The sequence below is a fragment of the Brevundimonas sp. 357 genome, from assembly GCF_003938605.1.
GTDB lineage: Bacteria > Pseudomonadota > Alphaproteobacteria > Caulobacterales > Caulobacteraceae > Brevundimonas.
Window position 1 is genome coordinate 166411 of the sequence record NZ_RHWX01000004.1, and the last position, 57343, is coordinate 223753.

Below are 57343 nucleotides of genomic sequence, written 5' to 3' on the forward strand. Positions count from 1 at the left end.
AGGACGTGATGGACGCTGACGACGCCTTCCTCGACAAGGCGCTGGAAGGCTTCGCCATGTTCGCGCTCAACCAGGGCGAGGTTTGCACCTGCCCCAGCCGGGCCCTGATCCACGAAGACATCTATGAGGCCTTCATCGAGAAGGCGATCGCCCGTGTCGAGGCCATCAAGCAGGGCGACCCGCTGGACCCGACCACCCAGGTCGGCGCCCAGGCCTCGGACCAGCAGCTGAAGAAGATCCTGTCCTATCTGAAGATCGGCAAGGACGAGGGCGCCGAGGTGCTGACCGGCGGCGATCAGGCGGTGCTGAAGGACGATCTGGCGGGCGGTTATTACGTCAAGCCGACGGTGTTCAAGGGCACGAACGACATGCGGATATTCCAGGAGGAGATCTTCGGTCCCGTTCTGGCCGTGACCACCTTCAAGACGCTGGAAGAAGCCATCGCCATCGCCAACGACACCGAATACGGCCTGGGCGCCGGGGTGTGGTCGCGTGACATGAACACCGCCTATCGCGCGGGCCGGGCCATCCAGGCGGGCCGCGTCTGGACCAACTGCTACCACCAGTATCCGGCGCACGCGGCCTTCGGCGGCTATAAGAAGTCGGGCATCGGGCGTGAGAACCATCGGATGATGCTGGACCACTATCAGCAGACGAAGAACCTGCTGGTCAGCTACAGCCCCGACAAGCTGGGCTTCTTCTGATCTCGATCAAGGCGCGGGCTTCGGTCCGCGCCTTTTTTGTTTCGACGGCGATTCAGGAAAGAAAGCCGCCGCCGCCACGAAGGTCGGCGTTGTGCACAAGCTCGGCTCGCGACCGAACTGACGTTCCCGTACCTCGGCCTGAGGCACGTCTCGGCCGTGAGGGCAGGGGCCTGGTCAAGCGGGTGAGCTAGGCGGACTAGGCGGAGGAGTCTTCCCGCAAGAAGGCCGGAGTGCCGACATAGAGCAGCAGGACTTCTTCGTCGGAATCGTTGCGTACGAAATGGGTCACGCGGCCATCGAAGTGCATCCCGTCGCCAGGGCCGAGCAAGGCTTCCACATCGCCGGCGACAGCCGTCAGCGTTCCCTTGATGACGTATCGGAAAATCTCGCCGTTGTGGGAGTCTGGCGGAAAGGCGAACCCCGGCGGAATGCGAACCAGAACCGCATCCATCTTCCGGTCCGGCAGTTCGGATGAAAGATCGACATATCCCACGACGGAATCGATATCGACGGTCTTGGGCTCCGCTGCGCGGAACACGATCTGGTTGGTCTGGGGCCACTCCATGAAGTGGGACACCTCCACCTCCAGCCCCTTGGCCAGGCTCATCAGGGACCAGACAGACGGCGTGGTGAGATTGCGCTCGGCTTGTGAGATGAACGGTGCGGACAGGCCGCTACGCGTCGCCAATTCCTGAAGCGTCAATCCCAGAGCTTTGCGGCGCGCCTTGATGCGATCGCCGATCGGCAGCTGCTGCACCTTTGAGCGCGTCTCAAACTTAAGAAAGGCGCTGCTCTTGTTGCGATGCGTCGTCATCATGCCTTCTCTGCAGCGTCCGCTCTTTGGGTCAGATCGAAAAGACGTTTTCGGTCAAATAAGACCGCAAGCCATCTGCCTGTGACCAATGTCGCAATCGCTCCTGCTCATTCAGTGCGTCCACAGTGACAGCGGCGATGGCGCGCCGCAATCCAAACAAACCTTCGACATGATCTTGTTCGCAAGCGCCGAAGAAAATAATGAAAAAGGCATACATATCAAAATTTTTGAGGCTTCAAATTTATTGCGGGCTTTAAGGATGTGAGGCAAGAATGTGATGCTTTTACGAGGGTGGGCGCCAATGAAATTCGCATCAAAACTGTATGTCGGCGCTGCGGCGACGGCGCTCTGCATGGCGGCCTTCCCGGCGGCGGCTCAGATTGAGGCGCCGCAGGACGACAATGGGGCGACGGCCGTTGAAGAGATTGTCGTCACCGGCAGCCGTATTCGGCGCAGCGGCGTCCAGACGCCGACCCCGACCACCATCATCAACGCCGAAACGATCCGCCGCTCGGGCGTCAGCGAAATCGCCGACCTCGTGAACGAGATTCCGAGCCTGTTCGTCTCGCAGAACAACCAGACCTCGAACCAGCAGGGCAATGCGGGCCTGAACGCGCTGGATCTGCGCGGTCTGGGCACTGAGCGTACGCTGGTGCTGGTCAACGGTCGCCGTCGCGTGCCCGCCATGCCGGGCTCATCGGCCGTCGATATCAGCGCCATTCCCTCCGCCCTGGTTGAGCGCGTCGACGTGATCACCGGCGGCGCCTCGGCGATGTACGGCGCCGACGCCGTGGCGGGCGTGGCCAACTTCATCCTGAAGCAGAATTACGAGGGAATGGAGTTCACCGGAACCTACTCCGGTTCGACCCGCGGCGATCTGCAAGGCTACGACGCCAGCGTTCTGTTCGGTCGGAATTTCCACGACAACCGCGGCAACGTCACCCTGTTCGGCAGCTATAATCAGCACAACGACGCGGTCTTCGGCCAGGACCGTCCTTGGACGTCGGGCGGCGCGCCCTTCTACATTCGCGGCGAAGACGGCAAGTACACGCTGACCGACGGCAACCGCCAAGTGTACGATCTCGACAGCGCCGTCGTGCAGCTGGGCGGGCCGGGCAACCTCTATACGTTCAATCCGGACGGCTCCCTGCGTCGGCCTGTTTACGGGCCCAGCGGCCTTCTGGGCGCCACCACGGGCAATCCGTCCCTGATCAGCTTCCGCACTGACGGGGGCGAGTTCGGCGGGCGTTATGACGATTGGGCGCTGGCGGTGCCGAGCGAGCGATATTCGGTCGCTATTTCGAGCAACTATCAGATCACCGAGAACATCAAGCTGTTCGGCGATCTGACCTACGCCCAGACGGACTCCAAGGGTCTTTATCGCGCCTATTCGGCCTATGGCACGGACATTCTCTCGGCCAGCAATCCGTTCATCACGTCGGAAATGATCGCGGCTAATGGCGGCGTGGCGACGGGCATCGGCTTCGCGCGTCGCTTCTCGGAACTGGGCCGCCAGGAAACCGAATACGACCGCAACATGTATCAGCTGACCGTCGGCGCCGAGGGTCGGTTCAGCCTGCTGGGCCGCAATGACTGGGAGTGGGTCGCGCACTATTCGAACGGCCGCACGCGCCAGGAAGTGCGCACCCGGAACGCCACCGCCAACGGCCGCTATACCCAGGCGCTGAATGCGGTCGCCGGCCCCAACGGCTCGGTTGTCTGCGCCGATCCGTCCAACGGCTGCGTGCCGCTGAACCCGTTCAAGCCGCTGACGCAGGACGTCATCGACTTTATCCAGTACGATACCAGCCCTTCCGTGCAGACCCTGAAGCAGGAGGTCGTGTCGGCCTATGTCACCGGGTCCGCCTTCGACCTGCCGGCCGGTCCGGTCCAGGTGGTGTTCGGGGCCGAGTATCGCACCGAAAGCAACGACATCGGCGCGACCCCGGAATACGATCCGCTGAGCCCGAAATTCGATGCGAGCATCGGCACGACCGCCACGTCTCTGGTGGGCGACTACGACGTCGCCGAAGTGTTCGCCGAAGTGCGCGTGCCCCTGATCAGCAACGTCACCGGCATCGAGGATCTGTCGTTCGAAGGCGCGGTGCGTCAGTCGGACTACAGCACCGCCGGTGAAACCACGGCCTACAAGGCCTCGCTGAACTGGACCCCGGTCAGCGACATCCGTTTCCGCGGCACCTACGGTCAATCGGTGCGCGCGCCCAACATCAGCGAGCTGTTCACTGCCGGACAGACGGGCGGCGCATGGCTGGCCGATCCCTGCAACTACCATGACGTCGTCAACCGCGTGGACCGGACCGATTTCACGGCCGCCAACTGCGCGGCGATCAAGCCGCAGAACGTGAACACCTACTGGCAATGGCTGGATGTGATTCAATCGGGCAATGAGGGCCTGGGCGTGGAAACTGCCCAGACCTACACCGCCGGGGTCGTGATCCAGCCGCGTTGGATTCCGAACTTCTCGCTGACGGTCGACTATTTCGACATCGAACTGGAAGACGCCATCGGTTCGTTCGGCGCCCAGGCCATCCTGAACAAGTGCGTGGATCTGCAGTCCATGGACAACATGTTCTGCGGCCTGGTCGAGCGCGATCCGACGACCAACAACCTGGTCGCCGTGAATGTGCAGGAATTGAATATGTCGATGTTCAAGACCCGCGGCATCGATTTCGAGGCCAACTACCGCTTCGATCTGAGCTCGGTCGGCATGGGCGAGGAAGCCGGTTCGATTTCGATCAACGCCGTCTACACCAAGCTGCTGGAGCGCAGCTTCATCCTGGACGCCAGCGACGCCTCGACCATCGACGAGACGGTGGGCCTGTTCGGCGCGCCCGAATGGAAGGGCGCCGTCCGCACCACCTGGAACGCCGGACCGTGGACGGCCAACTGGACCCTGCGCCACTTCAGCCCGATGCGGCCGGGCAGCCATGTCACGCCCGACCTGTATGACGTGACGGAAACCGACCACGTCTTCTACAGCGACCTGTCGGCCTCTTATGAGGTGAACGAGCGCGTCTCGCTTTACGGCGGTCTGCGCAACGCCTTCGACGAGGCCCCGCCGCGTATTCCGGGCGCGGAAGCCGGCGGCGCCAACTTCGAGTACGGCTATCAGGCCGGCACCTATGACGTGATCGGCCGCACCTTCTATGTCGGCGTGACGCTGCGCCGATAGGCCGACCTCAAACCACGAAGAGGCGAACGCCTCTTCGACTGCTCTTCAATCAGGCGGCGTCGGCATACCGGAGCCGCCTGATGTCTTTCAGGGAAAGCATGGGGAACCCGCGATGAGAACTCTGCTCCTGACGGCGTGCGCCGTCTCGTCCATCCTGGCCGGGGCGGCTCCGGCCATTGCGGCCGACGTCTCGCCGCCTGCCGCCCGGATGCAGGAAGCCGGGGCTCGCCTGAAGGCCCTGTATGAGGCGGAAACCGACGCCGGCATGGCCCGCTACGGCATCGTCAAGCGGGCGGACGGCGAGTACAGCCCGGCTGTGCGTCACGAGAGCGTCGATCCCGCCTCGCAACAGGAGCGCCTGACCTATGTTCGGGGGCTGCTGCGCCAGCTGGACGCCATTCCGCTGGACGATTTGTCCGCCGAGGACCGCATCAACGCCGCCGTCTTCCGCACCAATCTGGAGCATGCCCTGATCGACGGCCAGTTCCGTCAATGGGAGATGCCGTTCAACAGCGACAGCTCCTTCTGGACCTATCTGGACCAGCCCGGCGCCCTGCGCACGGCCGAGGAATATCGCGCCTATATCGCGCGGATGCGCGACACGCCGCGCTACTTCGACCAGCACCTGGCCAACATGCGCGACGGTCTGGCGCGCGGGTTCAGCGTGCCGCGCGTGACGCTGGAAGGGCGCGAAGCCTCCATCACCAACTTCATCACCGACACGGCCGAAGCCAACGCCTTCTATGCGGCCTTCCGCCAGATGCCGGCGACCATCCCGGCCGACGAGCAGGCCCGCCTGCGCGCCGAGGCGAGCGCCGTCATAAATGAGGCGGTGATCCCGGCCTATAAGACCCTGCTGGCCTTCTATCTGAATGAGTATCAGCCGCGCGCCCGCACCGCTCTGGCGGCGCGCGACATGCCCGACGGCGTCGCCTACTATGAATCCCAGGTGCGCAAATACACGACGCTGGAGCTGAGCGGCGAAGAGATCCACCAGATCGGCCTGTCCGAGGTCGCCCGCATCCAGGCCGAGATGCGCCAGACGATGGCGGACGCAGGCTTCCAGGGGTCATTCGACGAGTTCCTGCACTTTCTGCGCACGGACCCGCAGTTCTACGCCAAGACGCCGGACGAACTGATGATGGTCTCGGCCTGGGTGGCCAAGCGCGCCGACGGCCAGATCGGCAAGCTGATCGGCGCCCTGCCGCGCCGCCGCTTCACCATCATCCCGGTGCCCGATGCGCTGGCGCCCTTCTACACGGCGGGACGCGGCGGGCTGGAATCCTGCCAGATGAACACCTACGACCTGCCCAGTCGGCCGCTGTACAACATCCCGGCCCTGACCCTGCACGAGTGCGCGCCGGGCCACAGCTTCCAGATGGCCCTGGCCGAGGAACAGGCCGAGGGGCCGGCCTTCCGTCGTCACACCTATTTCTCGGGCTATGGCGAAGGCTGGGGGCTCTATACGGAATGGCTGGGCGTCGAGATGGGCATCTATCGCACGCCCTACGAGAACTTCGGCCGCCTCAGCTATGAGATGTGGCGCGCCGCGCGTCTGGTGATCGACACCGGGGTTCACCTCAAGGGCTGGTCGCGCGAACAGGCCATCGACTATCTGGCGGGCCACACGGCCCTGTCGCGCCACGAGGTCGAGACCGAGGTCGATCGCTACATCAGCTGGCCGGGCCAGGCCCTGTCCTACAAGCTGGGCGAGTTGACTATCCGTCGCCTGCGCAAGGAGGCCGAGGCCGCCCTGGGCGAAAACTTCGACCCGCGCCCCTTCCACGATGAAATCCTGGCCCTGGGCGCCGTGCCCCTGACCACGCTGGAAGAGCATATGCGGGCCTACATCGCGCGCGGCGGCAAGCCCGTTGTCGCGGCCCAGGGCGTCGTCGCTCCGTCCCAGTCCTAGAAGCGGAAGCCCCATGTCGGACATCAGCCTGCTCAACCGACGCCGCGCCTTGCTGCTGGGCGCCGCGACGGGGGCGAGTCTGCTCTGTCCGGCCGTTGCGGCGGCCCGGTCTGAGCCGGCCTGGGGCGCCTATCCGCCGACGCCCGTTGAACCGGTGATCGACCTTTACGGCGAAGTCGCGGTCGAGGATCCCTATCGCTGGCTGGAAGCGGACATCCGCACGTCCGAGCGGGTGCAGGCCTGGACCACGGCGCAGAACGCCGTCTCGGACGCCTATCTGCAGGGCCTGGACGGGCGCGCGGACATCCGCGCCCGCCTGGACGCCCTGTTCGACATTGAAACCATCGGCCCGATCGCCACGGCCGGAGAGGCTCAGTTCTTCACGCGCCGCGCCAGAGGCGAGGAACAATCCTCTCTATGGGTGCGCCAGGGCGAGACGGGCGAGGCGCGCAGGCTGCTGGACCCCGCGCAATGGTCCGCCGACGGTACGGCGGCGCTGGCGGGCTATGCGGTGTCGCCTGACGGCCGCTACGTCGCCTACGCCCGACAGGACGCCGGTTCCGACTGGCGCGTCTGGCGCGTGCTGGATCGCAACAGCGGTCAGACCCTGGCCGACGCCGTTCACTGGAACAAATACTCCAACGCCTTCTGGGCCGCGGACGGTTCGGGTTTCTACTACGCGCGCTTCCCTCAGCCCGATGCGATGTTCCTGTCGGGCAACAGCGGGCAACAGCTCTATTTCCACCGCCTCGGCGACCCTCAGGACGCGGATGCCCTGATCTACGAAGACAAGGCCAATCCGGACTATATGTTCATCGGCCAACTGTCCGCCGATGGCCGCTATCTGCTCATCAACACCGGCTACGCGGGCGGCGGGATCGCCCTTCTGTACAAGGATCTGACCCGGCCCGGCGCGGACTTCGCGCCCATCGACCTCGGCCCGGCCGAGCCGCTCGCGGGCAACTATTTCATCGGCTCGCGGGGCGCGACGCTCTATGTGTTGACCAGCGTGGGCGCCGTCAACTGGCGTCTGGTTTCCGTGGACGCCGAGCGTCCCGGCGAAGTCATGGAGGTCGTGCCGGAACGCGCTTTCCCGCTGCGAGGCGCGCTGCTGGCCGGCGACGCCCTCATTCTGAAGTATCTGACCGACGGCAGCGACACCCTCGTCAGCCGTTCGTTGCGCAACGGTCGTGAGCGCGCCGTTTCACTGCCGGGCTTCGGCGTGGTGCAGGGGCTGTCGCGCGCGGCCCAGCCGGGCCAGATCTACTATCAGTATTCCGGCTTCGGTCAGCCGCTGACGACCTATCGGTACGATGTGCCGCGCCGACGCTCCGTGGTTGTCGACAAGCCGCAAGGCCCGGTCGAGCCTTCCCACTATCAGGTCGAGCGCGTGGTCGTGACGGCGCGCGACGGTAATCACGTTCCCCTGTTCATCGCGTCTCGCAAAGGCCTGGCGCGGCGCGGCGACGCCCCGACCATCCTCTACGGCTACGGCGGTTTCGGCGCCTCCTATCCGCCCGACTTCAGGCCGGAGCAGGTGACGTGGATGGACATGGGCGGGGTGTTCGCCATCGCGGCTCTGCCGGGCGACGGCGTCTATGGCGAGGCCTCTCACCGAGCCGGAATGCTGGCGAACAAGCCGGCGGTCTTCGACGCTTTCAACGACTGCGCGGTTCACCTGATCGCGTCGGGCTATACGCGACCCGAGCGGCTCGCAGCCTTCGGGTACAGCAACGGCGGTCTTCTGGTCGGAGGCGCCGTCGCCCGCCGTCCGGATCTCTATGCCGCGGCCATGCCGACCGTGGGCGTTCTGGACATGCTGCGCTTCACGCAGTTCACGAACGGTCGGCTGTGGATCCGCGAGTACGGCGATCCTCAGGACGCCGCCCTGTTCCCCGTCCTGCACGGCTACTCGCCCTACCACGCCGCCGTCCGGGGGCGGCGCTACCCAGCCCTGCTGATCGGCACGGGAGATACGGACGACCGCGTCGCGCCGATGCACAGCTTCAAATACGCCGCCCGCCTGCAGGCGCTGGCCGATCCCTCGCGGCCGGTTCTGTTGACGGTGGACAAGGATTCCGGCCACGGCGCAGGCAATAGCCGATCCAAAACCGCCAAGAGCGCTGCCGACCGCCTGGCCTTTGCAGCGCATCATCTGGGGCTTTAGAAAGGCTCAGGTAAATCAAGAAATGGTCGTCGGCGTAGCCAGGTACGACCTGCAATATGATTGCTTATTCTTTGGGGTGTTCGGGTCGAGCTGAGCTCAAACTCGACGCTTTCAAAGCTTAGGCCCCCGAGTGGCTCCGCGGGTAGGATTCGAACCTACGACCAGCCGATTAACAGTCGGCTGCTCTACCACTGAGCTACCGCGGAACATCCCCTCGGGGGAGGCCGGCGTATAGCAGCGCCTTTTCGATTCATGCAACGGGTAAAAGGCAGAAATCGCCAAATTTTTTCGCAATGCCCTGCGCTACAAGGCTCCGCATGACGCCGACCCATGTGAACGACCCCGATGATCCGCGCATCGCCGCCTTCCGCAATGTGAAGGAGCGCGACCTGACCGGGCGGCAGGGCCTCTTCATCGCTGAAGGCGAGGTGGTGTTGCGCGTGCTGGCGTCCGAGGCGTCACGCTGCTCGCCGGTGTCCGTTCTGATCGCTGAGAAGCGCGTGGAGAGCCTGCGAGGGGTGCTAGAGCGCATGCCGGGCGACGTGCCGGTTCATGTGGCGTCGCAGGCGGTCCTGAACGCCGTGGCGGGGTTCGACCTGCATCGCGGCATTCTGGCTCTGGGGCGCAAGCCTGAGGCCGTCGATCCGGCCGTTCTGTTGGGCGGCCTGCCGGAGCGGGCCGTGGTGGTCGTGGCGTGCGGAATCGGCAATCACGACAACATGGGCGGGCTGTTCCGCAACGCCGCCGCCTTTGGAGCCGGAGCGGTCATGCTGGATCGGACCTGTTGCGATCCTTTTTATCGCAAGGCGATCAGGGTCTCGGTCGGGGCCGTACTGCGTACGCCCATGGCGACGGGGCTGGAGGCCGAAGCGATGATCGAGCTGTTGCAGGGCAAGGGGTTCGAGGTGCTGGCCCTGACGCCGTCGGCGGAACAGACGCTGGCGGGGCTGAGGCCGGGCAGGCGCACGGCCCTTCTGTTGGGCAGCGAAGGGCCTGGCCTGCCGCGAGACCTGATCGTGCGCTGTCGCCCGGTCGGCATTCGGATGGCGGGCGGATTCGATTCTCTGAACGTGGCCGCGACCAGCGCCGTCGCTCTGCACCATCTGACGACAGCGGTGGCGGACTAGGTCAGAAAACAAGAAAGCCACCCCTAAGGGCGGCTTTCTCGATGTTCATCGCGATGGAGGCCTGACCGGGAATCGAACCCGGGTGCAAGGATTTGCAGTCCTCTGCGTCACCACTCCGCCATCAGGCCGTGACCCCTTATCGGTGGGGCCCCGCCATCGCGAGGGCCGTCAGCTATCAGATCGGATTGTCCGCTGCAACGCACGGACCTATAAGCGCGTCACATTTCTTCGCCTGAGCCGACCTGAAGGACTTCGGATTATGGATTTCGCCGCCGCCCGCAAGGTGATGCTGGACTCGCAGGTCCGCGTGAACGACGTCACCGACCGCCAACTGCACGCCGCCATCGGCGCTGTGGAGCGCGAGCGATTCTGCGCCGCCGACCGCGCCTTCTCGGCCTATGCCGACGTCGAGCCGGAAATCGCGGGCGACCGTCGCCTGATGCTGCCGCGCGATGTGGCCAAGCTGCTGCAAGGGTTGGACGCCCGCGCCGGTGAAAAGGCCCTGGCGATCGCCGCGCCGTACGCCGCCGCCGTCCTGGCGCACATGGGCCTGTCGGTTACGGCTCAGGAATCCGACGCAGCCGTGTTCGATGTGGTCGGCGCCGCCCTGGCCGAGGCCGGGGTCGAGACCGTCGTGGCTCCCCTAAGCCGGCCGAAGGGCGAGGGCTACGACCTGATCATCAGCGAAGGCGCGGTCATTGAGCGCCCCGAATCGTGGATTGCGGCCCTGCGTCCGGGCGGCCGTCTGGCTGTGGTGGAGCGCGACGGCGCCAGCGGCGCGGCGATCCTCTATGTGCGTGGTCGCGAAGGTGTTTCGCGACGCGAATTGTTCGACGCTGCGCCTGAGTTGCTGGCGGAAATGGTCCCTGCGCCTGCGTTTGCGCTTTAAGGCTATTGGCGGCGACGGAAGGGGCGTCGCGCTGCGTGAAAAAAACTTAACTGGCGTCGGACGCGGCTAGCCCCCAACTACGCCGCTACAAGGCACTACAGGCGCGCCGGATGGGGGCGTCAGGCAGGGACAGGTTCATGTTGAAACGCTCGCGCGCGCTCGCTTCGGTCGCACTGGTCGCATTGACGATGGGGGCGACGCCGGTCTTCGCCGAGTCGCTTCAGGAAGCCATCGGTCTGGCCTATCGCACCAATCCGACCCTGTTGGCGCAACGGGCGAATCAACGGGCCCTGGATGAGAGCATCGTCCAGGCGCGCGCGGGTCTGCGCCCGACCGTCAACGCTTCGGCGGGTGTCGATTACAGCCGCACGCGCACCGATCGTGTGACGACGACGATCCCCGGTCAGACCTTCTCGATCGACACCAACGGCGACGGCGTGCCCGACGCCACCGGCACGCTGCCGGGCAGCAACAGCACCAGCGGCGGGACGATCGAAAGCGACGGCGCCAGCGCCAGCGTCAGCCTGACGCAGAATATCTGGACGGCTGGGCGCGTGTCGCACGGCATCTCTGCGGCCGAGGCCAATGTGCTGGCCGGTCGCGAGAACCTGCGTCAGGTCGAGCAGCAGGTCATGGTGACGGTCATTCAGGCCTACGCCGACGTCACTCGCGATCTGGAAATCCTGCGTATCCGCCAGGAGAACCTGAAGGTGCTGCGTCGCCAGTTGGATGAATCGAACGCTCGATTCGAGGTCGGCGAGATCACCCGCACCGACGTCGCTCAGTCCGAAGCCCGTCTGGCGCAGTCCGAATCCGATCTGGCCAGCGCTCAGGCGCAACTGTCGGTGTCGCGCGCGGCCTACGCCGCCGTTGTTGGACAGGCGCCGTCCAACCTGCAGACCCTGCCTACGCTGCCGGGTCTGCCGACCGATTTCGACAGCGCCATGGACGTCGGCCTTGCCGAGAACCCCGGCGTGCTTTCCGCCGTTCACGCTCAGCGCGCGGCCGAGGCCAATGTGGCGGCGGCGCGCGCGGAATATCTGCCTTCGGCGCGCCTGAACGCCTCCTATGGCGGGACGGCCAATGATCTGTCGGGCTTGGACCTGGGCGATCGCACCAGCTTTACGGCGGGCGCCACGGTCTCCGTGCCCTTGTTCACGGGCGGCCTGAATCGTTCGCGCGTCGCCCAGGCTCTGGAGCGCGCCAACGCCGCACAGATCAATGTCGAGGGTGAACGTCGCACGGTTTTGCAGTCGGTGAGCTCGGCCTATGCTCAGAGCACTTCTGCGCGTTCCAGCGTTCAGGCCGGCGAACAGGCGGTGCGGGCCGCTTCGGTCGCCGCCGAGGGCGTGCGCCAGGAAGCTCAGGTCGGCCTGCGCACCACCCTGGACGTGCTGAACCAGGAGCTTGAACTGCGAAGCGCGGAAGTCGCCCTGACCAGCGCTCGCCGCAATGAATATGTGGCCCAGGCCCAGCTTCTGGCGGCCATGGGCCGCCTGGGTGGTCCCAACCTGGATCCGACGATCGAGGCCTATGACCCGTCCGACAACTATCGTGCGGTGCGCAATCGCGGCACCCTGCCTTGGGATGGCGTGATCGAGGCCATCGACCGCGTCGCCGCCCCGGCGACGACGCCCGCCGTCGATGTCGAAGATGCGCCCGTTGATCGTCAATTGAAGGGTGAAGTCGTTCGCACTGCTCCCCAGGGCTGAAGACTGAACGACAAAACGTTCGTTGATTCCGACGGGCGTTGATGCGACGACAGGATTCAAGGGGAGGCGAGTCTGAAAGCTCGGTCCCCATCGTCGCCTGCCTAGTCCGCATCGGTTGGCGAGTGTCCCCGTTCGAGCGCCCAGGTTGAGGTTCCGACATGACCGAACAAGCCGCCCAGGAACCGACGATGGAAGAGATTCTGGCGTCGATCCGCCGGATTATCTCTGAAGACGACGCTCCGGCCGAAACCGCCCCCATGGCGGAAGCGGTTCCCGAGTCCGCGCCGGAGCCAGAACCCGTCGTCGTCGAGCCGGAGCCCGCTCCGGTGGAGGACGAAGTGCTGGAGCTGACCGAGCCTTATGAGGCGCCGGCCGCCGAAGCCATCGGCGATCTGGACGTGGCGGACGCTGCGCCGTTCCCGACCGAGCCCGCGCCGGCGGCGCCGCAGCCCGTCGTCGCCGCGGCAGAGGTCGAAACCTTGGTCGGCGAAACCGCTGCCGCCAGCGCGGCTTCGGCCTTCGCCGGACTGGCCGCCAGTTTCCAGAAGCCGGAACCCGCGCCGGTCGCCTCGGCCGCCGACATGAACTTCATGAGCGGCAACACGGTCGAGGCCATGGTTCGCGAGATGCTGCGTCCGATGCTGAAGGATTGGCTGGACGCCAACCTGCCGACCATCGTCGAGGCTCAGGTCCGCAAGGAAGTCGAACGCATCGCCCGCAACGCAGGCTGATCGCTTCAAGACATCGCTGAGTTTTACGACGCCCCTCAGTCCGCTGAGGGGCGTTCGTGCTTCCAGTCGAACAGGGATTCCAGCAGACGCACGGCCTGACCGCGCTCGCTGATCAGTTCAGGGTCGCGGCCCAGCAGCAGACGTGCGTCGTCCGCCGCCGCCAGCAGCAGCGAGCGATGCCGGATCGGGTCGGCGAAACGATAGGCCGGGAATCCGCTCTGTTTCAGGCCCAGCGGGTCGCCGCCGCCGCGCAGACGGAAGTCTTCTTCTGCGATGACGAAGCCGTCCTCGGTGCGGCGCAGGGTCTCCAGCCGCTCCTTCGCCGTCTCGCCCAGGGCGCCGTCCTCGCCGCCGTACAGCAGGATGCAGGCACTGGCCTTGGCCCCGCGCCCCACGCGCCCGCGAAGCTGATGAAGCTGCGCCAGACCGAAGCGGTCGGCATGCTCGATCACCATGATGGAGGCGTTGGGCACGTCGACGCCGACCTCGACCACGGTCGTTGCGACCAGGACGGGCAGGCGGCCGTCCGCGAACTCGGCCATCACCGTTTCGCGCTCGGCGCCCGGCATCTGGCCGTGGGCCAGACCGACCTCGGTCCCCAGAAGTTTGCGCAGGTCTTCCGCCCGATCCTCGGCGGCGGCCAAGTCGATGGCTTCGGATTCCGCCACCAGAGGACAGATCCAATAGGCCTGGGCGCCCGCCTGAACCGCCGCCTTCAGCCGCTTCGCAACCTCACCGATGCGCGCCAGCGGCAGGACTGCCGTGGTCACGGGCGTGCGGCCGGGCGGTTTCTCCATCAGGCGGCTGACCTCTAGTTCGCCGTACTGTGTCAGCTCCAGCGTGCGCGGGATCGGCGTCGCCGACATGGTCAGCAGATGGACGCCGCCCAGAGCTGGATCGCCCTTGGCCTGCAACCGCTGGCGCTCGCGCACGCCGAAGCGGTGCTGCTCGTCGATGACGGCCAGGGCCAGCCGGTTGAACTGCACCGCGTCCTGGAACAGGGCGTGGGTGCCGATGGCGACCTGGGCCTCGCCCGATGCCAGAGTCGCCAGCTTGACGCGCCGTTCCGCCGCCGTGTCGCGCCCGGTCAGCAGCAGGCTGGACACGCCCGCCTGATCCAGCATCGGCGACAGCTTGTCGTAGTGCTGGCGCGCCAGGATTTCGGTCGGCGCCATCAGGGCGGCCTGAAATCCATTGGACGCCGCATCGGCGAGGGCCAGGGCTGCGACGGCGGTCTTGCCCGACCCGACATCGCCCTGCAGCAGCCGCCCCATCTGCTCGCCGGAAGTCAGGTCGGCGCGGATTTCCGCCACGGCCTGTTCCTGCGCCCCGGTCAGGGCGAAGGGTAGGGCGGCCAGCAACCGGGCGGACGCCTCGCCCGGCGCTATGCGGACGGAGGGCGTGATCTGGCGAGCGCGGCGGCGACGGGCCAGGGCCAACTGATGCGCGAACAGTTCGTCATAGGCCAGACGCTGGCGCACCGGCGTGTCGGGCGTCAGTTCGGCCTCGGTCATCGGAGCGTGCAGAGCCTCCAGCGCCGCGCGCCAGCCGACCCAGCGACGCGCCGCCAGCCAGTTCGGCTCCTGCCATTCGGGCAACTCAGGTGCGAGGGCCAGCGCGCCCTGCGCCAGCTTGCGGATCTGGCGCGAGGTCAGCCCCTGCGTCGCCGGGTAGACGGGTTCAGACAGCGGAATCTCATCCACCTTCTCGACCGGCAGGATGTAGTCGGGGTGGGCGATCTGGACTTCGCTGTTGAAGCGCTCGACCTTGCCCGTCACCAGACGCCGCGACCCGCGCGGGGCCAGGCTCTCGATATGGCGCGGCGATCCGGCGAACCAGATCAGGTGAATGAATCCGGTGTCGTCGATGGCGCGCACCTTGATCGGTGCGCCGTGCTTGTGCGGCGGAATCAGGCGGTCGATCGTCACCTCGAAGACGCCGATCTCGCCGTCGACGGCCTCCATCGCCGTGGTGCGCCGCCGCTGGATCACGCCGCTGGGCGACAGAAACAGCACGTCGCGCACGAGCGGGCCCGCCACCTTCTGCACCAGAGGCGCGCTGCGCGGCCCCACGCCTTTCAGCGTGGAGACGTCGGCGAACAGGGGAAAGAGAATCTCGGGCCTCATCATTGGACAGCATAGCTGGCGAAGCGGCGTCTGGAACGCTATCTGATCGGCCTCTTACCGAAGTGAACGGACAGGCAAGGAAACCGCGTGGCCGATATCGACGCACGTCCCGAGGACGCCCTGAATTCTGACGAGCGCAAGACGCGCCTGGGCCGCATCGCCTTCCGCGCCTGGCGCCGGGGCTTCCGCGAGGCGGACATGGTGCTGGGGCCCTTCGCCGATCAGATCGCGCCGACGCTGGACGACGACGAACTGACCGAGTTCGAGCGCCTGCTGGATGAAGAGGACCAGTACCTCTACGCTTGGATCATTGAGCGCGAACCGACGCCGCCCGAGTTCGAAGGGCCTATGCTGGCTCGCATCCGCGCCTTCATGCGCGAACATGTTGCGGCCGAAGTGGCCAAGGGCATCGGTTGATGGGCGCGGCGCTGGCGCGGACCGATGCAGAACTGGGCGGCGCGCCGGAGGGGTTGGACGCCCTGATCGTCGCCGAGCGAACCAAGGCCCAGGGCGGGACGGCTCTGTTTATCGCGCGCGATTATCAGCGCACAGGCAATTTCATCCAGGCCTTCCGCTTCTTCGCCAAGGATGTTGAAGTTCTTGAATATCCGTCGTGGGACTGTTTGCCCTATGACCGGCTGAGCCCTACCGCATCGGTCGCGGCGCAACGCATGGCGACTCTGACCCGGTTGGCGACGCGCGATCCGTCGGATCGAACGCCGCTGCTGGTGGTCGCCACGGTCGCAGCCGCCTCCCAGCGCACGCCGCCGCGCAGCGCCGTTACGGGCGCCGGTTTCGCGGCCAAGGTCGGCGCAGATCTCGATACGGCCGCCCTCGAGCGCTACGTTGCGGCCAACGGCTATGTACGCGCTTCCACCGTGTCGGAGCGCGGCGAATACGCCATTCGGGGCGGGGTGATCGATGTCTTCCCGCCGGGATTCGACGAGCCGGTGCGCCTCGACATGTTCGGGTCTGAGCTGGAATCGATCCGCGCCTTCGACCCCGAGACACAGCGTTCGACGCGCCAGTTGAAGGCGGTTTCGCTGTCGCCGGTGTCCGAAGTGCTGATGGATGCAGATTCGATCTCGCGCTTCCGCAGCGGCTATCTGAACCTGTTCGGCGCGCCGGGCGACGAGCCGATGTACGCCGCCGTCAGCGAGGGCGCGCGCCGTCAGGGCGTCGAGCACTGGCTGCCGCTGTTCTACGACCGGTTGGACACGCTGTTCGACTATCTGCCGGATGCGGCGCCGGTCTTCCTCGACAGCCAGACGGAGCAGGCGCGCGGCGAGCGCTGGAACCTGACCATCGACGCCTATGAGGCGCGCAAGGAGGCGGCGCGCGGCAAGGGCGGGGCGGCCTATCGCGCCCTGCCGCCCGCGCGGCTCTATCTGGACGAGAGCGACTGGAACAGCGCCCTGGCCGGTCGCGCCGTGCGCCGCCTGTCGCCGCTGGCCGCCGGTTCAGGCGAGGACGCGGGCGGCCGTCTGGGCCGCAGCTTCGCCGCCGAGCGGTCGCAGGACAGCGTCAATCTGTTCGCCGCCGTGGCCCAACACGCCGAAGCGCTGAAGGGGCAGGGCAAGCGCGTCCTGTTCGCCTCATGGTCCGAAGGCTCGGCCGAACGTCTGGCCGCCATGCTGGGCGATCACGGCCTGACGCACGTCGTGGCGGTGCGGGACTGGGACGATGTGCGAGGCGCGCCGGACGGCATCTATTTGCGCTCGGTGCTGCCGGTCGAGCATGGTTTCGTCACCGACGACCTGGCCGTCATCTCCGAGACCGACATTCTGGGCGACCGTTTGGCGCGGCCTAAGCGTAAGCGGCGGGCGTCGAACTTCCTGGCGGAAGCGTCGGCCCTGACGGCGGGCGATCTGGTGGTTCACCTGGATCACGGCATCGGCCGTTATGAGGGCTTGCGGACGCTGGAGATTCAGGAAGCGCCGCACGACTGCCTCGAACTCCTGTATGCGGGTGAGAGCAAGCTCTACCTGCCGGTTGAAAACATTGACCTTCTGACGCGCTACGGCACGGACGCCGAAGGGGTTCAACTCGACCGTCTGGGCGGCGCAGGCTGGCAGGCGCGCAAGGCCAAGGCCAAGGAGCGCCTGCGCGCCATGGCCGAGGGGCTGATCGCCCTGGCCGCCAAGCGGGCGCTGCGGGTGTCCGACGCCATCACGCCGCCCGCCGGCCTGTTCGACGAGTTCTGCGCCCGCTTCCCCTATGAGGAGACGGACGATCAGTTGAACGCCATCGGCGACGTGCTGGAAGATCTGGGCAAGGGCACGCCGATGGATCGCCTGATCTGCGGCGACGTCGGCTTCGGCAAGACCGAGGTCGCCCTGCGTGCGGCCTTTGTCGTGGCCATGACGGGGCAACAGGTCGCTATCGTCTGCCCGACGACCCTGCTGGCGCGCCAGCACTTCAAGACCTTCAGCGAACGCTTCGCCGGCTGGCCGATCAAGGTGCGCCACCTGTCGCGCATGGTCACGGCCAAGGACGCGAACGAGACGCGCGCGGGTCTGAAGGACGGCAGTTTCGAGATCGTGGTGGGCACCCACGCCGTGCTGGCCGATCAGGTCGGCTTCAAGGATCTGGGCCTCGTCATCGTCGACGAGGAGCAGCACTTCGGCGTCAAGCACAAGGAGAAGCTGAAGTCCCTGCGGGCCGATGTTCACCTGCTGACCCTGACAGCCACGCCCATTCCGCGCACCTTGCAGATGGCGCTGTCGGGCATCCGCGAGATGTCGATCATCGCCACCCCGCCGGTCGATCGTCTGGCTGTGCGGACCTATGTCACGCCGTGGGATCCCGTGCTGGTGCGCGAGGCCCTGCTGCGCGAGAAATATCGCGGCGGTCAGGCCTATTACGTCGCGCCGCGCCTGAAGGATTTGCCCGACATCGAGCGGTTCCTGCGCGAACAGGTGCCTGAGGTGAAGTTCGTCGTCGGTCACGGCCAGATGAGCCCGACCCAGCTGGAAGCGGTCATGAGCGCCTTCTACGACGGCGAATATGACGTGCTTGTCTCGACCACCATCGTCGAAAGCGGCATCGACATTCCAACGGCCAACACGCTGGTCGTGCATCGCGCCGACATGTTCGGCCTGGCCCAGTTGCACCAGATCAGAGGCCGCATCGGCCGGTCCAAGGCGCGGGCCTTCGCCTATCTGACGACCGATCCGACCAAGCCGTTGAGCCTGTCGGCCGAGCGGCGTCTCCAGGTGCTGCAGTCGCTGGATAATCTGGGCGCCGGCTTCCAGTTGGCGAGTCACGATCTGGACCAGCGCGGCGGCGGCAATCTGCTGGGCGACGAACAGTCGGGCCACATCCGCGAGGTCGGCGTCGAACTGTATCAGCAGATGCTGGAGGACGCCGTCGCCGAACTGCGCGAACAGGGCGAAGCGGCGCCCGATCGCGGTTGGTCGCCTTCGATCAATGTCGGCGCGGCCGTATTGATTCCAGAGGATTACGTCCCGGACCTGAACGTTCGACTGAGCCTGTATCGCCGCCTGTCCGACGCCGAGAAGATGGAGGACCGCGAGGCCATGGCCGCCGAACTGATCGACCGGTTCGGCCCGCTGCCGGACGAGGCGCAGCAGCTTCTGCGGATCGTCGGGATCAAGGCCAACTGCCGTACCGCCATGATCGAAAAGATCGACATCGGGCCCAAGGGCGCGGTGCTGACCCTGCGCAACAACACCTTCCCCAATCCGATGGGGTTGGTGGGCCTGATCCAGAAGAACCACGCCTTCTGGAAGATCCGCCCGGATCAGAAGATCGTGGTGAAGGGCGACTGGCCCACGCCGGAGGATCGACTGAAGGTCGCCGAGCGCATCACCGCCGATCTGGCGCGGGTGGCGGGAGCGGCCTAGCCGGCCCTTGATTGCATGCTGCGGATCAGGGCGCCGAACAGATTGACGTAGTCATCGGTCCATGGCCGTACTTCGGTCGGCTCCAGCTTGCGCCAGCGGCCGTCGGCCTTGAAGTCCGCCAGGCCTTCGGGCGTCGGCGAAATGGCCAGGGCCTCGGTCGAGGCTTCGGCCATCAGGGCGGCTTCCGGGTGCTCGATATAGATCTGGTGCAATTCGGTCGCGTCCAGTTCCCGGGCTGCTGCGACGGCGGGCAGGGTGATCTCCAGATTGCGGTTCGACAGGTGCAACACCACCACGCCCTTGGGCTTCAGCAGCTTGAGATAACCCGCGATCGCCTCGCGGGTCAGCAAATGAGTCGGCACGGCGTCGGACGAGAAGGCGTCGATGATCAGCAGGTCATAGGATCCGGCGGCCTCCTTGTTCAGCGTCAGCCGCGCATCGCCCAGAACGGTGCGGATCGGGCCGTCGGCGCAGTCTGAGATGAAGGTGAACCACTTGGGATCGCGCGACAGGCGGTCGACCATGGGGTCGATCTCGAAGAAGGTCATCTGGTCCGAGGCGCGCTTGTAGGCCGCCATGGCGCCCGAGCCCTGACCCACCACGCCGATGACGGCGCGGGGGCCGCGCGCCTGGATCAGTTCGGCCGCCTGCCCCAGCGGCGTGGTTTGCGCATAGTACATGGTCGGGGCGCAGGCGAAGTCGGGGTTGCGCGCCTGGGCGCCGTGCAGGGTGGTGCCGTGCATCAATACATGAACGTCGCCGCCCATCTTGGGGTCCGGCGTCACGGCCACGCGCATGACGCCGAAGAAGCTGCGCTCGGACAGGCTCCAGTCGTAGCCTCGGCCGATATAGTGGGCTGACAGAGTCATGGCGGCGACGACGGCGGTGAACATCAGCGCGCGGTCGCGGATCAGGAAGGCGCAGATGGCGGCGACGCCCAGGATGATCTGCGCCGTCGCGGTCAGTCCGAAATCGCTGAACGTGGCCCGCATCGACGGATTGTAGCGCATCATCTCGAACAGCAGCGGAACCGAGACCGCGATCACTAGACCCGCTGTCATCAGCCAGGCCTCGCGCTTGGTCGGGCGGTCGCCCAGCCACGGGCGCGCCAGGCAGACCAGCACCATGACCAATGGGTATTCCAGCACCGTCTCGAACAGGACCGGCGCCAGCAGGGCGGTGAACGCGCCCCCCAGCACCCCGCCCAACGACATCAACAGATAGAACTCGGTCAGACGGTCCGGCGCGGGACGACGCGCGGCCAGCTGCTGGTGGCACATCAGGGTGGTGAAGAAGAAGGCGAGCAGATGCAGGCCCAGCAGCATCAGCCACTGCCCGGTCGTCATGCCGACCAGTGCGGCGACCATGATGGTGAATGTCGCCTGTAAAACGAGGGTGACGGGCAGGGGGATCCAGGGCTTGGCCTGGAAGGCGATGACGAAGGTCAGCAGGTATAGGGCCAGGGGCGCGACCCACAGGAAGGGCGCTGAGGCCACATCGGTCGACACATGCGCCGTGACGCCCAACATCAGGCTGGAGGGGGCTGCAGCAAGCAGAATCAGGATGATCTTGCGCGACCAGGGGATCGTCGGACTGCGCTTGGCCGACGCGGCGACGCGTGCGGCGCCGAGGCCGCGCGGCATGATGATGGCCAGACCCACGATCATCAACGCGAAGGCGCCGTACCCGACCGTCCAGCCGATCGTCTGCGCGGACAGGGACGCCAGCGGCTCTAAAAGAGCGGGGTAGGCCAGCAGGGCCAGAAAGCTGCCGAGGTTGGAGGCGGCGTAGAGAACATAGGGATTGGCCCCGTCGGGGCGGCCGGCCCGCGCTCGGGCGTACCAGGCCTGAAGCAGGGGCGCCGTGGCCGACAGGATGGCGAACGGCGCGCCCACGGATAGGGCCAGAGCGCCCAGCAGCCAGCCGATCGGCGCGGCCGGGTCGGGATCGCCCAGGGCCTGTGTGATGCTGAGCGGCAGGAAGAGAGCCGCCGCCGCCAGCAGGACCAGATGCACCACGGCCTGCAATCGCACAGACGGTATCCGCTGCAGCAGGTGAGCGTAGAGATAGCCTGCGAGAAGCGCCGCCTGGAAGAATACCATGGCGGTGTTCCACACCGATGGCGATCCGCCCAGTAACGGCAGCACCAGCTTGGTCGCCATGGGTTGAACGATGAAGACCAGGCTGGCCGAAGTGAAGATGGCGACGGCGAAGGCCGCAGGTGTTATCGCATCGACCTTGCTTTGGGCCGGAGACAGGACGTGTTCGGTCATGCGCTGCTTTCGACCTCGGGCGGATGATTCGGTCGAGGCGAGGCTATGACGACTCGATGATGGAGCGAATTCCCATGTTGCCGCAGGATATCGAGGCGACTGCTGAAAGTGTGATCCGCCGCGCGATCGAGGCCGGCCTGATGATCGCCACGGCTGAGAGTTGCACCGGCGGCCTGGTGGCGGGCGCGTTGACGGCGATTGCGGGCTCATCGGCCGTCGTTGATCGCGGCTTCGTCACCTACAGCAATGAGGCCAAGACAGAGATGCTGGGCGTATCTCAGGACGTGCTGGCGCGTTTCGGCGCGGTGTCCGAGCCGACGGCGCGGGCCATGGCCGAAGGCGCGATAACGCATTCTCGAGCCCAGGCGGCGGTGTCGATCACCGGGATCGCCGGGCCTGGCGGAGGATCAGATGAGAAGCCGGTGGGGTTGGTCCATTTCGCCGCCACGGCGGCGGATGGAACCATCATTCATGTCGAAAAGCGGTTCGGCGCCGCCGGGCGGGACAAGGTTCGGTTGGAAAGCGTGCGCGTCGCCCTGAGCTTGTTGCTGGAGGTCGTATCGCGATGAAGCCTGTTGTCGTCGATGCGCGTGGTCACAAATGCCCTGTGCCCAGTCTGCGCTTGCGCAAGGCGATGGACGGGCGCCGCGCGGGCGAGCGGCTGACGTTGCTGGCGACCGACCCCATGGCGCGGATCGACGTGCCCTTTCTGATGCAGGAACTGGGCGGACAGGTCATTCAGATCGAAGAAGCAGACGGCGTCCTGGAAATCACTGTCGAGAGCGGCGGCGCTCGGACAGGCTGACCACCGTATCGGAATAGATTTCCGGCGAGGGCAGGGCGGCGCGCTTTTCCCAGTCGATCTCCAGTTCCGTAGCGAAGGCGCCGCCGTAGAAGACGGCATTGACGTTCCACGACAGCCAGATCAGCAGCACCACCACGGCGCCGACCGAGCCGTAGGTCGCGCCCAGATGCACGATTTGCTCGACATAGATGGTGCACAGCCAGGAGAAGAAGGTGGACATGATCGTGGCGACCAGACCGCCGACGATCGCCGCCTTCCACGCTACGCGTTTGGCGTGCGCCATGGCGTATCGATAGAGCATGGTCAGCCCCAGCCATAAGCCAAGAGCGGGCCACAAGCCGTCCAGAGGGAGAGTCACCCAGCCGCCGGGCTGATCAGCATAGGCATGCTCCATCAGGCGCGACGTGACCACGGCGCCTGACACTACCGTGAAAAGGGCGAAGGCGGCCAGTGCGACGAGGAAGGCCAGCATGTTGAACTTGAAGAAGCCAAGCGGGTTCGTTTCGTCATGGATCAGGTTCAGACCCGCCAGCAACGCCTTGAAACCTCGATGCGCGGCATAGGCGCCGATGACCAGGGCGATCGCGCTCTGGAACGACACTGTTCGGGCCGAGGCGTTGGCCAGGCGGTCGATCTCATTCAGGAACAAGGTGCGCGCGGCCGACGGTATGACGTCCGCCAAGGCGGCCGCCTGTTCGCTGACCTGACCGATCGTCAGCACGGCCTTGTAGAAACCGATCAGGATGGCGATTGCCGGAAACAGGGCCAGCAGGGCGAAGAACGAGACCCCGCCGGTATAAAGCATGACGTCCCGGCCCCAACTCCTAGCGAAAGCGCGGCCCGCCAGGCGCGCCCCACGCATGGGCAGGTCCGCGAGCGGTAAGGGCTGGGTCAATCCGAAGCCTCGTCGTCGAACAAGCGGGGGGATTAACCCCATTTGGCACGAGGTGAAAACCCCTGAGCGCCATGTCACGCTACGCGTTCTTGCCCATTGCGGGGCGCAAAGACCCCGGTATCATGCCGGATGGTTCGGGCAAGGCGGCGGGGGCGGCCGGCCGAATCCAGGAGATTTTGCTTGCTTTCCAACCCGCGCGTTCTGGTCGTCGCCAGCCTTGATGACGCTCTGGATCCCCTGTGCGAGGGGCTGGATCGGCTGGGGTGGCGGACCGTGACCGCCCGGGATCTTGATGCGGCCTTGTTGGTGCTCGCGGACATGTCGATCGATGCCGCAGTGGTCGATGTGGATCAGTTCGACGCTCAGGAGATCGAGCGACTGCGGCGCTCGGCGGATGCTCGCTATCTGACGATCCTGGGCGTAGGCGAGCCCACTCGATCCGGCGTGAACGGGTGCGATTTGACGTTGTCCAAGGCGCCGCACCCGGCGCAGGCGGCGTTGCGACTGGAGCAGATGACTCGCGCCGCGGTGGCAGATGAGGAGTTCGTCCTGCGTCAGGCCACTTTTGGTCAGCATGGCGTCACGCTGGCTGCGCCCGACGTTGAGAACGTTCGACTGAACATCTTGACCGTCGGCGCCGCCGATCGCCGGTTTCTGGCTCTTTCCAACGCCTTGACGCAGCTTGGAGCCGAGGTCGTGGCGGCGCCGACGCCCTACACGGCCTTCGACTATCTGCATGAGCGCGCATTCGACGGCGCTGTTCTGTGGGGCGACCGATCGCACGCGCCCGCATTGGCGATTGCGGCGGGGATGCGCCGGAACACCCGCCTCTACCACATTCCGTTGACCCTTTACCTATGGGACGAGGAGACTGGGCCGGACCTGGGCGATCTGTATCGTCGAGGATTCGCCGATGTGGCCGATCCCGAAACGTCGGAGGGCGACGCGGCTGCGCGCGTCATGGCGCTGGCGCGCAATCATCGCCGTCAACGGGGGCTTCGCCGCGCCCTGGACGCCGTTCGAGGCAGCGATCTGATGGATGAGACGACGGGCCTGTTCAGTCGGGAGCTTTTCGCTTCCCACCTGAATCGTCTGGTCGGCGGGGCGAGGATGCGGTCGCGTACGCTTTCCGTGTGCGTTCTGCGCGTGGCGGATCGCGAGGCTGTTGCGGCAGCCAGGCCTGGAGGTTGGTTGGAGAAGGCCATGCCGCAGGTAGGAGCCATGGTGTCGCGTCTGGTGCGGGTCGAAGATACCGCTGCGCGCCTGTCGAGCGAGACCTTCGCCCTGGCCTTGCCTGCAACGGACGAACCCTCAGCACGCATCACCGCTGAACGGATCGCGGCCGTGATCGCCTGTACGGCCTTTGATGCCGGCAAAGACCGCTCGCCCTTCGTCGTCGAACTGGACGTCGGAGTGGCGCAACTGACCGCCGAAGACACGGCGCTGACTTTGCTGGAACGGGCCTCGGCCGGATTGCCGCGCGCCTGACCGGGCGTCAGGAGGGCAGTTCGACCGAGACGGCGGCCTGGGCCGCCAGGCCTTCACCTCGGCCGGTGAAGCCAAGCCCCTCGCTTGTGGTGGCCTTCACGCTGACGGCGTCCAGCGGCAGATTTAGTAGTTTCGCCAGTCGTTCGCGCATCGCCAGACGGTGCGGCTTTACCTTAGGATGTTCGCAGATCAGTGTGACGTCCACGTTGATGATACGTCCGTCGCGCGCGGCCACGCGCTCTGCTGCATATACCAAAAACCGATCGGAGGACGCGCCCTTCCATTGCGGGTCGCTGGGTGGAAAATGGTCGCCGATGTCGCCGTCAGCGATGGCGCCCAGGATGGCGTCAGTCAGGGCGTGCAGGCCCGCATCGGCGTCCGAATGGCCGATCAGGGTCTGGTCGTGCGGAATCTCGACCCCGCACAGCCAGACCGACGAACCGGGGCCCCAGCGATGAACATCGAAGCCCTGTCCGATGCGAACGACGGTGCGGGGGGCGGCGAGCGCCTCGGCCATGGCGAAATCCTCAGGATAGGTCAGTTTCAGAAGGCGGGGATCGCCGGGGATCCGTCGGACACGGCCGCCTGTGCGCTCGACGACGGCGGCTTCGTCGGTCGCCGTCTCATCGTTCGGCCAGGCGGCATAGGCGTCGCGGATGGTCTTCAGGCGGAAGGCCTGAGGCGTCTGGGCGCGCCAGAGGCGGTCGCGATCGACGCCGCCGACAATGAAATCGCCCTCGGTGCGGCGCAGGCTGTCGGCGACGGCGAGTGCGGGCAGGGCGCCGTCAGCGTCCTTAAGGCCCTGCAGCAGCGCCTCTATGATGTCGGCGCTCAGGAAAGGCCGGGCGGCGTCGTGGATCATCACAGGCTCAGCGCCATCCGCCGTCAGCGCCGCCAGACCAGCCCGAACCGAGGCGGCCCGGGTCGCGCCGCCGGGCACGGCGCGCCAGCCGGACAGCCCTGCCAGAGCCGTTTGCGCCGTCGCTTCGGCGTCGGCGGCGATCACTACCACGACCTCCCGAGCGCCGGCCTTCAAGAGCGCCTCGACGGACCAGGCGATCACCGGACGTCCGGCGACGACGCGCCACTGCTTGGCGCCTCCGGCCCGCGAGCCTGAACCGGCGGCCACGACAATCGCTGAGAATCCCATGACGGCCTTCTAGGCGTCCCGGTATCGCTTGACGAGAGGGGGCGCCTTCGGTGCTAAGGAAGCCGAATGAAGACTGGCCTGAAAATTGGGGATGTGCAGATCGACGGGCGGGTGCTGATGGCGCCCATGACCGGGATCACCGACCTACCGTTCCGAGTGCTGGCGTCAAAGCTGGGAGCCGCCTATGTGGCGACAGAGATGGTGGCCGCTGCCGAGCTGGCGCGCGCCCGACCCGACGTGGTGCGCCGTGCAGCCGTAGGCGGAGGGTTGCCGCTAACGGTGATCCAGTTGGTTGGCGGCAACGCTGAGGCTATGGCCGAGGGCGCGCGCATGGCCGAGAAGGCGGGCGCTGACATTGTCGATCTGAACTTCGGCTGTCCCGCCAAGGAAGTGACCGGCGCGGCCTGTGGTTCAGCCTTGATGCGGACGCCGGATCAGGCGGCGCGGATCATGGAAGCGGTCGTCCAGGCGGTCAGCCGGCCGGTGACGGTCAAAATGCGTCTGGGCTGGGATGAGAACAGCCTGAACGCGGCTGATCTGGCGCGCCGGGCCGAGGCGCTGGGCGTGGCGGCGGTGACGGTGCACGGACGCACTCGCAAGCAGTTTTACACCGGGGTCGCCGACTGGGACGCTGTGGCCGAGGTGAAGCAGGCTGTCGCCATCCCGGTTATCGTCAACGGCGACATCATCACCGCCGAACAGGCGCGCGAGGCGTTGAGGCGTTCGGGCGCCGACGGCCTGATGCTGGGTCGAGGCGTCTATGGCCGCCCATGGTTGGCGGCGCATCTGGAACGCGCCTTGATGGACGGCGCGCGACTCAGCGAGCCGGACCGCGAGGAGCGTCTGGCCATCGTCATCGAGCATATGCGGGCGTCCACCGCCTTCTATGGCCTGCCTTTGGGGCTTAAGATGTTCCGCAAGCACTTGGGCTGGTACATCGAACAGGCGCCTTGGCCGGCTGATCCGGGTGAGCGGCGCGCGGCCAAGGCGCGTCTGTGCCGCCTGGAGACGCCCGAGGCGGTGGAGGAGGCTCTGGCCGCGCTCTGGCTTGATGTGAAGCATTCTCGCAACTTCGATGTTGAAAACGAGCCACAGGTAGTCAAAGCTGTCGCCTGATGTCGGACCCTGCCGCCCAGGCTGATCAACACGGCTCAGAGCCATCGCTCTGGGGGCGGTTGGCTGGCGGTCGGGCGCGAGCCCTGTTCGGAACGGCCTACGCCGTCGCATTCAGCGTCACGGCGGCGGCGATCTGGCTGGTCGCCATCGCCCCCGGCGCCGCGGCAGGCGGAGATGCACGTACGGCGGCCAGTCAGGCGGTGCTGTTCATACTGCTGGCCAATCTGATCCTGATTTTCGGGCTGGCCTTTGTCATCGGCGTGCGGGTGCTGCGCCTGTTCCGTAACCGTTATGACCCGGGCGCGCGCCTGCATCTGCGGTTCGTGACGCTATTTTCGCTGGTCTCGGTCGTGCCGGCCGTGTTGATCGCCCTGGTGTTCGGCGTTTTGGTCAACCGGGGCGTGGATCAGTGGTTCAGCACGAACGTCCGTTCCGCGGTCGAGAACGGAGCGGAAATCGGCCGCGCCTATGTTGCGGACGTCGGCGCCGGGCTGGAGGTTGATATGGAGACCATGTCGACTGAGCTCGGCGGCGTGCGGGGGCTCTTCGACAACCGCATCCAGTTTTCGCGCGCCCTGTCCCAGATCGGCGACTTCTTCGGCTATCCGGCGCTCTATATCCTCGACGAAAACGGACGCGTGATGGCCAGCGGCGAGCAGCCCGCAGCGCCCCCCTATGTCGCGCCTCCTCGCGAGGCTTTTGAAACTGTCGCAGGCGGCGAGGTCGCGCCGACCACGGTGACCGAAAATCCGGATACCGTTCGGGCGCTCTACCCCCTGCCGGATTACGGAAACGCTTATCTCTATGTCGTGCGTCCGTTGGCGCCGGGCCTGATCCAGCGGATGCGTAACGGCGAGGAATCAATCACCGCCTATCGCGCTGCGGAGGAAAGCCGCGCCCGCATCCAGGCGGCTTTCGCTCTCAGCTACCTGGAGACGGCCCTGCTGGTCCTGGTCGGGGCGGTCTGGCTGGCCATGTCGGCGGCCAGTTCGATTTCGGCGCCGATCGGTCGTCTGGTGAAGGCGGCCGATCAGGTAGCGGGCGGTGATCTGGACGCTCGCGTCGACAACATGGGTGCGCCTGCGGAACTCATAGTATTGTCCGAGGCGTTCAACCGCATGACGCAGGATATCAAGACCCAGCAGGCGGCGCTGAAGACGGCCTCGGACGAGGCGCAGGGACGAAGCCTGTTCATCGAAACCGTTCTGTCTGGCGTGAGCGCAGGGGTGATCGGTCTGGACCGAACAAGACGAATCTCGGCCATCAATGACAGCGCAAGTTTCTTGTTGGGACTGGACCCGGAGCAGGTTCAGGGACGCCGTCTGGCCGAGGTCGCCCCTGAACTCGGCGAATTGTCCGAGCGGGGCGAGGCTCATATCGAGGAAGATATTGATGTCAGCCGCAACGGCGAGGCTCTGCGTTTGCGTGTTCGTATCGAGGGCGGGCAGGGTGGCGAGATGGTGCTGACTTTTGACGACATCACACGGCTGGTCACGGCTCAGCGGAACGCGGCATGGCGCGACGTGGCGCGACGCATCGCTCACGAGATCAAGAACCCGCTGACGCCGATCCAGCTGTCGGCCGAACGTCTGCGCCGCCGGTATCGCGACCAGGTCGGCGACGACGTGGAAGTGTTCGATCGCTGTACGGAAACCATTATCCGCCAAGTCGGCGATATCGGCCGGATGGTGGATGAATTCTCGTCCTTCGCCCGTATGCCGGCGCCTCGTTTTTCTCATGAAAACCCGGCCGAGATGTTGCGTGAGGCGGTGTTCGCCCAGCGAGTGGCGGCCGGCGACATCGGTGTCGATCTGATTGAGCCGTTGCCGGACGTGACGATGCAGGCCGACGGCCGCATGGTTCGCCAGGCGTTGGCCAACATCCTGAAGAACGCGGGCGAGGCGGTCGCCGCTCGACGCGAGCGGGACGCGACGACGAAGCCTGGACTGGGCATCATCGCCCAACTGACCGTCGAGAACGGGGTCGCCGCATTCGTCATCGAGGACGACGGGGTCGGCTTGCCGGCCAAGGACAGGGATCGGCTGACCGAACCCTATGTGACGACGCGCGAGAAGGGGACTGGCCTGGGCCTGGCCATCGTCAAGCGCATCTGTGAAGACCACGGCGGAGAGCTGAAGCTGGCCGACGCCGAAACATTGTCAGGCGCGCGCGTGTGCCTGACCTTCCCCCTGAGCCAGGATCATAAGGCTGTCGCCCGCGCCTCTGGCGCGACGCGCACGGCGGAGTAAGAGAGGCGTCATGAAAAGCACCGGTGCCGACATTCTGGTCGTCGACGACGAGGCCGATATCCGCGAACTGGTCTCGGGCTTGCTTGAGGATGAAGGTCATGCCGTCCGAACGGCCGCCAACTCGGACGAGGCCCTGGCTGCGATCAAGGCGCGCAAGCCGTCCCTCGCGGTCCTCGATATCTGGATGCAGGGCGGTGGCCTGGACGGCCTTGAGTTGCTGGACGTGGTGCGCGAACTGGATGCGGATCTTCCCGTCGTAATGATCTCGGGCCACGGCAATATCGAGACGGCGGTCAGCGCGCTGAAACGCGGCGCCTATGACTTCATCGAAAAGCCTTTCAAGTCTGATCGCCTGGTGGTGGTGGTCGAGCGCGCGCTGGAAGCCGCTTCTCTGAGGCGGGAGAACCGCCGCCTACGCGCCCAGACGCTGACGCCCAGCGGCCTGATCGGCAAGTCGGTGGCGGCGCAGGCGCTGCGCAGCACCATATCCAAGGTGGCGGCTGCAAACAGCCGTATCCTGATCGCGGGTCCGCCCGGATCCGGCAAAGAACTAGCGGCGCGTCAGATTCACGAGGCCAGCCCGCGCGCCAGGGCCGAATTTGTCGCCATCTCGGCCGCCGGCATGACGCCCGAACGTCTGGATGTCGAACTGTTCGGCGAAGAAGGCGGCGACGGCCGACCGCGCAAGATCGGCGTCTTCGAGCAGGCTCACAACGGCACCCTGTTCCTGGATGACGTGGCCGACATGCCGCGCGAAAGCCAGAGCCGCATCCTGCGCGTCCTGGTCGAACAGCGCTTCCGCAGGGTCGGCGGCGAACAGGACGTTCAGGTCGATGTGCGGGTCATCAGTTCGACTTCGCGCGATCTGCGCGTCGAGATCAGCGAAGGCCGCTTCCGCGAGGATCTGTTCCATCGTCTGAACGTCGTGCCGATTCGCGTGCCGCCGCTGTCTGAACGACGCGAGGATATCGCTGAACTGGTCGAGTATTTCATCGACAGCCTGTCGGCGTCCCAGGGGCTGCCGCACCGTCGTATCGCCGATGACGCCCTGGCTGTGCTTCAGGTCCATCCCTGGCCGGGCAATGTGCGCCAGTTGCGCAACAACATCGAACGCCTGCTGATCCTGGCGACCGGCGGTCCGGACGAACCGATCACGGCGGACATGCTGCCGCAGGAGGTAGCGTCGTCCGCCAGCCCGACCTCCCTGGGCTCCGACCGGATCATCGCCCTGCCGTTGCGTGAGGCGCGAGAGGTGTTCGAGCGGGAATATCTGTCGGCCCAGATCATGCGGTTCGGCGGAAACATCTCGCGCACAGCGGCCTTCATCGGCATGGAAAGATCTGCGTTGCATCGCAAGCTGAAGTCGCTGGGCGTGTCGCCCGCACGCGGCGGAGACGAGGAAGGAGAGGGCGCCTGATGTCCAGGGTCGCCTATGTAAACGGGATCTATCAGCCGCACGGTCAGGCCGTGGTCCATATCGAGGATCGCGGGTTCCAGTTCGCCGACGGCGTCTACGAGGTCTGGTCGGTATTCGACGGCAAGCTGGCTGACTATCAGGGTCACCTGAGCCGATTGGCCCGTAGTCTGACGGAACTGCGGATCGACATTCCCATGTCGGCCGACTCTCTGGGCATCGTGCTGCGTGAGACGATCCGCCGGAACCGGGTGCGGAACGGCATCGTCTACATCCAGATCACGCGCGGCACCGCGCCGCGAGACCACGCCTTTCCGCAGGATGTGGCGCCCAGCGTCATCATCACCGCCAAGTCGATCGACCTGAGGAAGGGCGAGGCCCTGGCCGCCAGGGGCGCGGCCGGCGTCACCCACCCCGACATGCGCTGGGGCCGTTGCGACATCAAGACGGTCGGCCTTCTGCCCAACGCTCTGGCCAAGCAGGCGGCGCGCGAGCGCGGCGCCTATGAGGCCATATTGTTCGATGAAATGGGTATGGTGACGGAAGGCTCATCGACCAACGCCTGGATCATCGATGAGAACGGCAAGCTGCGGACCCGCGACACCCAGGCCAACATCCTGCGCGGCATCACCCGCGCGGCGATTCTGAAGCTGGTCGAGGCCGAAGGGATCGAACTGGACGAACGCGCCTTCAGCGTCGAGGAAGCCAAGCGCGCCCGCGAAGTCTTCGTCACGGCGGCCAGTTCCTTCGTCATGCCGATCGTTTCGCTGGACGGAACCCGCATCGGCGACGGCAAGCCCGGCCCGGTGGCGACCCGCCTGCGCGAGATTTATCTGGAACAGGCGCGCCGCGAGGCCATTTAAGGCGTTGCCGCACCGGCGGGGGCGTGGCTAAGGTCGCGAACGCGGGCCGCGTCTCGCCACGCGGCCATTCCGCCGTTGATGAAAAGACCAAGAACAGGATCAACCTGCCATGTCGCAAGACAAACGACAGAACCTCCAGGACACCTTCCTGAACAGCGTCCGCAAGACGAAGACCCCGCTGACCATCTTCCTGGTGAACGGCGTCAAGCTTCAGGGCATCGTCACCTGGTTCGACAACTTCTGTGTGCTGCTGCGTCGCGATGGCCAATCGCAGCTGGTCTACAAGCACGCCATCTCGACCATCATGCCGTCCGCGCCCGTGCAACTGTACGAGCCCGACGCCGAAGAAGACTGATTGACCTCCAAACTCATTGACCACGCCGTCCCGCTGATCCGGGCCGTCGTCATCCACCCAGACCGCCGCGGCGACAACGCCCGCCACGCGACCGAGCGCCTGGAAGAAGCCGTGGGCCTGGCCCAGGCGCTGGACCTCGACGTGCGGGCGCAGGAGATCGTGCGCCTGCGCTCGGTTACGCCCGCCACCCTGATCGGTCGAGGCAAGCTGGAAGAGATTGCAGCGCTGATCCTGGCCGCCGACGCCGAAGCGGTCGTCGTCGACGATCAGCTGACGCCGGTGCAGCAGCGCAACCTGGAGCGCTTCTGGGATATCAAGGTCATCGACCGGACGGGCTTGATCCTAGAAATCTTCGGCCGCCGCGCACGCACTCGCGAGGGGCGGCTGCAGGTCGAACTGGCCCGCTTGGAATACGAGCGATCCCGTCTGGTCCGCACGTGGACCCACCTGGAGCGCCAGCGCGGCGGAACCGGCGGCACCGGCGGCCCCGGCGAAACCCAGATCGAGCTGGACCGGCGGATGATCGCCGACCGCATCGTGCGCCTGAAGGCCGAACTGGAAGAGGTGCGCCGCACGCGCGGCCTGCACCGCAAGGCGCGCAAACAGGTTCCGTTCCCGTCGGTCGCCCTGGTCGGATACACCAATGCGGGCAAGTCGACGCTGTTCAACCGGCTGACCGGAGCCGAGGTGATGGCCAAGGATCTGCTGTTCGCCACCCTCGACACCACCCAGCGCACCATTCGCCTGCCGCAGGGGCGACCAGCCATCATCGCCGACACCGTCGGTTTCGTCTCGGACCTGCCGCACGAACTGGTCGAGAGCTTCCGCGCCACGCTGGAAGAGGTCGGCGAGGCCGATCTGATCCTGCACGTGCGCGACATCGCCTCGCCCGATAGCGCCGCCCAGGCCAAGGACGTCGAGGCGGTGCTGGAGCAGATACCCACGCCCGAGGGCAAGTCGCGTCGCATCCTTGAGGTCTGGAACAAGATCGACCTGCTGGAGTCCGAAACCCGCGAAGCCGTGGTCGGTCAGGCCGAGCGCCTGGCGCGCGAGGGACAGGCCGTGGCCGTGTCCGCCTGGACCGGCGAGGGGATCGAGACCCTGCGTGAGATCATCGCGGGCCTGATCGACGATGATCCGGAGACGCACCTGACGGTCGAGCCGCATCGCGGAGACCTGTTGGCCTGGCTCTACGCCAACGGCCGGGTGACGGGGCGCGAGACGGATGATGAGGGTCGGGTTCACCTGACGGTCCGGTTGCATCCCGCCGCGCTGGGTCGGCTTGAACGGCTGTATCCGGACGTGATCGACTGATCCTGCCATGCATCTGATCGAGACCATCCTCTTCCTGCTGCTGGCCGTTGTGCTGTCGGGATGGGTGGCTCGCATCACGCGCATCGCCCTGCCGCTGGTGCAGATCGCCCTGGGGGCGGGGGTGGTGCTGATCACGGGGCAGTCGGTTGATCTGAGGCCGGATGTCTTCTTCCTGTTGTTCCTGCCGCCGCTGTTGTTCGTGGACGGTTGGCGCATCCCCAAGGAAGCCCTGTTTCGGGACAAGGTGGTGATCCTGGAGTTGGCGCTGGGGCTGGTGGTCTTCACCGTCGTCGGCCTGGGCTTCTTGATCCATTGGATGATCCCGGCCATGCCGCTGGCCGTGGCCTTTGCTTTGGCGGCGATCCTATCGCCGACGGACCCGATTGCGGTGCAGGCCATCGCCGGGCGCGCGCCGATCCCCAAGCGGCTGATGCACATCTTAGAGGGCGAGTCGCTGTTGAACGACGCGACGGGTCTGACCTGCATGCGGATCGCGGTGATCGCGGCGACCACAGGCGCCTTTTCCCTGAGCAGCGCCTTCGGAACCTTCGCCTGGCTGGCGCTGGCGGGCGTGGCGGTGGGCATCGCCGTCACCCTGTCCATCGGCCTGGTGAAGGCCTTCATCAGCCGTCGCTGGGGCGAGGACGTCGGCGGCCAGATATTGATCAGTCTGCTGATGCCGTTCGCAGCCTATCTGGCGGCCGAAGCCATCCACGCCTCGGGCATTCTGGCGGCGGTGGCGGCCGGCGTGACCATGAGCTTCACCGAGCGTCAGGGTTCCGCGTTGGCCGCGACCCGTATTCGGCGCGCCGTGGTGTGGGACACGGTGCAGTTTGTCGCCAACGGCCTGATCTTCGTCATCCTGGGCGAGCAGATGCCGTCCATCATGGCCCGCGCAGCCGAAGTGATACGCTCCACCCAGCACAGTGAGGTCTGGTGGCTGGCCGTCTATGTCTTCGCCATCGTCGCGGCATTGGCGGTTCTGCGCTTTGTCTGGGTGTGGACGTCGCTGAAGCTGACTCTGTTCCGTCGCAAGGGCCGTAGCGCGCCGCCCAAGGTGGGTCTGCGGCTGGTGGCCGTCATGTCGCTGGCCGGGGTGCGCGGCGCGATCACCCTGGCGGGCATCCTGACGCTTCCGTTCTATCTGAGCGACGGTTCGGCCATGCCGGCGCGAAATCTGGCGATCTTCTTGGCGGCGGGGGTGATCATCGTCTCCCTGGTGCTGGCGACGGTCGCCCTGCCGCGTCTTTTGAAGGGCGTGCAGCTTCCGCCCGAGGACGATCATCAGGCCGAGGAGAACCGATCCCGCGTCGCCGCCGCCTGGGCCGCCATTCGCGCTATCGAAGATGCCCAGCACGCCATGGCCGAGGGCAAGCTGGACCCGGACTTCTACGCCGAAACGGCGACGCGGGTGATGGAGGTCTATCGCCACCGCATCGACATGCGCGCGAGCATGGAGGCCGACGCCGTGGTCCAGGCCCGCCGCGCCGACGAGATCGAGCGCCGCCTGCGCCTGACCGGCCTAGCGGCGGAGCGTGAGGAACTGGTGCGTCTGGGCCGGCAGCGGCTGATCGACGAGGAGACGGCGCGCAAGCTGATCCGCGAGATCGACCTGCAGGAATTGCGCTACGCCTAGGCCGCTGAGGCGATCCAGACGGCCAGGTCGGCGTAACTTTCGAACACCTGATGCGCCCCGGCCTGTTTCAGACGCTGAGGATGATCGCCGCGGATATGACCGCCCGCGCACAGGCCGACGACCGTCATGCCCGCTGCGAATCCGGCCAGGACGCCGGTAGGGCTGTCCTCGATCACCAGGGTGCGTTCCGGCGCGGCCTTCATGGTCTCAGCGGCGTACAGGAACAGGTCCGGATGCGGCTTGCCCCGGCTGACGTGGACCGCGGCGCTGAAGATCGGTCCGGCGAAGACGTTATGAGCGCCGAAATGGCGTAGGCCCAGTTCGATCCAGTCGGGCGGGCTGGACGAGGCGATGCAGCGCCGCTTGTTGCGTCCGGCCAGGAAGGCGTCAAACCCCGCGACGGCCGTCAGGTCGCGTCGGGCGCGGTCATGACAGCGACGGGTCCACTCGGCCTGAACGCCGGGCGGGCAGGGCGCGCCCAGTCGTTCCGAAATGATCGGCTCGCAGTCCAGCCAGCGCTTGCCCAGATAGATCGCCAGGGCGTCGTCCAGCGTGGTCGGCAGGCCGATTTCGCTGAGCAGTTCGGCCATCACCGCATTATTCAACAGCTCGCTGTCGGCGATGACCCCGTCGTAGTCGAAGATGATGAGGTCGAACGGCCCCCGGTTCACGCTCGCTCGGTCGCCTTGGCGGCGTCCCACAGGGCGTCCATCTCGGGCAGGTCGGACTGTTCCGGCGTGCGGCCGTCTTTCTTCAGTTCGGCCTCGATGAACTCGAAACGACGAACGAATTTGGCGTTGGCGGCGCGCAGGGCGTCTTCCGGCTCGACCTCCAGCTTGCGGGCCAGGTTGGCGACGACGAACAGCAGGTCGCCCAACTCCTCGCGGGCCTTGTCCTTGTCGCCGGCGGCGATCTCGACGCGCAGTTCCTCGACCTCTTCGGCCAGCTTGTCGAAGACCTCGTCGGTCGAGGGCCAGTCGAAGCCGACGCGGCCCGCGCGCTTGGTCAGCTTGGCCGCGCGGGTCAGGGCGGGGAGGCCGACCGGGACGTCGTCCAGCACGCCATGCTGTTCCTTGGCCTTGCGCTCGGCGGCCTTGATGTCTTCCCAGCGCGCCTTCTGGGCGGGACCGCTGGCCTTGGCGGCCTCGTCGCTGAAAACGTGCGGGTGGCGGCGAACCAGCTTGTCGGCCATGGCCTCGGCCACGTCTTCCAGGCGGAAATGCCCGGCCTCCTCAGCCATGCGCGAGTGGAAGACGACCTGAAAAAGCAGGTCGCCCAGCTCGACCCTCAGCTCGTCCATGTCGCCGCGCTCGATGGCGTCGGCGACCTCATAGGCTTCCTCGATCGTATAGGGAGCGATGGTCTGGAAGGTCTGCTCCACGTCCCAGGGACAGCCGCCGTTCGGATCGCGCAGGCGAACCATGATGTCCTTCAGGCGGTCGACGGGATGAGTCATTCAGGCGTGTCCGGCGTCTCTTTGCGCCAGGGCGGCGCGAATTTCGTCATGCCGCTGCGGCGTCAGGGGATAGCCTTTCAGCACCCAGGCGGTGGCCGCCAATAGCAGGCCCGGCACGGCGATGAACAGGATCTGCAGGATCAGGAGCGAGAACTCGCTGTTCCCCTCCGGCCCGGGCAGGGCCTTGAACCCGACCAAAGGCAGGATGGCGTAGGGGATCAGAGCGAAGACGTGACCCATCTTGGTCGTGGCCGACAGGATGGAGAACATCAGGCCGGTGCGGTCCACGCCTGTCTCCAGCCGCACCTCATCGCCCGCGTCCGCCATCATGGCGCGCAGCAGGAACAGGCCCGCCGCATACGGCAGGCCGGCGATGAACATGGCGACCGCGGTCAGGGCGAAGTTGCCGCCGGGAACCAGGGTCGCGCCGACGTAGAAGACGGCGAAGATCAGGCTGGCCGCGGCCAGGGCGCGATCCTTGCCGATCTTGGTCGCCAGCCAGGCCCAGATCGGCGCCCCGACTAGGCCCGCCATGAAATAGATCAGCATGAACAGCGACGCCTGGGTGTGGTCGTAGCCCTTGATCTGGCCGAAGAAGAAGAACAGCAGCGATCCCGTGATGCCCGGCGCGATACCCAGCAGCAGGTCGGCGATCAGCAGCTTGCGCACCGTCTTCATCTTGAACAGGGCCAGATAGGCGCTTGGCCCGCCGTGCGGCGCGGCGCCGGCGTTGACGGGTTCAGGCACGGCGACCATGGCCAGGCCGATGGTCAGCGGCAGGGCGATGATGATGGCCCAGCCCATGATCCGCACGCCGTCGGCGTAGTCGCCGATACCCGTCTTCACCACGATGGTCGGCAGGATCAGGATCAGGATCACGCCGATGATGTTGAACACCTGCCACCAGCCGTAGACCCGGCTGCGCTGGTCATACTGCGGCGCCAGGACGGCGGCCCAACCCAGTTGGCCCAACGTCCCCATGGAGAAGCCGAGGTAGAGGACCAGCAGCCAGGCGAACAGATAGACCGGCCCGGCGCCCGGCTGGACCGTCACGAACATCATCAGCGCCGCCAGCATCAGGATCGGCGTCGCCACGGCCATCCACGGGCGATAGCGGCCCAGGCGCGTGCGCGTCTTGTCCATGCCCCAGCCGATGAAGGGATCGAACAGGATGTCGATCAGCCGCACGGCCATGAAGACGGCGGCGACCATGCCCATCTCGATGCCGACATGGGTGGCGTAGAACTCCGGCAAGGTGACGGGCAGCGCCACGCCGAAGGCCGCCAACGGCAGGCATGGGCCTGAGAAGGCGGCCAGGATGGCGTTGGACCGGCGCGGCGCGTCGGGCGCAGCGATGGCGGATGAAGGCGCGGCGGTTGCGGTCATGCGGTCACGGCCCGATCGCGGCGCGAGTCGGCCGCAACCGTCACCATGCAGGTTTTCGACGCAGGCGCGAAGACCGGCGGAAGGGGTTGCGGCGACTCTCATCCTGAGGCCTGCTGCGATCATGTGGAAAGCGTCCGTCTCTCTCTTCGCCGCCCTGACCGCCGTCGCCCTAGCCGGGCAGGCGCGCGCTGAGGCGCCGGAGCCGGTTCCGACGGCCCAGATCTGCGACCGCGCGCCGGGCGCATGGGACGACACGGCCGAGGCAAACGCCATATCGCTCTACGCCTTGGAGTGGACGCCGTTTGGGCCTTCGGAACTGGGTTGGGAAGCCTATGTGCCGCTGATGCAGCAAGAGGTGGGCTCGCCCTGCGATCCGACGTCGGCGGGTTTCGCAGAGGCCCTGGCGGCGTTTCAGGGACGGTATGGGCTGACGGCCAGCGGGCGGTTCGATCAGGCGACCTTCCAGGTGCTGCGCGGCCTGTGGCAGGAGCGGAGGCCGTTCGTCATGGCGCGGGTGAGGGGAGAGTGCCCCGATCCGCCGCCCGTCGGCGACCTGGCCTATCTGACGACGGGCGAGGAACACGCTGAACGCCTGACGCGCCTGCTGCGCCGCGACGTGCTCGAGGCCTATCGTGCGATGGCGGCGGCTGCCCGCGCCGAAGTTCCTGAGATCGCCGCTGAGCCGGAACTGCTGCGTGTCTTCTCATCCTTCCGCGACCCCGCGGCTGACGCGGCGCGATGCGCGCGCGACGGCAACTGTGACGGCCTGCGTCGCGCCGTCTGTTCACCGCACCGGACGGGGACGGCGGTCGATCTGTATGTCGGCCACCTGCAGGGCATGGGGGTCGATTCCACCGACGTTCACAGCCGTCGCCATATGAGCCAGACCCCGACCTATCGTTGGCTGGTCAAGAACGCCGGGCGGTTCGGCTTCGTACCCTACGTCTATGAGCCCTGGCACTGGGAATGGGTTGGTCGATGATCCGACCGCTGGCGCATGGCGAGGCGGCGCTGGCGCGCGAGGTGTTCGGGCGCGACCTGCGGCTGGACGACATCCGCTTTCTGGGCTCGCCCTGGCCGTTCGACCGCGCCTTCGTGCCGGGGCGCTGGTTTGGGCGCGACTGGATCGTCTGGCCCAAGGCGAGCCTGGCGCCGGATTTGTCGCAGGCGGCGCTGCGGACACAGGCCGTCTTCATCCATGAGCTGGTTCACGTCTGGCAGGCCCAGAACGGCGTCAACCTGCTGACCGGAAAGCTGAAGGCGGGCGACGGACCGGGCGCCTACGCCTATCCGGTGGATGAGCGCTGCGAGTGGATCGGCTTGAACATCGAGCAGCAGGCCATGGTGGTCGAGCACCGCTTTTTGCAGTCGAGGGGCGCGCGGGTTCCAGCTGATCCCGCCTTCTACGCGCGGGTTTGTCCCATCGGGTTGTCGGATTTTTGAGAGGAGGGGCTTGCGGCGCCGCAGCATGACGCTAAATCAGATACTGATGCAGTTACCGTACGCATCGTTTCAGATTCAACCGGAGCCGTGATGCCCAAGATTCTCGTCCTATACCACTCGACCTATGGCCACATCGAGCGCATGGCCGAGGCCGTCGCCGAAGGCGCGCGCCAGGTCGAAGGGGCCGTAGTGGACATCAAGCGCGTGCCGGAAACCGTGCCGGAAGAACTGGCCCGCAGCTCGGGCTACAAGATGGACCAGGCCGCGCCGGTCGCCACGGTGGCCGATCTGGCGAACTATGACGCCATCATCATCGGCGCCGGCACCCGCTTCGGCACGGCCGCTTCGCAGATGCGCGCCTTCCTGGATCAGACCGGCGGCCTGTGGGCGCAAGGGACGCTGCTGGGCAAGGTCGGCGGCGCCTTCACCGGCTCGGCCACCCAGCACGGCGGCCAGGAGACGACCTTCGCCGGTCTGCACAACTACTTCCTGCACCACGGCATGGTGGTAGCGGGCCTGCCCTACGCCTTCACCGGTCAGATGCGTCTGGACGAGATCACCGGCGGCTCGCCCTACGGCGCCACCACCATCTCGGCCCCGGACGGCTCGCGGATGCCCAGCGAAACCGAACTGGACGGCGCGCGCTTCCAAGGCAAGCATATCGCTGCGATCGCCAAGAAACTTCACGGTTAAGATCATGCGCCAGCCCGCACTCTTCTTTGGTCACGGCTCTCCCATGAACGCCCTGGGCGGTCCCTTCGCGGACGCCTGGCGCGCGCTGGGAGAGGAGATCGGCAAGCCGAAAGGCGTCGTTATGGTCTCGGCCCACTGGGAGACGCGCGGGCTGGGCGTGACGGCGCAGGAACAGCACGAAACCATCCATGATTTCGGAGGTTTCCCGCCTGAACTTCACGCCATGCAGTATCCCGCACCCGGCTCGCCTTCGCTGGCGAGCCGGGTGGCGGAGCTGACCGGCGCCGTCCAGACGACGCAGTGGGGACTGGATCACGGAACCTGGTCCGTACTGGCCCATGTCTGGCCGGACGCCGACGTGCCCGTGGTGCAGTTGTCGCTGGATCGCACCCTCGACGCCCGCGCCCACTACGAACTGGCCAAGCGCCTGCGTCCCTTGCGGGAGGAAGGCGTCATCGTCGCCGGTTCAGGTGACTTCGTGCACAATCTGCGGACGTGGAAACGGGCGGGCGGTGAGCCGTACGATTGGGCCGTCGACTTCAACGAGGCGGTCAAGCGCGCCTTTACGGCGGGCGACCATGACGCCCTGATCGACTGGATCCACCTGGCTGAGCAAGCCCAGCTCAGCGTACCTACGGACGAGCATTATCTGCCGCTGCTCTATGTCGCCGCCCAACAGACGCCGGACGAGCCCTTGAGCTTCTTCAACGATGTGATCGAGGGCGGTTCGATCTCGATGACGGGCGTCCGGATCGGCTGACCGGACGCCGCCTCACGTCTCTTAGCGACGGCCGCCGCGCAGGACGTTGTCCAGCGACCACGGCCCCGGCCCGGCGAAGACCAGATACAGGAAGACGAAGCAGTAGAGGGCCGCCAGCTCCCCGCCGTTGATGATGGGGTAGGGGCTCTGCGGCGCGTGGACCATCCAATAGGCCACGGCGGTGAAGCCCGACAGGATGAAGGCGGTCGGGCGACTGAACAGGCCCAGCACCAGCAGGACGCCGCCGACCAGTTCGATCGGCCCGGACCAGCCCGCCAGCGTCGACAGATCGACCACGCCGCCGCGCCCGCCCGGCGGGAAGCCCAGGATCTTCTGCGCGCCGTGCTGGAGCAGCAGCAGGCCGGAGACAATTCTCAGGATGCTGAGAAAATGCGGTTCCCAATTGGCCAGGGATGTCGAACGTCGGGCCATGAAGTCTCCTCGGCCGTGGCGCCTCGCGAACGAGGCTGGACGGCCGAGGTTATGACACTTGCGCCGAACGGCAAGCGCCTTGTCAGGCGCGCTTCAGTTCATCCTCAACCATCTTCTGGATGGTCACATAGTCGGTCTTGCCGGTGCCCAGGACCGGGATGGTCTCGACCTTGATGATCTTCTTCGGCACGGCCAGTTCGGGCGCGCCGTTGTCGCGGGCCCATTCCGTCAGACGGGCGCTTTCGGCGCCTGCGACGTCTGTGACCAGGACCAGGCGCTCGCCCTTCTTGCTGTCGGGTACGGCGACGACGGCATGGTGGCCTGTCGGCCAGACGCCGCCGGCCATGCCTTCGACCGCGGTCAGGGACACCATCTCGCCGCCGATCTTGGCGAAGCGCTTCGCCCGCCCCAGAATGGTGATGTAGCCCTCGGCGTCGATATCGACGATGTCGCCGGTGTCGTGCCAGCCGCCTGCCAGCGGCTCCAGATTGTCAGGGTCGTTCGGCGAGATATAGCCTTCCATCACGTTCGGCCCGCGCAGGTAAAGGCGACCGCCGACCTCGATGCCTTCGACCGGTTCGATCCGGTATTCCATGCCCGGCAGGATCTGGCCCACCGTGCCCGGTCGGTTGCGGTCGGGATGGTTCACCGCCACCACGGGCGCCGCCTCGGTGGCGCCATAGCCCTCCAGCAGTTCGACGCCGCCGAACTTGGTGTTGAACATCTGGCGCGTTTCGTCGCGGACCTTCTCCGCGCCCGCCACGGCGAACTGCAGGGTGGCGAAGTCGCCCGGTTCGGCCACGCGGGCGTACTGGTTCAGGAAGGTGTCGGTCGCGAACAGGATCGACGCCTTCACCTGGGGCAGCAGATCGGTGATCTGCTTGGCGTGCAGCGGCGAGGGATATTCAAACGCCTTCAACCCTTGCAACAGAGGCAGCAGCACCCCGCCGGTCAGGCCGAAGCAGTGGAAGGTCGGCAGCGGATTGAACATGACCCAATCGGGATCCAGGTCGATGTGCGCCGCTACCTGGCGCGCATTGGCGACTAGGTTCTTCTGACTCAGCACCACCCCCTTGGGCGCGCCGAAGCTGCCGGAGGTGAACAGAACCACGCCCGCCGAATCCGGATCGGTCTTCACGCGGAACCGCTTGGGAGCGATGCCGGCGCTGAGGCCGAACATCTTGTCGGCGAAGCCGATGCTCTTGCGGATGTCGTCCAGCCAGACGATCTCGGAAACCTCGCCAAGGGCCTCCATCAGGTCGTCCAGCTTGGCCTGGGTGACGAAGCGCTTGGCCGACAGGATCTTCTTCACGCCCGCTGTTTTCAGCGCAGCCTTCAAATTGGCCTCGCCTGAGGTGAAGTTCAGCATGACGGGCACGCGCCCGAAGGCGTGCAGGGCGAAGAAGGTCACGACCACACCGGCGCTGGACGGCAGCAGCACGCCGACGCGCTCGCCCGGTTGGGTCAGTTTGGCGATCTTGCGGCCCAGCACGAAGGCGGCGCGGATCAGGCCCGTGTAGGTCAGGGGGTGGCGATCCTGATCTTCCAGAATCTCCTTGTCGCCGTAGCGGGCGCGCGCATCGATCAGCGCGTCGAACAGGGTCTCTTCATAGACCTTTGGGTCCAGGGCTGCTCGCAGCAAGCACGTCCTCCTTCAGAGAGCTCTGAAAGCGGCTCCCTTGGTTAAGAGGCCGGAACCTAGTGACGCAAGGGCGCCTTGAAAAGATGCGTAACGTCGCGTGAGGCTGTTCCGATGCCGGACTGAAACCGTCTGTGCCTTGCCTTTGCCCCACGGAAGGCCGACATAGCCTCAAGAATTGGGCCGCCTTCATAAACAGGAGCCAGACCGCCGGCGATGGTCACGCTGATCGACACCCTGCAGAAGAAGCCGTCCGAGCTTCGTCACCCGGAAAAGCAGAACCGCCCGGAATCGGCGGTGCTGAAGAAGCCTGACTGGCTGCGCGTGAAGGCGCCCGGCTCGGGCCAGTACAATGCGACCAAGGACATCGTGCGCTCCAAGGGGCTGCATACCGTCTGTGAAGAGGCCGCCTGCCCGAACATCGGCGAGTGCTGGAGCCAGAAGCACGCCACGCTGATGATCATGGGCGACACCTGCACGCGGGCCTGCGCCTTCTGCAACGTCAAGACCGGCCTGCCGCAACCGCTGGACCCGGAAGAGCCGGGCAAGGTCGGTCTGGCCGTCGCCCAGATGGGGCTGAACCACGTCGTCATCACCTCGGTGGACCGCGACGACGTGTCAGACGGCGGCGCCGCCCACTTCGCCGAGGTGGTGCGCCAGATCCGCCTGCAGGCGCCCAACACCACGATCGAGATCCTGACGCCCGACTTCCTGCGCAAGGACGGCGCGGCCGAGGTGATGATCGACGCCACGCCCGACGTCTTCAACCACAACCTCGAGACGGTTCCGCGCCTCTATCTGAAGATCCGCCCCGGCGCCCGCTACTTCCACTCCCTGCGCCTGCTGCAGATGGTCAAGGAGCGCGACCCGAACCAGTTCACCAAGTCCGGCATCATGGTCGGCCTGGGCGAGACCAAGGAAGAGGTCATGCAGGTGATGGACGACATGCGCTCAGCCGGCGTCGACTTCATCACCATCGGCCAGTATCTGCAGCCGACGCGCAAGCATGCCGCCATCGATCGCTTCGTCACCCCCGAAGAGTTCAAGGCCTATGAGGCGATCGCGCGGGCCAAGGGCTTCCTGATGGTGTCGTCGTCGCCGCTGACGCGCTCGTCGCACCACGCGGGCGACGACTTCGCCCGGCTGCGGGCGGCGCGCGAGGCCCAGTTGTCGTCCCGGAACGGCCGCTGAACCCTTGGCCGTCCATCGCGTAACGCGCATCCTGCCCTATGCGCCGGAACAGCTCGCCGCCCTGGTGGCGGACGTGCGCGCCTATCCCGACTTCGTGCCGTGGATCACGTCGATGCGCGTCTCGAACGTGCGGGATGAGGCGCCGGGCGTGCACCTGCTGGATGCGGAGGCGGGCGTCGGCTTCGCCTTCCTGACCGAGAAGTTCTCCACCTGGGTGCGCCATGACGTTCATGCGCCCAAGGTCGAGGTCGGCCTGATCCGCGGTCCGTTCAAGCACCTGAAGAACCGCTGGGAGTTTCATCCGCATCCGCAGGGAACGCGCCTGGAATTCTCCATCGACTTCGCCTTCAAGTCGCGCATGCTGGACATGATGCTTCAGGCGAACTTCGACCGAGCGGTCGACAAGCTGATCCAGTGTTTTGAGAGCCGGGCCAAGGCTCTCTACGGCAAGAGGTAGGACCATGGGCGCCTTTCGACTTCGATGCGACGGTCGTGGGCGCGGGGGCTGTGGGGTTGGCCTGCGGCCGGGCGCTGTCGCGACGCGGCCTGACGGTGCTGGTGCTGGAGAAGGAGCCGCACATCGGCCAGGGCGTCTCCTCGCGCAATTCCGAGGTGATCCACGGCGGGCTCTACTATCCGACCGGCTCACTGAAGGCGAAGTTCTGCGTCGAGGGGCGACGCGCCCTCTATGCCTTCCTGGAAAGCCGCAAGGTCGACCATTGGAAGTGCGGCAAGCTGGTCGTGGCGACCGAGGAAACCGAGGTCGAACGCATCGAGGCCATCTTCCAGCAGGCGACGACCAACGGCGTCGAAAATCTGGAGCACCTGACCGGCGCCCAGGCGCGGGCGCTGGAGCCGGAGCTGAACGCCCACGCCGCCATCCTGTCGCCCGAGAGCGGCGTGTTCGACAGCCACGGCTATATGCTGGCCCTTCAGGGCGAGATCGAGGACGCGGGCGGCTCGGTCGTCATCTCTGCGCCGTTCGAAGGAGCGGAGGCCCTACTGGGCGGCGGTTTTTTGATCCGCGTGGGCGGGGAGGGGGCGATGACCCTGACCAGCCGCCTGCTGGTCACGGCGCCCGGCCTGTCGGCGCAAGAGGTCGCGGCGCGAATCGAGAGCTACCCGACGGCAGACATTCCCGCGCGCCATCTAGGCAAGGGAATCTATTTCCGCCTGACAGGACCGGCGCCGTTCAACCGCCTGATCTATCCGCCGCCGATTCCCGGCGCGCTGGGCACCCACTACCGCAAGGATATGGGCGGGCAGGGCGTGTTCGGCCCCGACCTGGCCTATGTCGAGACCGAGGACTATTCGGTCGATCCGGCCAAGGCGGAAGAGTTCGCCCGCTATATCCGCCGTTTCTGGCCCGGCGTGACGGTCGAGCGGCTGACGCCAGACTACGCCGGCATCCGGCCCAAGCTGCATGGGCCGGGCGAGCCGCAGCCTGACTTCCAGCTTCATGGCGTGGCGAATCACGGAATGGAGGGGCTGATGGCGCTGTTCGGCATCGAAAGTCCCGGCCTAACGAGTTCGCTGGCTGTCGGCGAGGCCGTGGCGCAAAGCCTGACGGCCGGGGTTTGACGCCTGTTCCGTCAGTCTGCGCCGACACCCTTGAAATCGGTTGCGTCTTCATGCATAAGCCCGCCCTCGCGTGGCGGCTCTTATCGGGGGGCCGCCGCTGTTGTTTTCGCGTCTTCACCGGCGCACCGACTTAGAGATTGAGACGGACATGGCCGTTCCGAAGCGCAAAGTATCCCCCTCGCGTCGCAACATGCGTCGCGCTCATGACGCCCTGGGCGCCAACACCTATGTCGAAGACAAGGACACCGGCGAGCTGCGTCGTCCGCACCACATCGACCTGAAGAGCGGCATGTACAAGGGCCGTCAGGTTCTGACCCAGAAGGAAGACTAAGGTCTCCTCTGGCGATCCGGCTTCGGCCGGGCGCAAGTTCAGCGGCGCGCGAGTTTCTCGCGCGCCGTTTTCGCATATGTTCGCCGCAGTCTCGGCTGTGGCGATTCAAGCGGGTCTGGTCTAAACCGGCCCGACCTTTCCCAACTCAGTCAGAGCGCAAAGTTTCATGACCGATATCGTCGACATCGTCGCCCGCCAGATTCTCGACAGCCGTGGCAATCCGACGGTTGAAGTGGACGTGATGCTGGAAGACGGCAGCTTTGGCCGCGCGGCGGTGCCGTCGGGCGCCTCGACCGGCGCGCACGAAGCCGTCGAACTGCGTGACGGCGACAAGGACATGTGGGGCGGCAAGGGCGTCGAGAAGGCGGTCGACGCCGTCAACGGCGAAATCTTCGACGCCTTGTCCGGTATGGACGCCGAAGACCAGCGCCGCATCGACGAAGCGCTGATCGAGCTGGACGGCACCGAGAACAAGTCGCGCCTGGGCGCCAACGCCATGCTGGGCGTCTCGCTGGCCGTGGCCAAGGCCAGCGCCATCTCGGCCGGCCTGCCGCTGCACCGCTACATCGGCGGCGTCTCGGCCCGCATCCTGCCGACGCCGATGATGAACATCATCAATGGCGGCGCCCACGCCGACAACCCGATCGACATCCAGGAATTCATGATCATGCCGACGGGCGCCGAGAACTTCTCGGAAGCCCTGCGCATGGGCGCCGAAATCTTCCACGCCCTGAAGAAGGCGCTGAAGGACGCCGGCCACAATACCAACGTCGGCGACGAGGGCGGCTTCGCCCCGAACCTGGCCTCGGCTGACGAAGCCCTGACCTTCATCACCAAGGCGGGCCAGGCGGCCGGCTATCTGGCGGGCGAGGATTTCCACCTGGCGCTGGATGTGGCCTCGACCGAGTTCTTCAAGAACGGCAAGTATGAGCTGACCGGCGAAGGCAAGTCCTTCGACGCCGAGGGCATGGTCAACTACCTGGCCGATCTGGTCGAACGCTTCCCGATCGTCTCGATCGAGGACGGCTGCGCCGAGGACGACTTCGACGGCTGGAAGCTGCTGACGGACCGTCTGGGCGACCGCGTTCAACTGGTCGGCGACGACCTGTTCGTCACCAACCCGCGCCGTCTGGCCGCCGGTATCGGCGAAGGCCTGGCCAACTCCATCCTGATCAAGGTCAACCAGATCGGCACCCTGTCCGAGACCCTGGACGCCGTCGATATGGCGCACCGTGCGGGCTACACCGCCGTCATGTCGCACCGTTCGGGCGAGACCGAGGACTCGACCATCGCCGACCTGGCCGTGGCCACCAACTGCGGTCAGATCAAGACCGGCTCGCTGGCTCGCTCGGACCGGACGGCCAAGTACAACCAACTGCTGCGCATCGAAGAGATGCTGGGCGACCAGGCAGCCTATTTCGGCGACGGCATGCTGCTGAAATAAGCTGCATCACGAAGATGTGCTGGGCGCCGCCTCCGAACCTCGGGGGCGGCGTTCGCAATTACGGTCAAGCTACGGTTCGTTAGGCATTTTCGCTCACTGATAGGTCACTGTGTTTATGCGCGCTCAGAAGGAGCGTCCGTCGTGCCCGAGCAGATGAAGCCTTACCTGCCGTCCGTCCTGTTGCTGCTGCTGATCGTCTATCTGGGCGTGCAAGCCCTGACGGGTGAACGCGGCCTGCTAAGTGGCGGTGAACGCGACGCTTTGCTGGCGCAACGTCAGACGCAACTGAGCCGTCTGGCCGAACAGCGCCAGGATCTGGAAGTCCGCGTCCGCTATCTGCGCACAGAGAGCCTGTCGAAGGATCTGCTGGAAGAGCGGGCGAGGGCGGTGATCGGCTTCGTCGACCCGCGCGACTATGTGGTGCGGCTGAATGGTCCCGCTGGCCACAACCCTGACGCGACACGCGCCTCCTGAACTATTGTTACAGCCTGGCTGGCCGCTTTGCGTTTCGGGAACGAAGGCTGCTAAAGCCCCTTTCTGTAACGATAAGAGTCCCTGAAACAGGGGTGTAAGCCGGGAGATGCCGGATGGCGAAAGCCGCCGCTCAGAAAACCTCGCCCAGCACGGGCGACAAGATTCCGAACACGCCTCAGGCTTCCAAGGAAGACCTGCTGCGTTTCTATCGCGAGATGATCCTCATCCGCCGCTTTGAAGAGCGCGCGGGTCAACTGTACGGCATGGGCCTGATCGGGGGCTTCTGCCACCTGTACATCGGTCAGGAAGCCGTGGCCGTCGGCATTCAAGAGAGCGTCAAGCAGGGCTACGACAAGATCATCACGGGCTATCGCGACCACGGCCACATGCTGGTCGCGGGCATGGACCCGAAGGAAGTCATGGCCGAGCTGACGGGCCGCATTGGCGGGTCGTCCAAGGGCAAGGGCGGGTCGATGCACATGTTCGACGTGCCGACCGGATTCTACGGCGGTCACGGCATCGTCGGCGCCCAAGTGGCGTTGGGCACGGGCCTGGCTTTCGCGGGCAAGTACCGCGGCGACGACTCGGTCAGCTTCGTCTATTTCGGCGACGGCGCCTCGAACCAGGGTCAGGTCTACGAGAGCTTCAACATGGCCCAGCTGTGGAAGCTGCCGGCCATCTACATCATTGAGAACAACCAGTACGCCATGGGCACGAGCATCGAACGCTCGTCGTCCACGACCGAACTGTATCAGCGCGGCGCCAGCTTCGGCATTCCGGGCGAACAGGTCGACGGCATGGACGTGCTGGCCGTGCGTGACGCCGCCGCCCGCGCCGTGGCCCGCGCCCGTGCCGGCGAAGGCCCCTATATTCTCGAAGTGAAGACCTACCGCTATCGTGGCCACTCCATGTCCGACCCTGCCAAATACCGGACGAAGGAAGAGGTGGACGAGGTCAAGAAGACCCGCGATCCGATCGACCACCTGAAGATGCTGCTCGCCGCCGCCAAGGCGACCGAGGACGAGCTGAAGGCGATCGACAACGAAGTGAAGGCCATCGTGGCCGAAGCCGTGCAGTTCGCTCAAGAGAGCCCTGAGCCGGATCCGTCCGAGCTCTACACCGACGTCTACGTGGAGGCCTGATACGTGACGGACATTCTGATGCCGGCGCTGTCCCCCACGATGGAAGAGGGCACGCTGACCAAGTGGCACATCAAGGCGGGCGACGTCGTGTCGGCCGGCCAGGTGATCGCCGAGATCGAGACCGACAAGGCGACGATGGAAGTCGAAGCCGTCGATGAAGGCGAAGTGCTGGAAATCCTGGTGCCGGAAGGCGCCGAGAACGTGAAGGTCAACACGCCGATCGCACGTCTGGCGGGTGAAGACGGCGCCGCTGCGCCCGCGCCCAAGGCCGCCGAACCGATGACCGCCGTTGAAGCGGAAGCGCCTGTCGCCGTCACGGCCGCCGCGGCTCCGGCTCAGCCCAAGGTCGAACTGCGCGACCCGGAAATCCCCGCTGACGCCAAGCTGGTGAAAACCACCATTCGCGACGCCCTGCGCGACGCCATGGCCGAGGAGATGCGTCGTGACGAAGCCGTCTTCCTGATGGGGGAAGAAGTCGCCCAGTACCAGGGCGCCTACAAGGTCAGCCGCGACCTGCTGCAGGAATTCGGCGACCGTCGCGTGGTCGACACCCCGATCACCGAGCACGGCTTCGCCGGCTTGGGCGTCGGCGCGGCCATGGCGGGGCTGAAGCCCATCGTCGAGTTCATGACGTGGAACTTCGGCATGCAGGCCATCGACCACGTGATCAACTCGGCGGCCAAGACCCTGTACATGTCGGGCGGCCAGATCCGTTGTCCGATCGTGTTCCGCGGCCCGAACGGCGCGGCCGCCCGCGTGGCCGCCCAGCACAGCCAGGATTATTCGGCCTGGTACGCTCAGGTGCCGGGCCTGAAGGTCATCGCCCCCTATGACGCCGCCGATGCGAAGGGCTTGTTGAAGGCCGCCATCCGTGATCCGAACCCGGTCGTCTTCCTCGAGCACGAGATGATGTACGGCCACGAGTTCGACGTGCCGGACGTTGAGGACTACGTCGTGCCGATCGGCAAGGCCAAGGTCCGCCGCGAAGGCACGGACGTCACCATCACGGCGCACAGCCGCATGGTCGGCTTCGCTCTTCAAGCCGCCGAAAAGCTGGCTGAAGAAGGCATCTCGGCCGAAGTCATCGACCTGCGCACCCTGCGTCCGCTGGATCACGAAACGATCGTCGCGAGCGTCAAGAAGACCAACCGCCTGGTCTCGGCCGAAGAGGGCTGGGGTCCGATGGGCGTCGGCGCCGAAGTGGTCGCCCGCGTGATTGAACACGCGTTCGACTACCTGGACGCCCCGCCGCTGCGTGTGCACCAGGAAGACGTACCGCTGCCATACGCCGCCAATCTGGAAGCCCTGTCCCTGCCGGGCGTCGATAAGATTGTCGCCGCTGTGAAGAAGGTGATGGCGTGAGCGAGTCCGCAGAGTTTGAGCTGGCCGTACCGGACAGCGTCGCCGCAGACGAGAACGCAATAGAGTTGTTGCGCATGTGGTGGTCGAAGAATGAGCCGGTGATGTCGGTGAAGCCTGCTTTCGCTGATCCCAGCAAGTTTGGTGAACTGCTGGCCTATGCGGCGCGTCACATGGCGCATGGCTACGCCGTGCGCCATGGTCACAATGAAAAGGCCGCCTACGACCGCATCCTTCAAGGGCTCAGCGAGGTGATCAAGGCGGATAACGTTCGCACCGTCGCCGAGCCGGTTTCACCGCAAGCGGGGAACGCCTGATGACCGATATCCTGATGCCCGCCCTGTCTCCGACGATGGAAGAGGGCGTCCTGGCCAAGTGGCACGTCAAGGTCGGCGATACCGTCTCGGCGGGCGACGTCATCGCCGAGATCGAAACTGACAAGGCGACGATGGAAGTCGAAGCCGTGGACGAAGGCGAAGTGCTGGAAATCCTCGTGCCGGAAGGCGCCGAGGGCGTGAAGGTCAATACGCCGATCGCCCGCCTGTCCGGTGACGCCGTAGCGCCCGCGCCGAAGAAGGCTGACGCCCCGGCTGAAACGCCGAAGGCCGAAGCGCCCAAGGCGGAAGAGGCTCCGAAGGCTGTGGCGGCGGCCGCTCCGGCCGCACCGAAATCGGACGACGGCGGCCGCATCTTCGCTTCGCCGCTGGCGCGCCGCTTGGCCGCCCAGGCCGGCCTGGACCTGAAGAGCATCGCCGGCACCGGCCCGCACGGCCGTATCGTCAAGCGTGACGTGGAAGCCGCCGGCAAGGGCGGCGCCAAGCCGGCCGTCTCGACCGCTTCTGCCGCCCCGGCCACAGCCGCCGAGCCGCGCAAGGTTCTGTCTCTCGCCCAGATGGGCATTCCGGACGGCAGCTACGACCTGATCCCGCTGGACGGGATGAAGAAGGCCGTGGCCCGCCGGATGGTCGACAGCATCCAGAACGTGCCGCACTTCCCGCTTTTCATCGACTGCGAGATCGACCAGCTGATGGCTGTTCGCGCCAAGGTGAACAAGATGCTGGAGCCGCAGGGCATCAAGGTCTCGGTGAACGACTTTGTCATCAAGGCCGCTGCGCTCGCTCTGAAGATGGTGCCGGAGGCGAACGCCTCCTACACCCCTGAAGGCATAGCCATGCACCACAACGCCGACGTCTCCATGGCGGTGGCGATCGAGGGCGGCCTGATCACCCCGATCATCCGCAAGGCCGAGACCAAGGGCCTGGCGCAGATAGCAACCGAGTCCAAGGATCTGGCCAAGCGCGCCCGCGAGCGCAAGCTGAAACCCGAAGAGTTCCAGGGCGGCACCTTCTCGGTGTCCAACCTGGGCATGTTCGGCATCAAGTCGTTCAGCTCGATCATCAATGAGCCGCAGGGCTGCATCATGAGCGTGGGCGCAGGCGAGCAACGTCCGGTCGTCAAGGACGGGCAACTGGCCGTGGCCACGGTCATGACCGTGACCCTGACCTGCGATCACCGCGTGGTCGACGGTGCGACGGGCGCCCGCTTCCTGCAGGCGTTCAAGCCGCTGATCGAAGATCCCGTGGCGATGCTGGCCTAGTCACATGATCCCGAAAAGTGTCAGCGGTTTTCGGATGAGATCATGTGCTGAAAAAAGCGGGGGAGGGTGAAGTCATGACCTCGGTCTATGACTTCTCCGCCCGGGCCATTGACGGCGCGGACGTGTCGCTGGATCGCTTTCGCGGCCAGGCGTTGCTGATCGTCAATACGGCGTCCAAGTGCGGCTTCACCGGTCAATATGACGGGCTGGAGAAGCTGCACCGCGACTTCGCCGATGCGCCGTTCGAGGTTCTGGGTTTCCCCTGTAACCAGTTCGGTCAGCAGGAGCCGGGCAGGGCGTCGGAAATCGCCGCCTTCTGCGCCAGTAGCTTCGACGTGACCTTCCCCTTGTTCGACAAGATCGAGGTCAACGGACCGAACCGCCATCCCCTCTATGCGTGGCTATCCCGGCAGAAGCGCGGATTCCTCGGCTCCCAAGCCGTCAAATGGAACTTCACCAAGTTCCTGACCGACCGCGAAGGCCGCGTCGTCGCGCGCTATTCGCCCCAGACTGAACCTGAGGCCATCAAGGCCGACATCGAGAAGTTGATCTGATCATGGCTGCTGAATTCGATCTCGTCGTCATCGGCTCGGGCCCCGGCGGTTACGTCGCGGCCATCCGCGCCAGCCAACTGGGCCTGAAGGTCGCCATCGTCGAGCGCGAGAACCTGGGCGGCATCTGCCTGAACTGGGGCTGCATCCCGACCAAGGCCCTGCTGAAGTCGGGCGAGAAGTTCGAGAGCTTGTCGCACCTGAAGGACTATGGCCTGTCCGCCTCGGGCGCCACTTTCGACTTCGACGCCATCATCCAGCGCTCGCGCGGCGTGGCCAAGCAGCTGAATCAGGGCGTCGGCTTCCTGATGAAGAAGAACAAGATCGAGGTCATCGAAGGTTCGGCCAAGCTTGAGAAAGGCGCCGCTGCGCCCAAGGTCGTCGTGGATCTGAAGGCCGGCGGTACGCGCACCATTGAGGCCAAGACGGTCATGCTGGCCGTCGGCGCCCGCGCACGCGCCCTGCCGCAGATCGGGCTTGAGGCCGACGGCGACAAGATCTGGGCCTATCGCGACGCCCTGGCGCCGAAGAAATTGCCCAAGACCTTCGTGGTCATTGGCTCAGGCGCCATCGGCATTGAATTCGCCAGCTTCTACCGCGCCCTGGGCGCCGAGGTGACGGTCGTCGAAGCTGTCGATCGCGTCATGCCGGTCGAGGACGAAGAGGTTTCCAAGGCCGCCCAGAAGGGCTTCGAGAAGCGCGGCATCAAGTTCAAGCTGGGCGCCAAGGTGACGAAGGTCTCCAAGAATTCCACGGGTGTGAAGGTCGATCTTGAAGTCAACGGCAAGGCTGAAAGCCTGGAGGCCGAGGTCTGCATCTCGGCCGTCGGCATCACCGCCAACACCGACGGCATCGGTCTGGAGGCGCTGGGCGTCGAACTGGACCGCGGCCACATCAAGACCGACAGCCACTGCCAGACCAATGTGAAGGGTCTCTACGCCATCGGCGACTGCGCCGGCGCGCCCTGGCTGGCGCACAAGGCCTCGCACGAAGGCATCCACGCCGCCGAACACATCGCCGGTTACAAGACCCCAAACGTCCATTCGCCGATCGCCGGCTGCACCTACGCTCAGCCGCAGGTCGCCTCGGTCGGATTGACGGAGCAGGGGGCCAAGGCCGAGGGCCGCGAGGTCAAGATCGGCCGCTTCCCCTTCAAGGTGAACGGCAAGGCCATCGCGGCGGGCGAGACCGAAGGCTTCGTCAAGGTCATCTTCGACGCCAAGACGGGCGCCCTGATCGGCGCGCACATGATCGGCGCCGACGTCACCGAGATGATCCAAGGTTACGTCACCGCCATCACTATGGAAGCGACCGAGGAAGACATCCACGGCATCGTCTATCCGCACCCGACCATGTCCGAGGCCATGCACGAGGCGGCTCTCGACGCCTATGGCCGCGTGATCCACATCTAGGGCGGTTGTTAGAAAATCTGAACTGTGGCTAAGAGGGTCGCTTCTCCCCATGGTTCGGATTTTCCATGATTGTTGCGCCTTATGTCCTTGGCCTGATCGGCAACACGCCCTTGGTGCGCCTGAAACGCGCCTCTGAGGCCACGGGCTGTGAAATCCTGGGCAAGGCCGAGTTTCTGAACGTGGGCGGCTCGATCAAGGATCGCGCCGCGCTCAGCATCATCCGCGCGGCGCGCGCCTCGGGCGCGCTGAAGCCCGGCGGGACGATCGTCGAAGGCACGGCGGGCAACACCGGCATCGGCCTCGCGCTGGTCGGCGCGGCGCTGGGCCATCCGGTCGTCATCGTCATGCCCCGCACCCAGACGGAAGAGAAGAAACGCGCCGTCCGCCTGCACGGCGCCCGCCTGATCGAGGTCGACCCTGCGCCTTTCGCCAGCCCCAACCACTTCGTTCACTTCTCGCGCCGCCTCGCAGAAGAACTGAACGAAAGCGAGCCGAACGGCGCCTTCTACGCTGACCAGTTTGACAATCAGGCCAACCGCTTGGCTCACTATGAAGCCACCGGCCCGGAAATCTGGCGACAGACCGAGGGGCGTATCGACGGCTTCATCTGCGCCGTTGGATCTGGCGGCACCCTGGCCGGGACGGGCGCCTATTTGCGCGAGCGTAATCCGGATGTTGGCATCGGTCTGGCCGACGTGCCCGGCGCCTCTCTCTACAGCTGGTTCACCGAAGGCGTGTTGAAAGGCGAGGGCGGCTCGATCGCCGAAGGCATCGGCGTCAATCGCATTACGGGCAATCTGCAGGGGCTGTCGGTCGATCACGCCTATCGCATCGAAGACGTCGAGTTCCTGCCCATCCTGTTCGGTCTGGTGAAGGAAGAGGGACTGTCCCTGGGGCCGTCCAGCGGGGTCAACATCGCCGGGGCGATGCGGCTGGCGCGCGAAATCGGTCCTGGCCGCACCATTGTGACCGTACTGTGCGATTCCGGTCAGCGATATGGCAGCAAGATCTATGATCCGGCCTTCCTGGCCGCCCGCAACCTGCCGACACCGGAATGGCTGAGCTGATGATCCGCCGCAAGTCCGAGACCGCGCTGGAAAGCCGCATCCCGCCGTTGAACGCGCTGAAGGCCTTCGAGGCGGCGGCTCGGCGACTGAACATCACCCGCGCCGCCGAGGAATTGTCGGTCACGCCAGGCGCCATCAGTCAGCAGATACGCATTTTGGAGCAGCACGCCGGCGCGCCTCTGTTTCATCGCGAAGGGCGTCAGATCGCCCTGACCGACCTGGGAGCGGAACTCTATCCGCTTCTGCGCGACGGATTCGATCACCTGAAACGGGCAGGGGATCTGCTGTATCGACCGGACCGTCGTCATGCCCTGGCGGTCAGCGTCCCTCCATCGTTTGCAGCCAAGTGGCTGGCGCCGCGCATCGCGCGCTTCTCCGCCGCCCATCCTGAGATCGAAGTGTGGATGTCAGCCGATATGCGCCTGGCGGATGTCAGCGGCGGCCGTGTCGATGTGGCGGTTCGTTATGGACGTGGCGACTATCCCGGCGTTCGATCGGAACGTTTGCTGAACGCTGATGTAACGCCGGTTTGCGCGCCAGGGCTGCTGGTTGGACGCCAGCCTTTGCGAAAGCCCGCTGACCTGGCGCACCACGTGCTGATTCATCTGCGACCCAGCGAATGGGAGGAGCCGCGACCGGACTGGGGCGCCTGGCTGAAGGCGCGCGATCTGACCGACATCGACGCCCAGGCGGGACCACGCTTCGACCAGACGGCCCTGGCCATCGAAGCCGCTGCTCACGGTCAAGGCGTCGCCTTGGCGCCGTACGCCTTCGTGGCGGACGACCTGGCTGCGGGTCGACTGGTCGCGCCATTCGCCGACGGCGCCTTGACCACGGACTTCGCATACTACGTTCTGATCAAGCGCAGCGGCGCCACGACGGCGGCGCGAACCTTTGTCGCCTGGTTGAAGGAAGAAGCCCATGCGGCGGCCGAGGCAGGTGTGGATGACCTTTAGGGCGAGAACTGGCATTTATCGCCTAAGATATATTATGCGAAGGCCGACCAAGTTCGTTTCCGTTGCAACTGTCAGTGTTCCAGGTACCTGAGACTCCCGGCCTGAGCGGCGGTTTGGTTCCGGGTTCGTTGGACTCTGGTTCCAGGTTCGTCGGACTCAGGCGCTAAGCGGCTTCCGCATTCGCGCTCTCCAGCACATGGCTGACAGCGGTGAAAACTAGCTCATTCGGCGTCACCCGTCGACCAAGCGCCGCATCCCGAACGGTGTGAGCAAACCGGACCGGCACGTTGACGCTGATGTGCACAGCGTCGTTCTCGATTGCGAAAAGATGGCGATATCCCGCCATGTGATCTCGGATAAAGGTCTCCACGGTCTCGACGTAGAAGTCTGCGGCTTTCAACCCACGACGGGCCGCCAACGCCTTCATGGCTTCGTGCATCGGCCTGGGCAGACGAAGACTCATCGAACGATGGCCGCTTTCCTCGGCGGATTGGGCGTCGTCGGAGATATTCACTTTCGCTCCTTAGGCAATTCATCCGGCTAGATTCGCAAACCCGGACTCTGTCGTCTAGAGCGTCAGATTATATCCTATTGGATATAAAGCGCGACCGCAGCAGCTGCAGCAACGCGGTTGATCAATGGACTTGGCCATCTTCTGATCCGCTGCTCCATCTCAGTTAGATGGCGCTCCTCGACGTAGGCGAACAGCAGGCTGAAAAGGTCGGATGTTGCAAGCTGGCCGAGCGCGCTACGCGCTCGCTGTTGACCAATCCGGCCATAAGCCAGTTCGGAGTGTACATTTAGTCGATAGCCGCCCTCTAGATGCTCAAATCGGGACGGGTCGATCAGGAGGCGTGCGCAGCTTTCTAGAAGTCGACGCTGCCAGAAGGCACCGATCAACGGAAAGCTGCCCTTTCTAAAATTTGCGGCCTGCTCCTGTGGTACCCAATCCCCGTCGGCGAACCGATGGATCAGACGCTCGCGGCTGCCACGAGCTTGCGTAAGAAGCATGTCGGTGAGGTCCATCAGCACAATGCGCGCGGCGGACCAGCTAGGACCGACACACCAACAGTCAGGGAACGGCGATCCTTGCAGTGCCGAGCAGATGTCAGTTTCTAGACAGAGGCCGAGTGCGGAGGGCGACCCTTTGCGCGCTCCCCGCCGTTTGGAGGCACGTCGGAATGGATCTGCGACCTGATCGACGTTGCGAACAAATCGGACCCGGTACTCCCGGCGACCAGCGATCATGACCGGCATCAACTCCGCCGCGGCGAACTCGACTAACGCGATGTAGTGTCTCTGGCAGGTAACGCGCCAAGCAAGGCGCCATTCGTTCCGCAGGTAGTGGTCACGGCCCGCGGATGCGTCATCAGCGAGACACACCTCGCACCCCTTACCGATTCCTGCTTCGCCTTCTGGCGGGATGTGTAGATCGCCGACAGCGACCTTGGGCCATTCGCTCGTCCAAAGGGACGCCAGTCTGTCCAACTGGACCAAGGAAGCCCCTGCCCTCTGCATGGCGTTGAGGATGTCCCGCGAAAGATCGACCTCGCTGATCTGCTCCCCGAAAACTGGATCACCGGACGTTAGAGTTTTCCGCTGAGATTTCCCTGGCTGGGAAGGAGCGGAA

Annotated in this window: 51 protein-coding genes and 2 tRNA genes (1 of these 53 cut by a window edge); 38 read left to right on the forward strand and 15 right to left on the reverse strand. The window is 65.7% G+C overall.

Features of this window, described 5'->3' with window-relative positions; genetic code table 11:
* Nucleotides 1-704, forward strand: the 3' portion of a protein-coding gene (locus EGK63_RS05335; RefSeq protein WP_125900269.1) for an aldehyde dehydrogenase family protein. 814 nt of this gene lie to the left of the window's left edge; only the last 704 of its 1518 coding nucleotides appear in the window; the start codon falls outside the window, past its left edge; it ends in the stop codon at nt 702-704.
* A gap of 196 nt (nt 705-900) precedes the next feature.
* Here EGK63_RS05335 and EGK63_RS05340 read toward each other — a convergent pair whose 3' ends face one another.
* Together EGK63_RS05340 and EGK63_RS16450 are read right to left on the reverse strand one after the other, a co-directional pair.
* The gene (locus tag EGK63_RS05340; RefSeq protein ID WP_207896339.1) at nt 901-1521 is read right to left on the reverse strand and encodes a helix-turn-helix domain-containing protein; all 621 of its coding nucleotides are present in this window, start codon (nt 1519-1521) and stop codon (nt 901-903) included.
* Nucleotides 1522-1629: 108 nt separating this feature from the next.
* The gene (locus EGK63_RS16450) at nt 1630-1872 is read right to left on the reverse strand and encodes a hypothetical protein (protein WP_165906535.1); all 243 of its coding nucleotides are present in this window, start codon (nt 1870-1872) and stop codon (nt 1630-1632) included.
* Between EGK63_RS16450 and EGK63_RS05350 the strand changes: the two genes are divergently transcribed.
* The 3 genes from EGK63_RS05350 (at nt 1871) to EGK63_RS05360 (ending at nt 8790) form a co-directional block, all read left to right on the forward strand.
* Nucleotides 1871-4711, forward strand: coding sequence for a TonB-dependent receptor domain-containing protein (locus EGK63_RS05350; RefSeq protein ID WP_207896340.1), 2841 nt, complete (start codon nt 1871-1873; stop codon nt 4709-4711). The two genes, EGK63_RS16450 and EGK63_RS05350, sit on opposite strands and share 2 nt — an antisense overlap.
* A gap of 112 nt (nt 4712-4823) precedes the next feature.
* Nucleotides 4824-6623: a DUF885 family protein gene (locus EGK63_RS05355; protein ID WP_125900271.1), complete on the forward strand. Its 1800-nt coding sequence runs from the start codon at nt 4824-4826 to the stop codon at nt 6621-6623.
* A 13-nt stretch (nt 6624-6636) separates the two neighbouring features.
* On the forward strand, nt 6637-8790 hold the full coding sequence (locus EGK63_RS05360) for a prolyl oligopeptidase family protein (protein WP_125900272.1): 2154 nt from the start codon (nt 6637-6639) through the stop codon (nt 8788-8790).
* A gap of 131 nt (nt 8791-8921) precedes the next feature.
* Here the strand turns inward: EGK63_RS05360 and EGK63_RS05365 are convergent.
* Nucleotides 8922-8996: transfer RNA gene (locus EGK63_RS05365), tRNA-Asn, on the reverse strand.
* Between the two features lie 111 nt (nt 8997-9107).
* Between EGK63_RS05365 and EGK63_RS05370 the strand changes: the two genes are divergently transcribed.
* Nucleotides 9108-9917 carry an RNA methyltransferase gene (locus EGK63_RS05370; RefSeq protein ID WP_125900273.1) on the forward strand — a complete coding sequence of 270 codons (810 nt, stop codon included), beginning with the start codon at nt 9108-9110 and terminating at the stop codon, nt 9915-9917.
* Nucleotides 9918-9971: 54 nt separating this feature from the next.
* On the opposite strand, the gene EGK63_RS05375 is transcribed toward EGK63_RS05370, so the two are convergent.
* A tRNA-Cys gene (locus tag EGK63_RS05375) sits at nt 9972-10045 on the reverse strand.
* A gap of 131 nt (nt 10046-10176) precedes the next feature.
* Here EGK63_RS05375 and EGK63_RS05380 point away from each other — a divergent pair.
* The 3 genes from EGK63_RS05380 (at nt 10177) to EGK63_RS05390 (ending at nt 13249) form a co-directional block, all read left to right on the forward strand.
* Nucleotides 10177-10806, forward strand: coding sequence for a protein-L-isoaspartate O-methyltransferase (locus EGK63_RS05380; protein WP_125900274.1), 630 nt, complete (start codon nt 10177-10179; stop codon nt 10804-10806).
* Nucleotides 10807-10943: 137 nt separating this feature from the next.
* Nucleotides 10944-12518: a TolC family outer membrane protein gene (locus EGK63_RS05385; RefSeq protein ID WP_125900275.1), complete on the forward strand. Its 1575-nt coding sequence runs from the start codon at nt 10944-10946 to the stop codon at nt 12516-12518.
* Between the two features lie 158 nt (nt 12519-12676).
* The gene (locus tag EGK63_RS05390) at nt 12677-13249 is read left to right on the forward strand and encodes a DUF2497 domain-containing protein (protein WP_125900276.1); all 573 of its coding nucleotides are present in this window, start codon (nt 12677-12679) and stop codon (nt 13247-13249) included.
* A gap of 35 nt (nt 13250-13284) precedes the next feature.
* Here the strand turns inward: EGK63_RS05390 and recG are convergent, their stop codons facing one another.
* Nucleotides 13285-15375, reverse strand: coding sequence for an ATP-dependent DNA helicase RecG (recG, locus tag EGK63_RS05395; RefSeq protein WP_125900322.1), 2091 nt, complete (start codon nt 15373-15375; stop codon nt 13285-13287).
* 87 nt (nt 15376-15462) lie between these two features.
* On the opposite strand from recG, the gene EGK63_RS05400 reads away from it, so the two are divergent.
* Both EGK63_RS05400 and mfd read left to right on the forward strand, forming a co-directional pair.
* The gene (locus EGK63_RS05400; protein ID WP_125900277.1) at nt 15463-15792 is read left to right on the forward strand and encodes a succinate dehydrogenase assembly factor 2; all 330 of its coding nucleotides are present in this window, start codon (nt 15463-15465) and stop codon (nt 15790-15792) included.
* Complete coding sequence (mfd, locus tag EGK63_RS05405; protein WP_125900278.1) at nt 15792-19241, forward strand: transcription-repair coupling factor; 3450 nt, start codon at nt 15792-15794, stop codon at nt 19239-19241. The genes EGK63_RS05400 and mfd overlap by 1 nt, the downstream gene beginning before the upstream one ends.
* On the opposite strand, the gene EGK63_RS05410 is transcribed toward mfd, so the two are convergent.
* Entirely contained in the window at nt 19238-21514 is a 2277-nt protein-coding gene (locus tag EGK63_RS05410) for a fused MFS/spermidine synthase (RefSeq protein WP_125900279.1), read from the reverse strand. The two genes, mfd and EGK63_RS05410, sit on opposite strands and share 4 nt — an antisense overlap.
* A 74-nt stretch (nt 21515-21588) precedes the next feature.
* Between EGK63_RS05410 and EGK63_RS05415 the strand changes: the two genes are divergently transcribed.
* Together EGK63_RS05415 and EGK63_RS05420 are read left to right on the forward strand one after the other, a co-directional pair.
* The gene (locus EGK63_RS05415; RefSeq protein WP_207896341.1) at nt 21589-22083 is read left to right on the forward strand and encodes a CinA family protein; all 495 of its coding nucleotides are present in this window, start codon (nt 21589-21591) and stop codon (nt 22081-22083) included.
* The gene (locus EGK63_RS05420; RefSeq protein WP_125900280.1) at nt 22080-22319 is read left to right on the forward strand and encodes a sulfurtransferase TusA family protein; all 240 of its coding nucleotides are present in this window, start codon (nt 22080-22082) and stop codon (nt 22317-22319) included. Before EGK63_RS05415 ends, EGK63_RS05420 begins: the two co-directional genes overlap by 4 nt.
* Here EGK63_RS05420 and EGK63_RS05425 read toward each other — a convergent pair.
* Entirely contained in the window at nt 22285-23214 is a 930-nt protein-coding gene (locus EGK63_RS05425; RefSeq protein ID WP_243637584.1) for a YihY/virulence factor BrkB family protein, read from the reverse strand. The genes EGK63_RS05420 and EGK63_RS05425 overlap by 35 nt on opposite strands.
* A gap of 180 nt (nt 23215-23394) precedes the next feature.
* Between EGK63_RS05425 and EGK63_RS05430 the strand changes: the two genes are divergently transcribed.
* Nucleotides 23395-24702 carry a diguanylate cyclase domain-containing protein gene (locus EGK63_RS05430; protein ID WP_165906541.1) on the forward strand — a complete coding sequence of 436 codons (1308 nt, stop codon included), beginning with the start codon at nt 23395-23397 and terminating at the stop codon, nt 24700-24702.
* A 7-nt stretch (nt 24703-24709) separates the two neighbouring features.
* Here the strand turns inward: EGK63_RS05430 and EGK63_RS05435 are convergent, their stop codons facing one another.
* Entirely contained in the window at nt 24710-25852 is a 1143-nt protein-coding gene (locus EGK63_RS05435; RefSeq protein WP_125900282.1) for a bifunctional 2-C-methyl-D-erythritol 4-phosphate cytidylyltransferase/2-C-methyl-D-erythritol 2,4-cyclodiphosphate synthase, read from the reverse strand.
* A 66-nt stretch (nt 25853-25918) separates the two neighbouring features.
* Between EGK63_RS05435 and dusB the strand changes: the two genes are divergently transcribed.
* The 7 genes from dusB (at nt 25919) to EGK63_RS05470 (ending at nt 34799) form a co-directional block, all read left to right on the forward strand.
* Nucleotides 25919-26968, forward strand: a complete 1050-nt coding sequence (dusB, locus tag EGK63_RS05440; protein WP_125900283.1) for a tRNA dihydrouridine synthase DusB — start codon at nt 25919-25921, stop codon at nt 26966-26968.
* A complete protein-coding gene (locus EGK63_RS05445) occupies nt 26968-29217 on the forward strand; it encodes a PAS domain-containing sensor histidine kinase (RefSeq protein WP_125900284.1) in 2250 nt (749 codons plus the stop codon). The genes dusB and EGK63_RS05445 overlap by 1 nt, the downstream gene beginning before the upstream one ends.
* A 10-nt stretch (nt 29218-29227) precedes the next feature.
* Nucleotides 29228-30634: a sigma-54 dependent transcriptional regulator gene (locus EGK63_RS05450; RefSeq protein ID WP_125900285.1), complete on the forward strand. Its 1407-nt coding sequence runs from the start codon at nt 29228-29230 to the stop codon at nt 30632-30634.
* Nucleotides 30634-31494: a D-amino-acid transaminase gene (locus EGK63_RS05455; protein WP_125900286.1), complete on the forward strand. Its 861-nt coding sequence runs from the start codon at nt 30634-30636 to the stop codon at nt 31492-31494. Before EGK63_RS05450 ends, EGK63_RS05455 begins: the two co-directional genes overlap by 1 nt.
* A 109-nt stretch (nt 31495-31603) precedes the next feature.
* Nucleotides 31604-31849 carry an RNA chaperone Hfq gene (hfq, locus tag EGK63_RS05460; protein ID WP_003164861.1) on the forward strand — a complete coding sequence of 82 codons (246 nt, stop codon included), beginning with the start codon at nt 31604-31606 and terminating at the stop codon, nt 31847-31849.
* Complete coding sequence (gene hflX / locus EGK63_RS05465) at nt 31850-33163, forward strand: GTPase HflX (RefSeq protein WP_125900287.1); 1314 nt, start codon at nt 31850-31852, stop codon at nt 33161-33163.
* Between the two features lie 7 nt (nt 33164-33170).
* Nucleotides 33171-34799 (forward strand): Na+/H+ antiporter, encoded by a 1629-nt coding sequence (locus EGK63_RS05470; RefSeq protein WP_125900288.1) that lies wholly within the window; start codon nt 33171-33173, stop codon nt 34797-34799.
* Here the strand turns inward: EGK63_RS05470 and EGK63_RS05475 are convergent.
* Genes EGK63_RS05475 through EGK63_RS05485 form a run of 3 tightly spaced genes read right to left on the reverse strand, consistent with a single transcriptional unit; the run spans nt 34796 to nt 37641 of the window.
* Entirely contained in the window at nt 34796-35470 is a 675-nt protein-coding gene (locus EGK63_RS05475; RefSeq protein WP_125900289.1) for an HAD family phosphatase, read from the reverse strand. The two genes, EGK63_RS05470 and EGK63_RS05475, sit on opposite strands and share 4 nt — an antisense overlap.
* Nucleotides 35467-36255 (reverse strand): nucleoside triphosphate pyrophosphohydrolase, encoded by a 789-nt coding sequence (gene mazG, locus EGK63_RS05480; RefSeq protein ID WP_125900290.1) that lies wholly within the window; start codon nt 36253-36255, stop codon nt 35467-35469. Before mazG ends, EGK63_RS05475 begins: the two co-directional genes overlap by 4 nt.
* The gene (locus EGK63_RS05485; protein ID WP_125900291.1) at nt 36256-37641 is read right to left on the reverse strand and encodes an MFS transporter; all 1386 of its coding nucleotides are present in this window, start codon (nt 37639-37641) and stop codon (nt 36256-36258) included.
* A gap of 121 nt (nt 37642-37762) precedes the next feature.
* On the opposite strand from EGK63_RS05485, the gene EGK63_RS05490 reads away from it, so the two are divergent.
* The 4 genes from EGK63_RS05490 (at nt 37763) to ygiD (ending at nt 40537) form a co-directional block, all read left to right on the forward strand.
* Nucleotides 37763-38623, forward strand: a complete 861-nt coding sequence (locus EGK63_RS05490) for a M15 family metallopeptidase (protein WP_125900292.1) — start codon at nt 37763-37765, stop codon at nt 38621-38623.
* Nucleotides 38620-39084 (forward strand): hypothetical protein, encoded by a 465-nt coding sequence (locus EGK63_RS05495; RefSeq protein ID WP_243637585.1) that lies wholly within the window; start codon nt 38620-38622, stop codon nt 39082-39084. The genes EGK63_RS05490 and EGK63_RS05495 overlap by 4 nt, the downstream gene beginning before the upstream one ends.
* Nucleotides 39085-39174: 90 nt before the next feature.
* Nucleotides 39175-39777, forward strand: coding sequence for an NAD(P)H:quinone oxidoreductase (gene wrbA, locus EGK63_RS05500; protein ID WP_125900294.1), 603 nt, complete (start codon nt 39175-39177; stop codon nt 39775-39777).
* Nucleotides 39778-39781: 4 nt separating this feature from the next.
* Nucleotides 39782-40537 (forward strand): 4,5-DOPA dioxygenase extradiol, encoded by a 756-nt coding sequence (ygiD, locus tag EGK63_RS05505; RefSeq protein WP_125900295.1) that lies wholly within the window; start codon nt 39782-39784, stop codon nt 40535-40537.
* A 21-nt stretch (nt 40538-40558) separates the two neighbouring features.
* Here the strand turns inward: ygiD and EGK63_RS05510 are convergent, their stop codons facing one another.
* Nucleotides 40559-40969 carry a DoxX family protein gene (locus EGK63_RS05510; RefSeq protein WP_125900296.1) on the reverse strand — a complete coding sequence of 137 codons (411 nt, stop codon included), beginning with the start codon at nt 40967-40969 and terminating at the stop codon, nt 40559-40561.
* An 82-nt stretch (nt 40970-41051) separates the two neighbouring features.
* Nucleotides 41052-42608: an AMP-binding protein gene (locus EGK63_RS05515; protein WP_371412928.1), complete on the reverse strand. Its 1557-nt coding sequence runs from the start codon at nt 42606-42608 to the stop codon at nt 41052-41054.
* A 216-nt stretch (nt 42609-42824) separates the two neighbouring features.
* Between EGK63_RS05515 and lipA the strand changes: the two genes are divergently transcribed.
* The 14 genes from lipA (at nt 42825) to gcvA (ending at nt 55713) form a co-directional block, all read left to right on the forward strand.
* The gene (lipA, locus tag EGK63_RS05520) at nt 42825-43799 is read left to right on the forward strand and encodes a lipoyl synthase (protein WP_125900298.1); all 975 of its coding nucleotides are present in this window, start codon (nt 42825-42827) and stop codon (nt 43797-43799) included.
* Between the two features lie 4 nt (nt 43800-43803).
* The gene (locus tag EGK63_RS05525) at nt 43804-44256 is read left to right on the forward strand and encodes a type II toxin-antitoxin system RatA family toxin (protein WP_125900299.1); all 453 of its coding nucleotides are present in this window, start codon (nt 43804-43806) and stop codon (nt 44254-44256) included.
* Between the two features lie 35 nt (nt 44257-44291).
* Nucleotides 44292-45380, forward strand: a complete 1089-nt coding sequence (locus tag EGK63_RS05530) for an NAD(P)/FAD-dependent oxidoreductase (RefSeq protein ID WP_125900300.1) — start codon at nt 44292-44294, stop codon at nt 45378-45380.
* A 148-nt stretch (nt 45381-45528) separates the two neighbouring features.
* On the forward strand, nt 45529-45711 hold the full coding sequence (gene rpmF, locus EGK63_RS05535; protein ID WP_087139335.1) for a 50S ribosomal protein L32: 183 nt from the start codon (nt 45529-45531) through the stop codon (nt 45709-45711).
* A gap of 166 nt (nt 45712-45877) precedes the next feature.
* Nucleotides 45878-47155, forward strand: coding sequence for a phosphopyruvate hydratase (gene eno, locus EGK63_RS05540; RefSeq protein ID WP_125900301.1), 1278 nt, complete (start codon nt 45878-45880; stop codon nt 47153-47155).
* A gap of 153 nt (nt 47156-47308) precedes the next feature.
* A complete protein-coding gene (locus tag EGK63_RS05545) occupies nt 47309-47629 on the forward strand; it encodes a septum formation initiator family protein (RefSeq protein WP_125900325.1) in 321 nt (106 codons plus the stop codon).
* 113 nt (nt 47630-47742) lie between these two features.
* Nucleotides 47743-48771 carry a pyruvate dehydrogenase (acetyl-transferring) E1 component subunit alpha gene (gene pdhA / locus EGK63_RS05550; protein ID WP_125900302.1) on the forward strand — a complete coding sequence of 343 codons (1029 nt, stop codon included), beginning with the start codon at nt 47743-47745 and terminating at the stop codon, nt 48769-48771.
* Between the two features lie 3 nt (nt 48772-48774).
* Nucleotides 48775-50133, forward strand: coding sequence for a pyruvate dehydrogenase complex E1 component subunit beta (locus tag EGK63_RS05555; RefSeq protein ID WP_125900303.1), 1359 nt, complete (start codon nt 48775-48777; stop codon nt 50131-50133).
* Nucleotides 50130-50447 carry a DUF5076 domain-containing protein gene (locus EGK63_RS05560; RefSeq protein ID WP_125900304.1) on the forward strand — a complete coding sequence of 106 codons (318 nt, stop codon included), beginning with the start codon at nt 50130-50132 and terminating at the stop codon, nt 50445-50447. Before EGK63_RS05555 ends, EGK63_RS05560 begins: the two co-directional genes overlap by 4 nt.
* Nucleotides 50447-51727, forward strand: coding sequence for a pyruvate dehydrogenase complex dihydrolipoamide acetyltransferase (locus EGK63_RS05565; protein WP_125900305.1), 1281 nt, complete (start codon nt 50447-50449; stop codon nt 51725-51727). Before EGK63_RS05560 ends, EGK63_RS05565 begins: the two co-directional genes overlap by 1 nt.
* Before the next feature lie 74 nt (nt 51728-51801).
* Nucleotides 51802-52281 (forward strand): glutathione peroxidase, encoded by a 480-nt coding sequence (locus tag EGK63_RS05570; RefSeq protein ID WP_125900306.1) that lies wholly within the window; start codon nt 51802-51804, stop codon nt 52279-52281.
* Between the two features lie 2 nt (nt 52282-52283).
* Nucleotides 52284-53690 carry a dihydrolipoyl dehydrogenase gene (gene lpdA / locus EGK63_RS05575; RefSeq protein WP_125900307.1) on the forward strand — a complete coding sequence of 469 codons (1407 nt, stop codon included), beginning with the start codon at nt 52284-52286 and terminating at the stop codon, nt 53688-53690.
* A gap of 65 nt (nt 53691-53755) precedes the next feature.
* Complete coding sequence (locus EGK63_RS05580; protein ID WP_125900308.1) at nt 53756-54757, forward strand: cysteine synthase A; 1002 nt, start codon at nt 53756-53758, stop codon at nt 54755-54757.
* Nucleotides 54745-55713 carry a transcriptional regulator GcvA gene (gcvA, locus tag EGK63_RS05585; protein WP_243637586.1) on the forward strand — a complete coding sequence of 323 codons (969 nt, stop codon included), beginning with the start codon at nt 54745-54747 and terminating at the stop codon, nt 55711-55713. The genes EGK63_RS05580 and gcvA overlap by 13 nt, the downstream gene beginning before the upstream one ends.
* A 163-nt stretch (nt 55714-55876) precedes the next feature.
* Here gcvA and EGK63_RS05590 read toward each other — a convergent pair whose 3' ends face one another.
* Both EGK63_RS05590 and EGK63_RS16575 read right to left on the reverse strand, forming a co-directional pair.
* On the reverse strand, nt 55877-56227 hold the full coding sequence (locus EGK63_RS05590; RefSeq protein WP_125900309.1) for a hypothetical protein: 351 nt from the start codon (nt 56225-56227) through the stop codon (nt 55877-55879).
* A gap of 74 nt (nt 56228-56301) precedes the next feature.
* On the reverse strand, nt 56302-57343 hold a 1042-nt coding region (locus tag EGK63_RS16575), incomplete at its 5' end, for a hypothetical protein (RefSeq protein WP_207896342.1).

Excerpts from the sequence above, each read along its gene's own strand:
- EGK63_RS05340 (WP_207896339.1), bottom strand. The coding sequence starts at position 1,521 with ATGATGACGACGCATCGCAACAAGAGCAGCGCCTTTCTTAAGTTTGAG.
- EGK63_RS05350 (WP_207896340.1), top strand. The coding sequence starts at position 1,871 with ATGGCGGCCTTCCCGGCGGCGGCTCAGATTGAGGCGCCGCAGGACGAC.
- EGK63_RS16450 (WP_165906535.1), bottom strand. The coding sequence starts at position 1,872 with ATGCAGAGCGCCGTCGCCGCAGCGCCGACATACAGTTTTGATGCGAAT.
- EGK63_RS05355 (WP_125900271.1), top strand. The coding sequence starts at position 4,824 with ATGAGAACTCTGCTCCTGACGGCGTGCGCCGTCTCGTCCATCCTGGCC.
- EGK63_RS05360 (WP_125900272.1), top strand. The coding sequence starts at position 6,637 with ATGTCGGACATCAGCCTGCTCAACCGACGCCGCGCCTTGCTGCTGGGC.
- EGK63_RS05370 (WP_125900273.1), top strand. The coding sequence starts at position 9,108 with ATGACGCCGACCCATGTGAACGACCCCGATGATCCGCGCATCGCCGCC.
- EGK63_RS05380 (WP_125900274.1), top strand. The coding sequence starts at position 10,177 with ATGGATTTCGCCGCCGCCCGCAAGGTGATGCTGGACTCGCAGGTCCGC.
- EGK63_RS05385 (WP_125900275.1), top strand. The coding sequence starts at position 10,944 with ATGTTGAAACGCTCGCGCGCGCTCGCTTCGGTCGCACTGGTCGCATTG.
- EGK63_RS05390 (WP_125900276.1), top strand. The coding sequence starts at position 12,677 with ATGACCGAACAAGCCGCCCAGGAACCGACGATGGAAGAGATTCTGGCG.
- recG (WP_125900322.1), bottom strand. The coding sequence starts at position 15,375 with ATGAGGCCCGAGATTCTCTTTCCCCTGTTCGCCGACGTCTCCACGCTG.
- mfd (WP_125900278.1), top strand. The coding sequence starts at position 15,792 with ATGGGCGCGGCGCTGGCGCGGACCGATGCAGAACTGGGCGGCGCGCCG.
- EGK63_RS05410 (WP_125900279.1), bottom strand. The coding sequence starts at position 21,514 with ATGACCGAACACGTCCTGTCTCCGGCCCAAAGCAAGGTCGATGCGATA.
- EGK63_RS05415 (WP_207896341.1), top strand. The coding sequence starts at position 21,589 with ATGTTGCCGCAGGATATCGAGGCGACTGCTGAAAGTGTGATCCGCCGC.
- EGK63_RS05420 (WP_125900280.1), top strand. The coding sequence starts at position 22,080 with ATGAAGCCTGTTGTCGTCGATGCGCGTGGTCACAAATGCCCTGTGCCC.
- EGK63_RS05435 (WP_125900282.1), bottom strand. The coding sequence starts at position 25,852 with ATGGGATTCTCAGCGATTGTCGTGGCCGCCGGTTCAGGCTCGCGGGCC.
- dusB (WP_125900283.1), top strand. The coding sequence starts at position 25,919 with ATGAAGACTGGCCTGAAAATTGGGGATGTGCAGATCGACGGGCGGGTG.
- EGK63_RS05445 (WP_125900284.1), top strand. The coding sequence starts at position 26,968 with ATGTCGGACCCTGCCGCCCAGGCTGATCAACACGGCTCAGAGCCATCG.
- EGK63_RS05450 (WP_125900285.1), top strand. The coding sequence starts at position 29,228 with ATGAAAAGCACCGGTGCCGACATTCTGGTCGTCGACGACGAGGCCGAT.
- EGK63_RS05455 (WP_125900286.1), top strand. The coding sequence starts at position 30,634 with ATGTCCAGGGTCGCCTATGTAAACGGGATCTATCAGCCGCACGGTCAG.
- hfq (WP_003164861.1), top strand. The coding sequence starts at position 31,604 with ATGTCGCAAGACAAACGACAGAACCTCCAGGACACCTTCCTGAACAGC.
- EGK63_RS05470 (WP_125900288.1), top strand. The coding sequence starts at position 33,171 with ATGCATCTGATCGAGACCATCCTCTTCCTGCTGCTGGCCGTTGTGCTG.
- mazG (WP_125900290.1), bottom strand. The coding sequence starts at position 36,255 with ATGACTCATCCCGTCGACCGCCTGAAGGACATCATGGTTCGCCTGCGC.
- EGK63_RS05485 (WP_125900291.1), bottom strand. The coding sequence starts at position 37,641 with ATGACCGCAACCGCCGCGCCTTCATCCGCCATCGCTGCGCCCGACGCG.
- EGK63_RS05490 (WP_125900292.1), top strand. The coding sequence starts at position 37,763 with ATGTGGAAAGCGTCCGTCTCTCTCTTCGCCGCCCTGACCGCCGTCGCC.
- EGK63_RS05495 (WP_243637585.1), top strand. The coding sequence starts at position 38,620 with ATGATCCGACCGCTGGCGCATGGCGAGGCGGCGCTGGCGCGCGAGGTG.
- wrbA (WP_125900294.1), top strand. The coding sequence starts at position 39,175 with ATGCCCAAGATTCTCGTCCTATACCACTCGACCTATGGCCACATCGAG.
- ygiD (WP_125900295.1), top strand. The coding sequence starts at position 39,782 with ATGCGCCAGCCCGCACTCTTCTTTGGTCACGGCTCTCCCATGAACGCC.
- EGK63_RS05510 (WP_125900296.1), bottom strand. The coding sequence starts at position 40,969 with ATGGCCCGACGTTCGACATCCCTGGCCAATTGGGAACCGCATTTTCTC.
- lipA (WP_125900298.1), top strand. The coding sequence starts at position 42,825 with ATGGTCACGCTGATCGACACCCTGCAGAAGAAGCCGTCCGAGCTTCGT.
- rpmF (WP_087139335.1), top strand. The coding sequence starts at position 45,529 with ATGGCCGTTCCGAAGCGCAAAGTATCCCCCTCGCGTCGCAACATGCGT.
- eno (WP_125900301.1), top strand. The coding sequence starts at position 45,878 with ATGACCGATATCGTCGACATCGTCGCCCGCCAGATTCTCGACAGCCGT.
- EGK63_RS05545 (WP_125900325.1), top strand. The coding sequence starts at position 47,309 with ATGAAGCCTTACCTGCCGTCCGTCCTGTTGCTGCTGCTGATCGTCTAT.
- pdhA (WP_125900302.1), top strand. The coding sequence starts at position 47,743 with ATGGCGAAAGCCGCCGCTCAGAAAACCTCGCCCAGCACGGGCGACAAG.
- EGK63_RS05565 (WP_125900305.1), top strand. The coding sequence starts at position 50,447 with ATGACCGATATCCTGATGCCCGCCCTGTCTCCGACGATGGAAGAGGGC.
- EGK63_RS05570 (WP_125900306.1), top strand. The coding sequence starts at position 51,802 with ATGACCTCGGTCTATGACTTCTCCGCCCGGGCCATTGACGGCGCGGAC.
- lpdA (WP_125900307.1), top strand. The coding sequence starts at position 52,284 with ATGGCTGCTGAATTCGATCTCGTCGTCATCGGCTCGGGCCCCGGCGGT.
- EGK63_RS05580 (WP_125900308.1), top strand. The coding sequence starts at position 53,756 with ATGATTGTTGCGCCTTATGTCCTTGGCCTGATCGGCAACACGCCCTTG.
- gcvA (WP_243637586.1), top strand. The coding sequence starts at position 54,745 with ATGGCTGAGCTGATGATCCGCCGCAAGTCCGAGACCGCGCTGGAAAGC.